Source organism: Stenotrophomonas testudinis (assembly GCF_024499815.1).
Lineage (GTDB): Bacteria > Pseudomonadota > Gammaproteobacteria > Xanthomonadales > Xanthomonadaceae > Stenotrophomonas.
Window position 1 is genome coordinate 1 of the sequence record NZ_JAMOKY010000033.1, and the last position, 45,140, is coordinate 45,140.

General features: G+C 67.0%; 36 protein-coding genes, 3 tRNA genes and 1 pseudogene. 36 read left to right on the forward strand and 4 right to left on the reverse strand.

Going from position 1 to position 45,140, the window contains the following annotated elements:
- Window positions 1-130 precede the first annotated feature (130 nt).
- The 11 genes and pseudogenes from NQ204_RS15300 to NQ204_RS15350 form a co-directional block, all read left to right on the forward strand.
- Window positions 131-1,279, forward strand: a pseudogene (locus NQ204_RS15300) (FimV/HubP family polar landmark protein); the annotation flags it as partial.
- A 23-nt stretch (window positions 1,280-1,302) separates the two neighbouring features.
- Entirely contained in the window at window positions 1,303-1,662 is a 360-nt protein-coding gene (locus tag NQ204_RS15305) for a VOC family protein (protein ID WP_256644327.1), read from the forward strand.
- Window positions 1,663-1,697: 35 nt separating this feature from the next.
- Entirely contained in the window at window positions 1,698-2,468 is a 771-nt protein-coding gene (gene truA / locus NQ204_RS15310; protein ID WP_256644328.1) for a tRNA pseudouridine(38-40) synthase TruA, read from the forward strand.
- Window positions 2,465-3,121: a phosphoribosylanthranilate isomerase gene (locus NQ204_RS15315; RefSeq protein ID WP_116865117.1), complete on the forward strand. Its 657-nt coding sequence runs from the start codon at window positions 2,465-2,467 to the stop codon at window positions 3,119-3,121. The genes truA and NQ204_RS15315 overlap by 4 nt, the downstream gene beginning before the upstream one ends.
- 187 nt (window positions 3,122-3,308) lie before the next feature.
- Window positions 3,309-3,980: an OB-fold-containig protein gene (locus NQ204_RS15320; RefSeq protein ID WP_116865116.1), complete on the forward strand. Its 672-nt coding sequence runs from the start codon at window positions 3,309-3,311 to the stop codon at window positions 3,978-3,980.
- Complete coding sequence (locus tag NQ204_RS15325; RefSeq protein WP_256644329.1) at window positions 3,980-5,998, forward strand: flotillin family protein; 2,019 nt, start codon at window positions 3,980-3,982, stop codon at window positions 5,996-5,998. Before NQ204_RS15320 ends, NQ204_RS15325 begins: the two co-directional genes overlap by 1 nt.
- A gap of 85 nt (window positions 5,999-6,083) precedes the next feature.
- Window positions 6,084-11,474, forward strand: a complete 5,391-nt coding sequence (locus NQ204_RS15330) for a DNA repair ATPase (protein ID WP_256644330.1) — start codon at window positions 6,084-6,086, stop codon at window positions 11,472-11,474.
- Window positions 11,471-12,178, forward strand: coding sequence for a hypothetical protein (locus NQ204_RS15335; RefSeq protein WP_256644331.1), 708 nt, complete (start codon window positions 11,471-11,473; stop codon window positions 12,176-12,178). The genes NQ204_RS15330 and NQ204_RS15335 overlap by 4 nt, the downstream gene beginning before the upstream one ends.
- 44 nt (window positions 12,179-12,222) lie before the next feature.
- A complete protein-coding gene (locus NQ204_RS15340) occupies window positions 12,223-13,332 on the forward strand; it encodes a toxic anion resistance protein (protein WP_116864864.1) in 1,110 nt (369 codons plus the stop codon).
- Window positions 13,333-13,591: 259 nt separating this feature from the next.
- Window positions 13,592-14,236: a hypothetical protein gene (locus tag NQ204_RS15345; protein WP_116864876.1), complete on the forward strand. Its 645-nt coding sequence runs from the start codon at window positions 13,592-13,594 to the stop codon at window positions 14,234-14,236.
- 48 nt (window positions 14,237-14,284) lie between these two features.
- Window positions 14,285-16,138, forward strand: coding sequence for a C40 family peptidase (locus NQ204_RS15350; RefSeq protein ID WP_116864865.1), 1,854 nt, complete (start codon window positions 14,285-14,287; stop codon window positions 16,136-16,138).
- 77 nt (window positions 16,139-16,215) lie between these two features.
- On the opposite strand, the gene NQ204_RS15355 is transcribed toward NQ204_RS15350, so the two are convergent.
- A complete protein-coding gene (locus NQ204_RS15355) occupies window positions 16,216-17,100 on the reverse strand; it encodes a LysR family transcriptional regulator (RefSeq protein WP_256644332.1) in 885 nt (294 codons plus the stop codon).
- Between the two features lie 97 nt (window positions 17,101-17,197).
- Between NQ204_RS15355 and trpB the strand changes: the two genes are divergently transcribed.
- The 5 genes from trpB to glmM all read left to right on the forward strand — a co-directional run bounded on the left by trpB (window position 17,198) and on the right by glmM (window position 22,378).
- Window positions 17,198-18,415 (forward strand): tryptophan synthase subunit beta, encoded by a 1,218-nt coding sequence (gene trpB / locus NQ204_RS15360; RefSeq protein ID WP_116864867.1) that lies wholly within the window; start codon window positions 17,198-17,200, stop codon window positions 18,413-18,415.
- Complete coding sequence (locus tag NQ204_RS15365; protein WP_256644333.1) at window positions 18,412-19,101, forward strand: hypothetical protein; 690 nt, start codon at window positions 18,412-18,414, stop codon at window positions 19,099-19,101. Before trpB ends, NQ204_RS15365 begins: the two co-directional genes overlap by 4 nt.
- Before the next feature lies 1 nt (window position 19,102).
- Complete coding sequence (trpA, locus tag NQ204_RS15370; protein WP_116864869.1) at window positions 19,103-19,912, forward strand: tryptophan synthase subunit alpha; 810 nt, start codon at window positions 19,103-19,105, stop codon at window positions 19,910-19,912.
- A gap of 226 nt (window positions 19,913-20,138) precedes the next feature.
- Window positions 20,139-21,014 carry an acetyl-CoA carboxylase, carboxyltransferase subunit beta gene (gene accD / locus NQ204_RS15375; RefSeq protein WP_116864870.1) on the forward strand — a complete coding sequence of 292 codons (876 nt, stop codon included), beginning with the start codon at window positions 20,139-20,141 and terminating at the stop codon, window positions 21,012-21,014.
- Window positions 21,014-22,378 (forward strand): phosphoglucosamine mutase, encoded by a 1,365-nt coding sequence (gene glmM / locus NQ204_RS15380; RefSeq protein WP_116864871.1) that lies wholly within the window; start codon window positions 21,014-21,016, stop codon window positions 22,376-22,378. Before accD ends, glmM begins: the two co-directional genes overlap by 1 nt.
- 87 nt (window positions 22,379-22,465) lie before the next feature.
- Here glmM and NQ204_RS15385 read toward each other — a convergent pair whose 3' ends face one another.
- The 3 genes from NQ204_RS15385 to NQ204_RS15395 are packed head-to-tail and all read right to left on the reverse strand — an operon-like array spanning window position 22,466 to window position 26,364.
- On the reverse strand, window positions 22,466-23,323 hold the full coding sequence (locus tag NQ204_RS15385; protein WP_116864872.1) for a polysaccharide deacetylase family protein: 858 nt from the start codon (window positions 23,321-23,323) through the stop codon (window positions 22,466-22,468).
- Window positions 23,316-24,461, reverse strand: coding sequence for a glycosyltransferase family 4 protein (locus NQ204_RS15390; protein WP_116864873.1), 1,146 nt, complete (start codon window positions 24,459-24,461; stop codon window positions 23,316-23,318). The genes NQ204_RS15385 and NQ204_RS15390 overlap by 8 nt, the downstream gene beginning before the upstream one ends.
- Before the next feature lie 19 nt (window positions 24,462-24,480).
- Window positions 24,481-26,364, reverse strand: a complete 1,884-nt coding sequence (locus NQ204_RS15395; protein ID WP_116864874.1) for a DUF3413 domain-containing protein — start codon at window positions 26,362-26,364, stop codon at window positions 24,481-24,483.
- 208 nt (window positions 26,365-26,572) lie between these two features.
- Here NQ204_RS15395 and NQ204_RS15400 point away from each other — a divergent pair, with 208 nt between their 5' ends.
- The 20 genes from NQ204_RS15400 (at window position 26,573) to NQ204_RS15495 (ending at window position 45,140) form a co-directional block, all read left to right on the forward strand.
- The gene (locus NQ204_RS15400; protein WP_116864875.1) at window positions 26,573-27,508 is read left to right on the forward strand and encodes an isopenicillin N synthase family dioxygenase; all 936 of its coding nucleotides are present in this window, start codon (window positions 26,573-26,575) and stop codon (window positions 27,506-27,508) included.
- 865 nt (window positions 27,509-28,373) lie between these two features.
- Window positions 28,374-29,129: a triose-phosphate isomerase gene (tpiA, locus tag NQ204_RS15405; protein WP_116863231.1), complete on the forward strand. Its 756-nt coding sequence runs from the start codon at window positions 28,374-28,376 to the stop codon at window positions 29,127-29,129.
- A 33-nt stretch (window positions 29,130-29,162) separates the two neighbouring features.
- On the forward strand, window positions 29,163-29,600 hold the full coding sequence (secG, locus tag NQ204_RS15410) for a preprotein translocase subunit SecG (RefSeq protein WP_108769459.1): 438 nt from the start codon (window positions 29,163-29,165) through the stop codon (window positions 29,598-29,600).
- Between the two features lie 51 nt (window positions 29,601-29,651).
- Window positions 29,652-29,736: transfer RNA gene (locus NQ204_RS15415), tRNA-Leu, on the forward strand.
- A 110-nt stretch (window positions 29,737-29,846) separates the two neighbouring features.
- Complete coding sequence (locus NQ204_RS15420) at window positions 29,847-30,203, forward strand: NADH-quinone oxidoreductase subunit A (RefSeq protein ID WP_079222613.1); 357 nt, start codon at window positions 29,847-29,849, stop codon at window positions 30,201-30,203.
- Complete coding sequence (locus NQ204_RS15425) at window positions 30,194-30,748, forward strand: NuoB/complex I 20 kDa subunit family protein (protein WP_079222612.1); 555 nt, start codon at window positions 30,194-30,196, stop codon at window positions 30,746-30,748. The genes NQ204_RS15420 and NQ204_RS15425 overlap by 10 nt, the downstream gene beginning before the upstream one ends.
- A gap of 33 nt (window positions 30,749-30,781) precedes the next feature.
- On the forward strand, window positions 30,782-31,531 hold the full coding sequence (locus NQ204_RS15430; protein WP_256644334.1) for an NADH-quinone oxidoreductase subunit C: 750 nt from the start codon (window positions 30,782-30,784) through the stop codon (window positions 31,529-31,531).
- Entirely contained in the window at window positions 31,528-32,835 is a 1,308-nt protein-coding gene (locus tag NQ204_RS15435; protein ID WP_116863229.1) for an NADH-quinone oxidoreductase subunit D, read from the forward strand. Before NQ204_RS15430 ends, NQ204_RS15435 begins: the two co-directional genes overlap by 4 nt.
- Before the next feature lie 97 nt (window positions 32,836-32,932).
- Window positions 32,933-33,460: an NADH-quinone oxidoreductase subunit NuoE gene (gene nuoE, locus NQ204_RS15440; protein WP_108769456.1), complete on the forward strand. Its 528-nt coding sequence runs from the start codon at window positions 32,933-32,935 to the stop codon at window positions 33,458-33,460.
- 4 nt (window positions 33,461-33,464) lie between these two features.
- Window positions 33,465-34,805 carry an NADH-quinone oxidoreductase subunit NuoF gene (nuoF, locus tag NQ204_RS15445; RefSeq protein WP_108750220.1) on the forward strand — a complete coding sequence of 447 codons (1,341 nt, stop codon included), beginning with the start codon at window positions 33,465-33,467 and terminating at the stop codon, window positions 34,803-34,805.
- The gene (nuoG, locus tag NQ204_RS15450) at window positions 34,802-37,036 is read left to right on the forward strand and encodes an NADH-quinone oxidoreductase subunit NuoG (RefSeq protein ID WP_116863228.1); all 2,235 of its coding nucleotides are present in this window, start codon (window positions 34,802-34,804) and stop codon (window positions 37,034-37,036) included. Before nuoF ends, nuoG begins: the two co-directional genes overlap by 4 nt.
- Window positions 37,033-38,127: an NADH-quinone oxidoreductase subunit NuoH gene (gene nuoH, locus NQ204_RS15455; protein WP_116863227.1), complete on the forward strand. Its 1,095-nt coding sequence runs from the start codon at window positions 37,033-37,035 to the stop codon at window positions 38,125-38,127. The genes nuoG and nuoH overlap by 4 nt, the downstream gene beginning before the upstream one ends.
- 3 nt (window positions 38,128-38,130) lie before the next feature.
- Window positions 38,131-38,619, forward strand: a complete 489-nt coding sequence (gene nuoI, locus NQ204_RS15460) for an NADH-quinone oxidoreductase subunit NuoI (protein WP_005410456.1) — start codon at window positions 38,131-38,133, stop codon at window positions 38,617-38,619.
- A 9-nt stretch (window positions 38,620-38,628) separates the two neighbouring features.
- Window positions 38,629-39,288 carry an NADH-quinone oxidoreductase subunit J gene (locus tag NQ204_RS15465; RefSeq protein ID WP_116863226.1) on the forward strand — a complete coding sequence of 220 codons (660 nt, stop codon included), beginning with the start codon at window positions 38,629-38,631 and terminating at the stop codon, window positions 39,286-39,288.
- Window positions 39,285-39,590 (forward strand): NADH-quinone oxidoreductase subunit NuoK, encoded by a 306-nt coding sequence (gene nuoK, locus NQ204_RS15470; protein WP_053519917.1) that lies wholly within the window; start codon window positions 39,285-39,287, stop codon window positions 39,588-39,590. Before NQ204_RS15465 ends, nuoK begins: the two co-directional genes overlap by 4 nt.
- 7 nt (window positions 39,591-39,597) lie before the next feature.
- Window positions 39,598-41,769, forward strand: coding sequence for an NADH-quinone oxidoreductase subunit L (nuoL, locus tag NQ204_RS15475; protein WP_116863225.1), 2,172 nt, complete (start codon window positions 39,598-39,600; stop codon window positions 41,767-41,769).
- Between the two features lie 23 nt (window positions 41,770-41,792).
- On the forward strand, window positions 41,793-43,301 hold the full coding sequence (locus NQ204_RS15480) for an NADH-quinone oxidoreductase subunit M (protein ID WP_108769450.1): 1,509 nt from the start codon (window positions 41,793-41,795) through the stop codon (window positions 43,299-43,301).
- A gap of 15 nt (window positions 43,302-43,316) precedes the next feature.
- Entirely contained in the window at window positions 43,317-44,777 is a 1,461-nt protein-coding gene (gene nuoN, locus NQ204_RS15485) for an NADH-quinone oxidoreductase subunit NuoN (protein WP_079222602.1), read from the forward strand.
- Between the two features lie 127 nt (window positions 44,778-44,904).
- Window positions 44,905-44,981, forward strand: a tRNA-Met gene (locus NQ204_RS15490).
- Between the two features lie 82 nt (window positions 44,982-45,063).
- Window positions 45,064-45,140 (forward strand) — tRNA-Met (locus tag NQ204_RS15495).

Sequence of the window (45,140 nt, forward strand, 5' to 3'; positions counted from 1 at the left end):
CCCCCCCCCCCCCCCCCCCCCGTTTTTTTAAATAAATAAAACAAAAAAAATATTTTTTTTTTTTTTTTTTTTGTTTTTTTTTTTTTTTTTTTGGGGGGGGGGGCCCGGGGGCGCGGGGGGGGGGGCCCCCCCGACGCCGGCCGCCCCCGTGGCTGCCGCAGCCACCGCCGCTGCCGCCACGGCCGGGGCACGTCTTGAGATCGCTCCGGCGCTGGCGTCCGATGCCACGCACGCGGGCACAACCACCGGCACCGGTGCCGGCAGCGAGGGTGACATGCTGGGCAATGAACAACTGCGGCAGGCCAGGGAAGACGTTGCCACCCGCGATGCCGAGATCGGTGAGCTGAAGCAGCGTGTGGCCGAGCTGGAAAAGCTGAAGGAGCAGCAGCAGTCGTTGATCGCGATGAAGGACAACGACCTGGCTGCCGCCCAGCAGCGCCTGGCGTCGCCGCCCGGAGCACCCGCCGGCGGCACGCCGTGGTACTGGCTGGGCCTGCCGCTGCTGTTGCTGGTGGCCGGCGCCGCCTGGCTGCTGCGCCGGCGCAAGCCGTCGCCGCTGCCGCCGCTGCGTGAGGAGGGCGATGCCGTGGCGCTGGCCGCTGCGGTGCCTGCCGGTGCTGCGCTGGATTCGCTGGCCGAACAATCGTCCTGGGTCACCGGCCACGAAGACGACGGCCGCCAGGAACCGTCGATGCCGGCCTGGGCCATCGAAGAGGATCATGTCGTCCACGCGCATGACAAGCACGCGCATGACGAGCAGGCCGAGGAGGCGCCGTCTGCACTGGTCGAGCCGGAGGACGAACCGGTGGCGCAGCCCGCTGCCGATGTCGAGGCCTCCTGGCAGGTCGGGGCGCTGGTCACCGACGAGGGCGACGCACTGCCGCCGGCGGTGAGCGACGCGCCGCGCTGGGACGAACCCGAGGCCGTGGCGCCGGAACCGGCCGACGCGGCCCCCGTGCCCGCCGATGGGATCAGCGTGCCCGACTATGCCCTGCACGCCGAGCAGCAGCCGGAATTCCGTGGCGTGTTTGATCTGCCGGCCGAGCCGGCCGAGCAGGCGCAGCCCGGGGAGGCAGCCAGCGAAGACCTGGACCCGGCCGCAGGCTCCAGCAGCAACGACTGGGCTCCGCGCGCGGGCCAGGAGCGCCTGGAACTGGCCATCGCCTACCTGGACCTCGGCGATGCGCAGACCGCGCGGACTCTGCTGGAAGAAGTCGCCACCGACGGCGACGTGCACTGCCAGGTCCAGGCGCGCGAACTGCTCGCCCGCCTGGACTGACCACTGGACCACAGGGGCCACCCATGAGCCGCGAAAACCGCATCGACTACGTTGAGTTCGCCTCGGCCGACCCGGCCGCCAGCCGTACCTTCTTCGAGACCGTGTTCGGCTGGTCGTTCGTCGACTACGGCGAGGACTACACCGCCTTCGACGATGGCCGCCTGCAGGGCGGCTTCTTCCGCGGCCAGCCGCAGCGCGCCGAGTCCGGCGCACCGCTGCTGGTGCTGTATGCCGACCTGCTGGCACCGGTCGAAGCCGCGGTGCGCGCGGCCGGCGGGCAGGTCGTCCGGCCCGTTTTCTCTTTCCCCGGTGGCAGCCGCTTCCAGTTCGTCGAGCCCGGTGGCAACGAACTGGCGGTCTGGTCCGAACGCGACCCGGCCTGAGCGCCTCTCCACCCGCAACATCGAGGTAGCAGCACATGCGTTACGCGCTCGGCGTCGAGTACGACGGCAGCGATTTCAGGGGCTGGCAGAACCTGGGCGAGGGCGGACCCAGCGTCCAGGCCAGCCTGGAGAAGGCCTTGTCCTCGGTTGCCGACGCGCCGCTGCAGGTGGTCTGTGCCGGCCGCACCGATGCGGGCGTGCACGGCCAGTGCCAGGTAGTGCATTTCGATACCGACGTGGTGCGCGACCCGCGCGCCTGGATGCTGGGCACCACCACCCGCCTGCCGCGTTCGATCGCGGTGCGCTGGTGCGTGCCGGTGGCCGATGATTTCCACGCCCGCTTCTCGGCGCGCGCGCGCCGTTACCGCTACCGCCTGCTCAACCGCGAGGTGCGCCCGGCGCTGGACCGGCAGACCCTGAGCTGGGAACGGCGGGCGCTGGACGAGACCCTCATGCATGCCGCCGGCCAGGCCCTGCTCGGTGAGAACGACTTCAGTGCGTTCCGCTCGGTGCAGTGCCAGGCCCTGCATGCGCGGCGTGAACTGCAGTCCCTGCAGGTCAGCCGCCAGGGCGAGGTGATCGAGGTGGCAGTGCGTGGCAATGCATTCCTTCATCACATGGTCCGCAATATCGTCGGTTCGCTGATAATGGTCGGCAGCGGCGAGAAACCGGTGGAGTGGATCGCCGAGCTGCTGGCCGGCCGTGATCGCACCGTTGCCGGCCCTACCGCACCTCCGCAGGGGCTGGTGTTCCTGGGGCCGCTGTACCCCGACAACTGGCAACTGCCTGCCGAGGTCACCTTATGAGCCGCTCCTACTACCGTACCCGCATCAAGTTCTGTGGCATGACCCGCGCCGGCGATGTGCGCCTGGCCGGCGAACTGGGCGTGGACGCGGTGGGTTTCATCTTTGCCCGTGAAAGCAGCCGCCGGGTGGCCCCGGCCGAAGCCCGGGCGATGCGCCAGGCGATCGCACCGATGGTCGACGTGGTGGCGCTGTTCCGCAACAACAGCAAGGAAGAGGTGCGTGAAGTGCTGCGCACCGTGCGTCCGACCCTGCTGCAGTTCCATGGCGAGGAAGACGAGAGCTTCTGCCGCAGCTTCAACATGCCCTACCTGAAAGCCATCGCCATGGGCGGTCGCGAGGACGTCAACGCACGCACGCTGCAGCTGCGCTACCCGAGCGCGGCCGGCTTCCTGTTCGACAGCCACGCTCCGGGCGGTGGTGGCGGCACCGGCGTGGCCTTCGACTGGGCGCGCATTCCCACCGGCCTGCACCGCCCGTTCCTGCTGGCCGGCGGGCTGAACCCGGAAAACGTGAAGGAGGCCATCCTCGCTACCCTGCCGTGGGGCGTGGATGTGTCCAGCGGCATCGAGGTCGAGCCGGGCATCAAGGACGGCTACAAGATGCGCACCTTCGTCGAGGAAGTGCGCAGCGCCGACTGCACCGTGCTGGAGTAGTCCCAGCGCGAGCCCCGCGCGTGACCGCCTGCGGGCGGCACGCGCCTTCACATTTGTCCCTGCACACCCTCTTCACATAGGATGAGGGGGAAACCATGGCCATGAAGGCCGTGGTGGGATCGACGGAACCGCCCCCGGCGGATTCCGAACGGGGCGTCACGCGCCCCCAGCCCGGGAAGGCAAAGCGATGCAGGAATTCCTCACCGTCGTGTTCGGTTACCCGACCCTGCCGTACAGCGTCCTGCTGGCGGTATCGCTGGTCTATTGGGGGCTCGCGGCGTTTGGTCTGGTCGATGATGGCTTCGGCGACCTCGGCGCCGATGGTGCGCTGGACGGCGGCACCGACCTCAGTGGCCTGTCGGCCCTGCTGCAGCGCTTCGGGCTGGGCGGCGTGCCGGTCATGGTCGTGGTCACCCTGCTCGGGTTCTTCGGCTGGGCGCTGACCTATTTCATCCATCTTTTCATCCTGATGCCGCTGCCGGACGTGCTGCGCTGGGGCTTCGGCACGCTGGTGGCCGTGCTCGCGCCGCTGCCGGCCGTGCCGATCACCGCACTGCTGCTGCGGCCCATCCGCAGCTTCCTGCAGCGCCTGCAGCCGGTTGCGCAGGCCTCCCTGCTGGGCCGGGTGGGCGTGGTCGCCTCGCCGCGGGTGGACGCCCGCAGCGGCCATGCCAATGTCGATGATGGCGGCGCCGGGCTGATCCTGCAGGTGCGCAGCGACATCGAACTGCAGCGCGGCGAGCGCATCGTGCTGGTCGAGCACGTGGCCGAACAGCACTTTTACCGGGTGGTCCGCGCCGACGCGGTCGCCCTCGATTTCCAGGACAACCTGCTTCCGGGCAACAAGGAGAATCACTGATGAGTTTCGCTGGCGCGGCCCCCTTCCTGATCGGGATCATCGTCGTCGTAGGCCTGCTGCTGGGCCTGGCAGGACTGTTCAAGGCGTTCTACCGCAAGGTCGACCAGGGCGTGGCCCTGATCGTCAACGACATGAGTGCCACGCCCAAGGTGCACTTCACCGGTGCGCTGATCATCCCGGTGCTGTACCGCGCCGAGCTGATGCGCATCAGCCTGATCACCCTGCAGATCGACCGCCGCGGCAAGGAAGGCCTGATCTGCCGCGACAACATGCGCGCCGATATCGCCGTGGCCTTCTACCTGCGGGTGAACGAGACCCAGGCCGACGTGCTGCGCGTGGCCAAGGCCATCGGTGCCGACCGTGCGTCGGACAAGCACGCGGTGGATGAGCTGTTCAACGCCAAGTTCTCCGAGGCGCTGAAGACGGTCGGCAAGAAGTTCGACTTCACCGAGCTGTTCGAGAAGCGCCAGGAATTCCGCGACGAGATCATTGCGGTCATCGGCAACGATCTCAACGGCTACGTGCTCGAAGACGTGGCCATCGACTACCTGGAACAGACCCCGAAGTCGCTGCTGGATCAGTTCAACATCCTCGACGCGCAGGGCATCCGCAAGATCACCGAGCTGACCGCCGCGCAGAACGTGGTGACCAACGAGCTGGAGCAGAACGAGAAGCTCGCCATCACCAAGAAGAACGTGGAAGCGCGCGAAGCGCTGCTGGCCCTGGAACGCCAGCAGGCCGAGGCCGAGGCGCGGCAGAAGCGCGAGATCGAGACCATCCGCGCACGCGAGGAGGCCGAGACCGCCAAGGTGCAGGAAGAGCAGCGCCAGCTGTCCGAGAACGCACGCATCGAAGCGCAGCAGCTGATCGAGATCCGCGACCAGAACCGCCTGCGCGAAGTGGAAGTGGCCGAACAGAACCGCCAGCGTGCGGTGGCCATCGAAGCCGAGCGCGTGGAGCGTGCGCGCCAGCTGGAGCAGGTCACCACCGACCGCGAAGTGCAGCTGCAGGGCGTGGAGCGTGACAAGGTGGTCGAGCAGGGCAAGATGGACGTGGCCAACATCACCCGCGAACGCATCTCCATCGACAAGACCGTGGCCCAGGAAGAAGAGCGCATCAAGGAAGTGCGCGAGGTCTCCGAGGCCGACCGCCAGAAGCAGGTGCTGATCCTGGAAGCCGAAGCCAAGGCGCAGGAATCGCTGGTGCGCGAAGTGAAGGAAGCGCAGGCACGCGAGACCGCCTCCAAGCACCGTGCCGTGGAGCTGACCACCCTGGCCCAGGCCGAGCACGAAGCGGCCGGCAAGCAGGCCGAGGCCAAGCGCCTGCTGGCCGACGCGTTCCGTGCCGAACAGGCCGCGCCGGGCCTGGCCGAAGCGCAGGTGCGTGAAGCCTCCGCGCTGGCCATCGAGAAGGTCGGCATCGCCGAAGCCCGCGTGATCGAAGCCAAGGCCGAAGCCAACCTGAAGCAGGGCAGCAACGAGGCCCGCGTGCTGGCCGAGACCCTGCAGGCCCACGCCCAGGGTGAGGAGAAGATGGGCCTGGCCCGTGCCACCGCCACCGAATCGCTGGGCAACGCCGAAGCCGGCGTGGTGCAGAAGAAGCTGCTGGCCGAAGCCGAGGGCCTGGTGCGCAAGTTCGAGGCGATCGCTTCGCTGAGCGACCAGGCGCGTGGCCACGAAGAGTTCCGCATGATGCTGGACAACAGCCTGAAGCAGGCGCTGGCCTCCATCGAAGCGGGCAAGGAAGTCTCGCGCGAAAACGCCAACGTCATCGCCAGCGCGCTGCGCAACGCCGACATCGATCTGGTCGGTGGCGACGGCGGCATGTTCGAAAACCTGGTCAAGGCGGTGTCGCTGGGCAAGTCGATCGAAGGCTTCGCCGGCAAGAGCCCTATCGTGCAGGAGCTGATGCAGCGCTACCTGGGCGTGGCCGTGGCCGAGCCGGCACCGCGGCAGATCGCCGGGGACGCCGAGGTGGCGCCGACCGTGTCGGCCGCCGTGGTCGACAGCGCCCGTTGATGCACCGGGCGGTGGCCGCTGCGGCCATCGCCCGCCCGCGCCGGCCGCGACCACGGCCGGCCGTCCGTGAGCCGGAACCCTGCTGATGTCTGAAACCCATCCGTCCGCCGAAATCACCGCGCCGGAGGCCGGCGGCAACACCGTCGACCAGGCCGTCGCCCAGGGCGGTGCCTACGAAGTCCTGCGCCGCCGCCTCAGCGAGCAGGGCCAGCGCCTGCAGGCCCTTGCCGAGACCCTCAACCGCCAGCGCCTGGCCGAATTCGGTGACAGCCGGCTGGAAGTGATCGGCCGGTTCCGCATCCGCAGCGAGAACAACTGCGTTGGCCGGGACATCGTCCAGGTCGGCCCCGACCGCCTGCTGTTCGGCTACAACGTCTACATCGGGCTGAAGACCCACACCCGCATCGAGGATGTGTTCGGCCTGTACCGGCTGGTACAGGGCACGGACGGCTACGACGTCGCGTCGCTGGAGCTGAAGGGCAGCTTCCTCGACCAGCCCGGCTTCGTGCACGACTTCAACGAGCTGTATTCCTACTACAAGCATGCGCGCCTGCTGCAGCTGATCGTGGTCGGCGACAAGCTGCTGGCCTCGTTCCAGATCGGCGAGCGCAGCAGCGACGTGCGCGTGTTCCGCTGGGCGCTGTCGCGCGAAGGCGAGCTGACCTATCTCGATGCGCGCGGCGAACGCGATATCGCGCTGCCGCCGCCGTTCGACTTCGAATGGACCAAAGCCACCCGCGACCTCGCGGTCAACGGCCGGCATTCGCACCTGAACATCCTCGACACCCTGTTCGTGGAGACCACCGGTGGCGACCTGACCATCAAGGTCGAGAACAACACCGAGACCGGGCAGGGCATCTACAGCGAGCCGGTGGAGGACAGCACGCAGTCGCTGGACGACGCCCAGTTCGAGTTCGCCCGTGTCGGTTCGCTGCTGCTGCTGAAGGTGCTGCCGTACCGCGAAACCGTCTGGCGCGGGCTGATCTACAACACGCTCACCGGCGACATCGTGCGCAACGACGCCATCGTCCAGGCCTGCGTGCAGCTGCCCGAAGACCATGGCGTCATCTTCCCCGGTGGCTATTACCTGCAGGGCGGCGAGCACAAGGCCTTCGATGCCTCGATGGCCGGCATGCAGTTCAAGCGCAGCATCCGTTCGCCCAATGGCGAGGACGTGCTGTACATCTTCTATGAGCGCGAAGGCGGGCGCTCGGCGCTGTTCGTCTACAACACCATCCAGCGCGTGCTGCAGAACCCCGTGTTCGGCCACGGCTATGCGTTCATGCAGGATGGGCGCATGGTGCTGTTCCATGCCGAGGGCACCGAGCCCACGCGCATCCACCCGATGCAGGTCTGGCAGACGCCGTTCAGCAGCGACGAGTTCGCCGCCAGCTGTCCGCCCGGCAACACCTTCATGGGCCGCATCGGCAATGCCGAGCTGGTGCGCGGCATCTCCAACCTGTTCAACCTGGCCCGCGAGATCGACGGCCAGGATGTCTCGGTGCAGCGTTACCAGCGCCTGGTGGCCGACACCCGCCGCCTGTTCGACGCCCACCACTGGCTAGGCGACGAGGCCTGCGACGGCGCCGAGGCGCTGCTGCGGCAGATCAGCGCCACCGGCGAATCGGTGCTGGACGAATACGAGAAGGTCCAGTCCATCCGCGAGCAGTCGGCGCAGGCGATGGTCGAGGCGGAGGCCAGCTTCAAGGGTCTGCTGGGCCGGCTGCAGCCGCAGAACTGGAACGAGGTACAGGCCTTTGTCGAGGCACTGAACGAGATCACCGCGCTGCGCGGGCGCCTGCTGACCATCCGCGAGCTGCGTTACATCGACACCGCGCGCATCGAAGCGATGGCCGCCGAACTGGTACAGGCGCAGGACCGGGTCGGCGCCGCCACCGGCGAATTCCTTGCCGGCGATGCCGCGCTGGCGCCGCTGGGCAGCCGCCTGCAGGTGCTGGACGAAGCCGCCCAGCAGGCAGCCAGTGCGCGCCAGCTGGACGAGCAGCTGGACGGCATGCGCGGCATGGCCAGCGATCTGGACATGCTGTCCGAACTGATGGCCGGGCTGAAGGTGGACGATGCTACCGCGCGTACCCGCGTGGTCGAATCGATTTCCGCGCTGTACGGGCGCCTGAACCAGGCGCGCACGCGCGCCGAGCAGCGACGCCGCACCCTCGGTTCGGCCGAGGCCGTGGCCCAGTTCGCCGCGCAGTTCGCCCTGTTCTCGCAGTCCATCACCAGTGCGCTGGCGATGGCCGGTGACCCGGAAAAGGCCGACGAGCAGCTGTCGCGCCTGCTGGTGCAGCTGGAAGAACTGGAAAGCCAGTTCGGCGAGCACGAGCAGTTCCTCGGCGACATCCTCAGCAAGCGCGAGGAACTGGTCGAGGCCTTCGAGACGCACAAGCAGGCGCTGCTGGATGACCGCCAGCGCAAGGCGCGTTCGGTGCTTGATGCGGCCAACCGCATCCTCGATGGGCTGGCCAAGCGCACCGAGCGCTTCGCCACGGCCGATGAACTCAATGCGTTCTTCGCCGGTGATCCGCTGATCCTCAAGCTGCGCGAACTGGCCGAGCGCCTGCGTGCGCTGCGCGACAACGTCAAGGCCGATGACATCGAGGCGCGCCTGAAGGGCGTGCGCGACCAGGCGGTGCGCCAGCTGCGCGACCGCAGTGACCTGTACGAGGCCGGTGGCAACGTGGTCCGGCTCGGTCCGCGGCATCGTTTCAGCGTCAACACGCAGGCGCTGGACCTGACCCTGCTGCCGCGTGGCGACACGCTGGCCATCCACCTCACCGGCACCGATTTCCTGGAAACCCTGCACGATCCGCAACTGGATGCGCTGAAGCCGTTCTGGCCGGTGACCCTGGATTCGGAATCCGATGCGATCTACCGCGGCGAGTACCTGGCCGGCAGCCTGCTGCTGGCCGCGCAGGCCGGCCGCGACGGCCTGGACCTGGCCCAGCTGCAGCACGACGTCGCCAGCCCCGAGGCGCTGGACCAGCGCGTGCGCACGTTCGCCGCACCGCGTTACCGCGAAGGCTACGAACGTGGCATCCACGACCATGACGCCGCGCTGATCCTGCGCGCGCTGCTGCCGTTGCAGCAGTCGGCAGGCGCGCTGCGGCATGCACCGCGCGTGCGTGCACTGGCCCTGCTGTTCTGGGCGGCGCAGCAGCGCGAGGACGCGGTGAAGCAGTGGCCCAGCCGACAGGCCGGTGCGGAGACCATCGCCCGTCTGTTCGGCTCCGATGAAGGACGCAGCGCCCTGCGCACGGAAATGGCGGCAGCCATCGCCGCGTTCGTGCAGGCCGAAGCGTTGCCGTTCGACGATGAAGCCGCCGAGGCGGCGGCCGCCTACCTGGGCGAAGAACTGATCAACGGCGAGCCGGTGTTCAGCACCAGCAAGCATGCACAGGCGCTGCTGGATGCGCTGGCCCAGCAACTGGAACAGGCCGGACAGCGCGAGGCGCTGGAGCGTGCGCTGCACCGTGCACAGGAGCCGCTGGCCGCGCGCTGGGCGCTGGCTGGGCAATGGCTGCGCGCGCTGGCCGGTCTGCCCGCCCAGGCCGCACACGCCGGCTATGCCGACGAGGCCGCGGCGCTGCTGCTGGTGCAGCGCCAGCTGCGCACGCGCGGCAGCGACGCACCGCTGCGGGTCGAAGTGGCGGGCCTGCTGGGCGAACACCCGCGCATCCACGACGGCACGCTGTCGCTGTCACTGGATGATTTCCTGGCACGCCTGCAGCATCACCTGAAGCGCTTCGTGCCCGATTTCCATGCATACCAGGCGGTACGCCAGGGCATCATCAACCGCGAACGGCAAACTCTTCGCCTTTCCGAATTCAGGGCGCGGCCGCTGTCCTCGTTCGTGCGCAACAAGCTCATCAACGATGTCTACCTGGGCGTGATCGGCGACAACCTGGCCAAGCAGATGGGCACGGTGGGCGAGAACAAGCGCAGCGACCTGATGGGCCTGCTGATGATGATCTCGCCGCCGGGCTACGGTAAGACCACGCTGATGGAATACGTGGCGCACCGGCTCGGCCTGGTTTTCATGAAGATCAACGGCCCGGCGCTGGGCCACGAGGTGCGCTCGCTGGACCCGGAACAGGCACCCGACGCGACCTCGCGGCAGGAGCTAGAGAAGCTCAACCTGGCCCTGGAGATGGGCAACAACACCATGCTGTATGTCGACGACATCCAGCACACCCATCCCGAGTTCCTGCAGAAGTTCATCTCGCTGTGCGATGGCACCCGCCGCATCGAAGGCGTGTGGCGCGGCCGCACCCGCACCTACGACATGCGCGGCAAGAAGTTCTGCGTGGTCATGGCCGGCAACCCGTATACCGAGTCGGGCGAGGTGTTCAAGATTCCGGACATGCTGGCCAACCGTGCCGACATCTACAACCTCGGCGACGTGCTGGGCGGCATGGAGGCGGCGTTCACCCTCAGCTACATCGAGAACAGCCTGACCTCCAACCCGGTGCTGGCACCGCTGGCCACCCGTGACATGGCCGACCTGTACCTGCTGGTCGACCGCGCGATGGGCAAGGACGTGTCGACCAACGGACTCAGTCATGCCTACAGCGGCGCGGAGGTCAACGAGATCACCGCCACCCTGCAGCGCATGCTGCGCGTGCGCGACGTGGTCTACCGGGTCAACCAGCAGTACATCGCCAGCGCCGCGCAGGATGATCGCTACCGCACCGAGCCGCCGTTCCGCCTGCAGGGCAGCTACCGCAACATGAACAAGCTGGCCGAGAAGATCTCGCCGGTGATGAACGAGGAGGAGCTGCAGCAGCTGATCTCCGACCACTACATGGGCGAGGCGCAGCTGCTGACCACCGGTGCCGAGGAGAACCTGCTGAAGCTGGGCGAGCTGCGTGGCGTGCTGGATGAGGCGCAGGCGCAGCGCTGGGCACAGATCAAGCGTGACTTCCTGCGCAACAAGGCCATGGGCGCCGACGACAGTGATGTGGGCGGACGCGTGGTCGCGCAGCTGGCCGACATCGCCAGTGCCCTGCAGCTGCCGCCGGCCGCGCCGGTGCTGGCCACAGAGCCGGCGCCGTGGCCGGCTCTGCTGGAGGCGCTGCAGCGCCTGGCCGACGTGCGCCCGGCAGAGCCTGCACCCGCGGCGCCAACCGAGCCGGTGCAGATCGTTGCGCCCAGCGCACCGGCCACGCCGTTGGCGGACGACCTGCAGGCCGGGCTGGCGCCGCTGGTGCAGCTCCTGGTCGCTTCGCAGGCACGGCAGGAACAGGTGTCGCAGACCCTGGCCGCATTCGCCGGGTGGGCCCGGCAGCAGGTCGAGGGCACGGCCGGCAGCAACGCCGCGGCGGTGCGCCGTCCGCGCGTGCGCCGCGCCACCACGCCGGAGGAACGCGCACTGGATGAGGCGCTGATGCGCCACTTCTATGGCGAGTCGCTGCCCGCCGATGCCGCTGACGGCACACCGATGCCGCCGCCGCTGCCGTGACCGACGCCGCGCCCCTGCCAACGCCGCAGCGGCCGGACACGGCCGATGTCGCGCGCGTGGGCGACTACGGCGCGCCCTTGCTGCAGGCGCTGGCCGCACGCGAAGCCGCGTTGCCGGCGACGGCCGGCGATGGCCTGGTGGCGGCGCTGGCACGCATCGCGCTGGCCCTGCAGTCGGCCGACCCGGCGCGCCTGCGCCGGCAGGAAAGTTGGTGGGGCCGCCTGCTCGGCCGCGATGTCGAACGCGAAGCCGAGGGCCGCAGGCTGCAGTCGCAGCTCGGCGTCCTTGCCCTGCAGGCACGCGAACAGGCCCAGCAGCTGCAGCAGCACATGGACCTGCGGGCCACGGCGATCAGCGCCGCAGGCCAGGCCGCCGAAGCACTGGAGGCCTGGGCGGATGCCGGCGCCGCGTGGCGACCGACGCTGGACGCCTCCGGCCGCGCCGCGCTGGCGCCGCGCATCGACCACCTGCAGCGGCTGGCGGCACTGCGCCGCATCGAAGCGGGCCAATGGCAGCTGCTGCAGGAACAGGACGCGGTGCTGCTGCAGCGGTTCGCCCGCATCCATGATGTCCTGCTGCCGGCCTGGCGGCAGGCCGCACTGGCCGCGCAGGCCGCCACCGGCGCGGTCCGCGCCGGGCAGGCGGCCGCGCTGCACGCACAGATCGATGACGAGGTCGCGGCGGCTCAGGCTAGACTGCGCTGAGTCGCCCACCGCTGCCGCTAACCCACCTGCAAGGAGACTGCCCGATGACCCAGGACAGCCAGCAACCCGGCACCCTCGTGCCGACCCCGGCCACCCCTTCCGCACTGGACGAGGGCGCGCTGCAGGCCCTGGGCCTGGTCCGCGAGGATCTTCCCCGCATCGCCGAGATCCGCCAGGAACTGGACGACCTGCGGCCGGGCAACCTGCAGGTGTTCGGCCGCGAAGCCGCGTCGCGCACCGCCGCGTTTTCCAGCCAGCTGCTGGACCAGGTGCGCAACCGTGACCTCGATGCCAGCGGCGACAAGCTCGGCGAAGTAGTGCGCATCGCGCGCAGCCTGAAACTGGATGGCTTCGCCCAGCGTTCCAAGGTGCCGGTCATCGGCAGCCTGATCGACCGCCTGCGCGTGTCCAAGGGCGAGCTGGTGCAGAAATTCAGTGATACCAATGCGCAGATCGAGCAGCTGCTGGGCGACGTCGGCGTGCAGCAGGCGCTGATGGGCAAGCGCGTGGGCGAGTTCGACCGCATGCACGAGATCGTGCGCGAGGAGCGCCACGCGCTGGGCCTGCATGCCGCCGCCGGCAAGCAGCGCCTGGCCGAACTGCAGGCCGAGCAGCTGGCGGGGCAGGGCAGTGACGACCCGCAGCAGCGCATCCGCCAGAGCGAGGTCGACAATGCGATCCGTCTGATCGAGAAGCGCGTGTCCGACCTGCAGTTGATGCAGCATGCCGCCGACCAGTCGCTGCCGATGATCCGCCTGATCCAGGCCAATGCGCTGCAGCTGATCGAGAAATTCAACACGGTGCGCGAGATCACCATCCCGTCGTGGAAGCGCCAGTTCGCCATCCAGCTGTCGCTGGGTGAGCAGAAGGCGGCGGTCGAACTGTCCACCGCCATCGACGATGCCACCAACGAGATGATGCGCCGCAATGCCGATCTGCTGCGCCAGGCCTCGGTGGATACCGCGCGCAGCAACCAGCGCGGCGTGGTCGACGTCGCCACGCTGCGCCACGTGCACGACCAGCTGATCGCCACGGTCGAGGAAGTGCGCAGCATCCATCGCGAGGGCATGCAGCAGCGGCAGCAGGCCGAAGTTGAACTGTCGCGCCTGCGCGAGGACCTGCAGCAACGGCTGGCCGCCCCCACCGCGCCCTGATCGACACGGCGACGTCTTACCCCGAGTGAAGGCGAGGTGATTGCTGAATGTGACGGATGTCTTGGTTTGGCGCGCTTCTGAATCCGTCAGCGCCGAGTCGACATAGGCACAACATCTGATCAACCACAATGCGCCCAGCCGGACCATGGCTGGGCGCTTTGCTGTGCGCGCCCGCCGTCGATGGAATCCTGCTGGTACGTTCAATCTTTTCAACGAGGACGCAACGGATATGCCCCATTTCTCTTCCCGCCGCATGCGCATGACGGGTCTCGCGATCCTTCCGGGCCTGCTGCTTGCCCTGGGCGCCTGTGCGGCAGGTGATTCATCGAGCCCGGCCGCTGCACCGGCTGCCAGCGCACCGGCTGCCACGGCCGGTCCCGCCCCGGCGGCGGCGCCGACCGCTGCGGCCGGTGACGGTCTGGCAGCACTGATCCAATCCAGCGGCGTGACGTGCACCGACGCCAGCGCGGGCCGTGGCTGCACGGCCGGCGATGTCGACAGCGGTGATTTCTACGATGTGGAACTGTCGCCGGGCTGTGGCGACCATGGCTTCTTCGCCGGCGTCGCTGATGCCAAGGGCGCCGAAACCCTGGATACCGTGCCGACTACGGGCAGCAAGGCCAAGGCTACCGCGCGCCTGTCGAAGGGGCAGCTGGTGTGCGTGCAGGGCATCGGCCGCGCGGGGCAGAACCCGATGTTCTATTACGTCGTGGCCGTTCCCGCGGCGACGGTCGACAAGTGCAAGGGCAACGCCTTGTGTGACACCTACGGCGACCGTCCGATCAGTGGCCTGGCCAGCAGTGGCGAAGCCTGCCACGCGGCAGCGCCGGGGCAGTATGCCGGCAACTGCGCACGCGGCTGGGTCAGCGCCGACGTGCTCGACGTGTTTTCCAACGGAATGTAAGCACCGCCAACGCAGCGGCCCAATCAACCATTGGCAAAGGAACAGCTCATGTCGGACCCCAAGGTCACCCGCCTGGTCAGCAGCGTCGGCACGACGCGTACGCTGGAAATGGATGATGGCAGCATCATCGAACGCTCCGGCGGCAGCGTCTCATGGCGCAACAACAATCCAGGCAATCTCAAGTTCGAGTTCGCGGGCAGCGCGGACAAGACCGTCACCAATACCCGTACCCGCGAACAGGCGCTGGAATCCGCGCAGGGGCGCTATGCCGGCGTCGTCGGCCTGGACCAGTGGGGCAATGCGGTATTCGAAAGCTATGAAGCAGGACGGGTAGCGAAGATCCAGCTGCTCGAACGCCGGTTTGGCGACAAGACCGTCGAGGAAATGCTGCCCAGCTATTCCAAGGCCGATTACAGCGGCGGCACCCATCACAGGGAACAGGCCGCCGCCATCTATGCCGAGGGTGATCGCAACGGTGTCGATCTGCGCTCAAAGAAGGTCGGCGAGATGAGCGTGCGCGAGCGTGAAGTCCTGGCCGATGGAATCCGCCGTTTCGAAGGCTGGAACCCCGGCGAGGTCACGACGCAGCAGGCGCCGACGCGCACCCAGGCGGCGGCACCCGTGCAGACCCAGGCGGCGTCACAGGCTCCGGCCGCCACTGCGACGGCACCTGCCGCGGCCGCAACTGCTACCGGCAGTGCCGCCGTCTACAACGAGGCCTACCAGCACTTCATGGCGTCGGGCCGGCAGTACGAGTACGGCCGGCCGGATCACCCGCGCCCGGGTCGCGACAGCAGCCGGCTGGAGCGCGACCTCGATGGTGACGGGCGCCTTGGCGTGGATTGTTCCGCCTTCGTCTGGCGCGGCCTGAAAAACGCCGGCTATGACGTGCGCGGCGAGAACGCTGCGGCCTTCACCACGTCCATGCTGTTCAACGGCGCCAACACCACGGCGTACGCACGCGAGCACTTCGACGTGACGTCGGCGGCCGAGGCGCGCAAGCCGAACGGCTCGTTGAAGCAGGGCGACATCCTGATGTTCTCTTCGTCGCAGGGCCAGCACGTCGGCATCTTCAAGGGCTACGACGCGCAGGGTAACATCCAGTTCATCGGTTCACAGGGCAGCACAGGTCCGGCCGAAGTGACCATCCGCCCGGGCGGCTACTGGGATGGCGGCAGCACGCGGATCGTCGGCGCACTGACACCGAAGCCCGAATTCCAGGTGCGCGCGCCGTTGCATGGCGGTGCCGAGCCTGCACCCGCGCGCACGGCCGCACAGCCGGCACCCGCGGCGGCAGCACCGGCGGCATCGGCCGATCTGCTCAAGCACGGCCAGCGCGGCACCGATGTGCAGGCGCTGCAGCACAGCCTCAACCAGCTGGGTGTGCGCGATGGCAACGGCAATCGCCTGGCCGAGGACGGCCGCTTCGGCGATCACACCCGCGAAGCGGTGATCGCCTTCCAGAAGCAGCAAGGCCTCGCCGCCGACGGCATCGTCGGACGCCATACGCGCACCGCGCTGGCGGCCGAACAGACCCCGCGCCATGAGGCACCGGCCGTGGCAGCGAAGGAGCCATCGCTCAACGATGCCTCGCACCCGGACAACCCGCTGCACAATGCGGTCCGCGGCAAGCTGCCCAGCATGATCTCCGAGGACGCCGCGGCCCACATCACCCAGCAGGCCAAGCAGAACGGCATCGACTCGCCGGAAAAACTGCAGAGCATCACCCTGCAGGACGGAAAGGCCTTCGTGATGGGGACGACGCCGGGCTTCCGCGCGGCGGTGGACCTGAATCAGCCGCCGCCGTCGCTGGAACAGACCAGTGCGAAGCTGTTGGACGACCAGCCGCGTCAGCAGCAGGTGCAGGACGAGCAGCAGAAGATCGCGGTCGGCGCACGCTGAGCAAACGCCATCCTTGGTCCCGCCCCGTAGAGTCGAGCTTGCTCGACTGGAACAAAGGCAGTCGAGCAAACTCGACTCTACAGTTGCGCCATCGCCCAGTCGGCCAGCGCATTTACGCGCGGGTCGGCCGGGCCATCCGGCCGCGCCAGCACCCAGAAACCGCCGGTCGCAGCGAAGCCCCACGGCGCGATCAGCCGCCCGGCGGCGAGGTCCTCGGCCACCAGCGGCTCCGGCGCGATGGCCGGCCCCAGTCCGGCAACGGCCGCTTCCAGCAGGTAGTACAGGTGTTCGAAGCCGGTGCCCATCTGCAACCGCGCCGGGTCCAGCCCGTGCGCCTGCGCCCATGCCGGCCACGCCTGCGGGCGCGAGCTGGTGTGCAGCAGCGTCTCCTGCAGCAGCGCGTCGGGCGGTACATGGCGCAGGCGCTGCGCGGCAGGATGCGAGGGCGCCACCACCACGCCCACCCGTTCCGGTGCCAGTTCGCGCACCTGCCAGCCCCGCGGCCACGGCCCCTGCGCCAGCAGCAGCACCGCATCCAGCGCCGCCTGCGCCTCGGTGAAGGCGCCATCCAGCGCCGACCATTGCAGGTTCACCCCCGGCAGGGCCGCCTGCAATGCGGGCAGCCGGGGAATCATCCAGCGCGCCAGCACGCTGCCGCTGCAGCCCAGCACTAGCGCCGGAGAACGGGCCGGCTGGCCCAGTTCGCGCACGCAGGCCTCGATGCCGGCGAAGGCCTCGCCGCAGGCCGCGTGCAGGCGCTGCCCGGCCACGGTCAGGCGCAGCCCGCGGCCTGCACGCTGGAACAGCGGCAGTCCCAGATGGTCCTCCAGCAGCTTCAGCTGCCGGCTCACCGCACCGTGGGTCACGTGCAGGGCCTGCGCGGCGCGGCCCACGCCCCCCAGGCGGGCGGTGGCCTCGAAGGCGCGCAGGGCGTTGAGCGGTGGCAGCAGGGAAGTGCTCATGTGAGATTTCCTGACGATATTCGCCAGATAATATCGATATTCCGGTCAGGATCCGTGCGCTAGAGTATCCACCTGTCTCGAACCAGCGGTCGCTTCCATGTCTGCCTCCCCCATTGCCGACTACCATGCCTTCCCGGACGCCCAGGGCCACTTCGGCCGTTACGGCGGCAGTTTCGTCGCCGAAACCCTGGTCGGCCCGCTGCAGGAACTGGCCGAGGCCTACGACCAGGCCCGCCAGGACCCGGCGTTCCAGCTGGCCTACGACAAGGACCTGGCCCATTACGTTGGCCGGCCGAGCCCGATCTATCACGCCCAGCGCCTCAGCGATCACGTCGGCGGTGCGCAGATCCTGCTCAAGCGCGAGGACCTGAACCACACCGGCGCGCACAAGATCAACAACACCATCGGCCAGGCCCTGCTGGCCGCGCGGATGGGCAAGAAGCGCATCATCGCCGAGACCGGCGCCGGCCAGCACGGCGTGGCCAGTGCCACCGTCGCCGCGCGCCTGGGCCTGGAATGCGTGGTCTACATGGGCGCCACCGACATCGAGCGGCAGAAGATCAACGTCTACCGCATGAAGCTGCTGGGCGCGACGGTGGTGCCGGTCACCTCCGGCTCGGCCACCCTGAAGGACGCGCTCAACGAAGCGATGCGCGACTGGGTGACCAACGTGCAGGACACCTTCTACATCATCGGCACCGTGGCGGGCCCGGACCCGTACCCGCGCATGGTGCGTGACTTCAACGCCATCGTCGGCCGCGAAGCGCGCGAGCAGATGCTGGCCGAGTACGGCCGCCTGCCCGATGCGATCACCGCCTGCGTCGGCGGTGGCAGCAACGCCATCGGCCTGTTCCATGCCTTCCTCAACGATCGCGAGGTCGAGATCTTCGGCGCCGAAGCGGCCGGCGACGGCATCCACACCGGTCGCCACGCCGCCTCGATTGCCGCTGGCCGGCCCGGCGTGCTGCACGGCAACCGCACCTACGTGCTGTGCGATGACGATGGCCAGATCATCGAGACCCACTCGGTGTCGGCCGGCCTGGACTACCCCGGCGTCGGCCCGGAACACGCCTTCCTGTCCGACAGCGGCCGTGCCACCTACCTCGGCATCACCGATGAGGAGGCGCTGCAGGCCTTCCACCTGCTGGCGCATGTCGAGGGCATCCTGCCGGCGCTGGAATCCAGCCACGCGCTGGCCCAGGCCATCAAGCTGGCCCGTGAGCGCCCGCGCGACCAGATCGTGCTGTGCAACCTGTCCGGCCGTGGCGACAAGGACGTGCACACCATCGCCGCGCGCGAAGGCCTGGTGCTGTGAACTACGTGCTGCGCCACGGTGGCGCGCTGGTACTGGCGGTCGGTCTGGGCGGCTGCACGCCACCCGATCCGCCGGTGCTGGCACCTGCGCCGGCGTCGCCCGCAGCGATCGCTCCGGCACGCCAGCTGGCCAGCAATGATGATGACGCCGCGCATCGCCCGATCGAGGATGCGCCGGTGGCCACCCGCGCCGACAGCGCCGAGGACGAAACCGCCCCGGCAGTCGTGTCGGTGGCGCTGGACCATGCCGGCGACGTGTTGATCGGCCAGCCCTTCAGCGAGCTGGAGGGGGAGGCGCAGTGGCACTCGGCCGGGCTGGGCGAGGCCACGGCCGGGCGTTGTGAGTATTACGAGCGCGGCACGCTGCCCGAAGGCGTGGCGATGATGGTGCAGGACGGCGACGTGGTGCGCTTCGACCTGGCCCCCATCGACGATTCGGGCCAGGTGGTGGTGCAGCCCGGGCCGTTCGGCCTGCGCCTTGACATGCCGCATGCGCAGGCCCTGCAGCTGCTGCCACGAGGCGCCCTCGCGCATCCTTATGGCGAAGATGCCGAGGCTGGCGAGACCCTGCTCTGGCAGGATCCCGGTTCCGACCTGGCGATCCGCGTGGAGATCGTCGACGGCATCGTTTCCCGAATGTACTGGGGCGCCAGCGGCGCCGTTGACCTGATCGAAGGATGTACCTGACATGTCCGTATCCCGACTCGATGCCTGTTTCCAGCGCCTGCGCGAGCAGCAGCGCAAGGCGCTGATCCCCTTCATCACCGCTGGCGACCCGTCGCTGGAGGCCACCGTGCCGGTCATGCATGCGCTGGTCGAGGCCGGTGCCGATGTGATCGAACTGGGCGTGCCGTTCTCCGATCCAATGGCCGATGGCCCGACCATCCAGCGCAGTTCCGAGCGCGCGCTGGGCCGCGGTGCCGGCAGCCGCTACGTGCTGCAGGCGGTGGCGGAGTTCCGGCAGCGTGATGCGCAGACTCCGGTGGTGCTGATGGGCTACCTCAACCCGGTGGAGATCCACGGCTACGCGGCCTTCGCCGAGGCTGCGGTGGGCGCCGGCGTGGACGGCGTGCTGCTGGTGGACCTGCCGCCGGAAGAAGCCGGTGAAGCCCAGCAGGCCTTCGATGCGGCTGGCCTGGCGCTGGTCCTGCTGGCCTCGCCGACCACCAGCGAAGCACGCGCCGGCAAGCTGCTCGCGCTGGCCCGCGGTTACCTCTACTACGTCAGCTTCGCCGGCGTCACCGGTGCCTCCGAGCGCCTGGACAGCGATGCCGCCAGCGCACGGCTGCAGGCCCTGCGTGCACGCGCCAGCGTGCCGGTGGTGGCCGGCTTCGGCATCAAGGATGCGGCCAGTGCCGCGGCCATGGCCCGCCAGGCCGATGGCGTGGTGGTCGGCAGCGCCCTGGTGGCGGCGCTGGCCGATGCCGGTTCGGCCGAGGAGGCTGCCCAGCGTGCCGGTTCCTTCCTGGCCCCGCTGCGGCAGGCGCTGGACGCCTGACCCACGCGTGCGCCAAGGGTTGCCGGCCAGCGGCCAGTACTACCTCCGACGCGTTGGACGCCTTGAAGGTAGCGCCGGGCCATGCCCGGCGACGCTAAACGTACGTCCCAGCATGGTTTTTTCCTGCCGGCCCGTTCCCCGCAAGGGGTGCACGGGCGGGCGCAGCAGAGCTAGACTGTCCGCCTTTGCGGCCCTCGGGCCGCCCTGAACGGAAGTGTCCTCCCGCATGAGTTGGCTCAGCAAGTTGATGCCGTCTGGCATCCGCACCGACAACACCCCCAGCAAGAAGCGCAGCGTCCCCGAGGGCCTGTGGGAAAAGTGCAGCAGCTGCGGCAGCGCGCTGTACCGCCCCGAGCTGGAAGAGAACCTGGAGGTCTGCCCGAAGTGCGGTCACCACATGGCGATCCGCGCCCGCGCGCGCCTGGCGGCCCTCTTCGACGCCGACAGCACCACCGAGATCGGTGCCCGCCTGGGCCCGACCGACCTGCTGAAGTTCAAGGACCAGAAGAAGTACAGCGAGCGCATCAAGATCGCGCAGAAGAACACCGGTGAGTACGACGCGCTGATCGCGATGCGTGGTCTGCTCAAGGGTCGTCCGCTGGTCGCCTCGTCCTTCGATTTCGCCTTCATGGGCGGCTCGATGGGTTCGGTGGTCGGTGAGCGCTTCGCGCTGGCCGCTGAAACCGCCGTCGAGATCGGTGCACCCTACGTGTGCTTCTCCGCCAGTGGCGGCGCGCGCATGCAGGAAGGCCTGTTCTCGCTGATGCAGATGGCCAAGACCTCGGCCGCGCTGGGCAAGCTGCGCGAAGCCGGCCTGCCGTACATCTCGGTGCTGACCCATCCGACCACCGGTGGCGTGTCGGCCTCGTTCGCCATGCTGGGTGACATCAACATCGCCGAGCCGCAGGCGCTGATCGGCTTCGCCGGCCCGCGCGTGATCGAGCAGACCGTGCGCGAGAAGCTGCCTGAAGGCTTCCAGCGCTCCGAGTTCCTGCTGGAACACGGTGCCATCGACCAGATCTGTGACCGCCGTGAAATGCGTAACCGCCTGTCCGACCTGCTGGCCATGCTCGGCCGCCAGCCGGCGCCGGAGGTGGCGTGATGTCGGGCCGCAGGTACTTCGGTACTGACGGCATCCGCGGCCGCGTCGGGCAGAGCCCGATCTCGGCCGACTTCGTGCTGCGCCTGGGCAATGCGCTGGGCCGCGTGCTGGTCGAACAGCGCGGCCCCGGTGGCCGCCGCCCGATCGTGGTGATCGGCAAGGACACGCGTATTTCCGGCTACATGTTCGAAGCCGCACTGGAAGCCGGCCTGGTGGCCGCCGGTGCCGACGTGCAGCTGCTGGGGCCGATGCCGACCCCGGCGGTGGCCTTCCTCACCCGCACCCTGGGCGTGGATGCCGGCGTCGTCATCAGTGCCTCGCACAACCCGCACTACGACAACGGCATCAAGTTCTTCTCCGCCCAGGGCGAGAAGCTCGACGATGCCACCGAACTGGCGCTGGAAGCCGCGCTGGACTTGCCGTTCGTGACGGCCGAATCGGAAAAGCTGGGCAAGGCCGCGCGTGCGCGCGAAGCGGTCGGCCGCTACATCGAATTCTGCAAGGCCAGCGTGCCGCGCACTTTCGACCTGCGTGGCGTGCGCCTGGTGCTCGACTGCGCCCACGGTGCCACCTACCAGATCGCACCGCTGCTGTTCCGTGAGCTGGGTGCCGAAGTGATCGGCATCGGTGCCGAGCCCAACGGCGTCAACATCAATGATGGCGTGGGCTCGACCCACATCGACAACCTGGCCGCCAAGGTGCGCGAGACCGGTGCCGACCTCGGCATCGCCTTCGACGGCGACGGCGACCGCGTGCTGATGGCCGACGACCAGGGCAACCCGGTCGACGGCGACGACCTGCTCTACATCCTGGCCCGTGCGTGGCAGGCCGACGGCCGCCTGCGCGGCCCGGTGGTCGGCACGCTGATGAGCAACTACGGCCTGGAAAAGGCCCTGGGCGAACTGCAGATCCCGTTCGTGCGCAGCAACGTGGGCGATCGCTATGTCCACCAAGCGCTGATCGAAGGCGGCGGCGTGCTCGGTGGCGAAGCCTCCGGCCACCTGCTGTGCCTGGACCGGGCAACCACCGGCGATGGCATCGTCAGCGCCCTGCAGGTGCTGGTGGCACTGCGCCGCACGGGCCAGAGCCTGCGGCAGGCGCTGCAGCCGCTGGCCAAGGTGCCGCAGAAGACCGTCAATGTGCGCCTGGGCGATGTCTCGGCCAAGGCCACGGTGCAGGCCGACAGCGTGCAGTCGGCGCTGGCTGACGCACAGCAGGCCGTGGCCGGCCGCGGCCGCGCGTTCCTGCGTCCGTCCGGCACCGAGCCGGTGGTGCGCGTCACTGTCGAGGCCGACGAAGCCACGCTGATGCAGGACACGCTGGATCGCCTGTCCGCTGCAGTGAAGTCGGCAGCCTCTGCCTGAGCCACCTGCCGCAGGTCCAGACTGAAAACGCCCCGGGAGACCGGGGCGTTTTTTGTTCCGCAGCGATGGGGTGACGGCCTGGGCCGCTCAGGGCCCCGGCACCATCTTCTTCTGGCGCGCCTTGAAGCCGTTGAAGAACGGCGCGATCAGCGGGTTGTAGCTCTGCGCGATGCGCTTGCGCAGCCAGTTGGCCGGACGGTTGCGGATCGCAAAGCGGTAGATGCGTTCCGGATCGCCACCGACCACGTTGCGGCCGAACGGGTGGGTGGTGTGCAGGTAACGGAAGCCGTGCTCACGCGCGACCTCGACGTGGTCCTGGTCGAAATCGCCGTAGGGCCAGCACAGCGTGTCGGACACTTCGCCCAGCTTCTCCTGCAGCACCTCCCTCGAGATCGCCAGGTCCTGGCTGATGCCGGCCCGGCGCTGTGCGCGGTCCAGGTCGTCGCGGCGCAGCCAGCGGGTGTGCGTGTGGGTGTGGCAGTGCACTTCGAACGTGCCCGCCTCGATCGCCGCGCGTGCTTCGCTCCAGCGCATCATCACGTCGTCGCTGCGGTCGTTCTCGAAGATCGCCGCTTCGCAGCCACGGTGGTCCGGCGTCGCAGGCAGCGTCGCACCGGCGACACCCGCATGCGGGCGCACCTCGCCTTCGCCCATCCAGCCGGTCACCACGAACACCACCGCGTGCATGCCGTACTTCTGCAGGATCGGGTGCGCGTACACCCAGTTGTCGAGGTAGCCATCATCGAAGGTGATGACGATGGACCGGCGCGGCACCGGCTTGCCGGCCAGGAAGCCGGCGTACTGGTCCAGGGTCAGCGAGGTCCAGCCGTTGTTGGCCAGCCACGCGATCTGGCTTTCGAAATTTTCCGGCGAGACGGTGATCATCCCCGGCGAGGGGCTGACGTGATGGTGCATCAGCACCGGAACGGTTCGCGCATCAGCCATGTCCCAGCTCCTTCAGCCACTGGTGGTAGTAGTGTTCGGTGGTTTCGCCATGCCCGGCGGGGCTGAAATCGTGCGCAGTGCGCATCCAGTCCCAGCCGGCGCGGCCCATCATCTGCCGGCGCTGCGGATCATCCACCAGCAGGCGCAGGGCGGCGGTCAACGCGCCATTGTCGCCCAATCGGGTGAGGATGGCATTGCTGCCTTCGGCCACCATTTCCGGCACGCCGCCGACCCGCGTGGCGACGATCGGCACCGCCACGTAGGCGGCCTCGAGGAAGACCGTGCCGGCCGCCTCCTTGTGCGAGGCGAGGGCGAAGATGTCGAAGCCGGTCATCAGCCGGCAGGCGTTGTCGCGGTAGCCGAGCAGGTGCACCTGCTGCTGCAGGCCATGTTCCTCGCGCATCTCCAGCAGGCGCTGCATGACGGCCTCGCCGTTGCCGACCACCACCAGGTGCAGGCGAGGGTTGGCCTTGCACAGCGGCGCGATCGCACGCAGCAGGTCGGCATGGCCCTTCGGTTCGCGCAGCACCGCCACGCAGCCGACCACGATGTCCTCGTCGCTGAAGCCGAGCTCGGCGCGGACCTCGGCGCGGACGTCCTGCAGGCATTGCCACGGGTCTTCCTTGCTGATGTCGGTCCAGCGCGGCGGTACCGCGATGGGCGGCACGATGCCGATGGTGTCGCTGGCGATGCCACGCTCGGCCAACAGCTGTTTCACGAAGCGGCTCACGGTGATCACCCGGTGCGGCAACCCGGTATAGGTCAGCAGCGAGTTGACCGGACTCATCAGGTGGCGTGAGCGCACCACCAGCGGCGTTCGGCCCAGGCGTGCACCGGCGGCGGCAATCAGCGTGTCGCGGCGGCTGGTGGTGTTGACCACGTCGTAGCGCTCGCGGCGCACCAGCCGCGACACCGACCAGATGCCGCGCATCAGCCGCGCCATGCCGCCCATGCGCAGGGTGTGCACGGTGAAGCCATCATCACGGGCCAGCGTGGCCAGCCGCGCGTCGGGCTGGCACAGCAGCGCGACCTCGTGGCCGCGCGCACGCATCACCTGCATGTGGCGAAGGATGTAGATCTCCTGGCCCCCCATTCCTTTGGCGGCTTCGGTGTGGAGAATGCGCAGCGGGCGGTTCATCGCGAATCAGTCCTGTAATTCAACGGTTGCGGAAGCGGGTAAGGGCATCCCACGCGGTACGCAGGCTGGCCGGGTCGGGCGCCTGCTGCGGAAGAGGCAGGTAGTCCTGGTCCAGTGCGGTCGCGTTGCCGAACTTGTCGAACACGTAGATCGCGTCGCCGTGGCGGACCGCGCGCTGCGACCAGCTCTCCACCACCAGCGAGCGCGGGCCCTGCGGCACGGCCAGAAGGTCCTGGCCGGTGCTGAAATCGCCCAGCGCGTTCTCGCAGCCCAGGGCATGCCGCATCAGCGTCGGCACCCAGTCCTCGTGGGAACTGGTGCGCGCGTCGTGGCCGCTGCCTTCGCCCGGCCAGTGCAGCACGAACGGCACCTGCAGCTGGTGGTTGGAGAAGTTGCCGTTGTGGCCCCAGTAGTTGAGCTTGAGGTCGTTGAATTCCTCGGCGTGGTCACCGGTGACCAGCACGATGGTGTCCTGCTCCAGGCCCTGCGCACGCAGCTGGTCGAGCAGCTCGCCAACCAGGCTGTCGGCGTAGTGCACGGCGGTGTGGTAGCGGTTGAGCTCCGGCGTCGGGTCATGGTCCGGGCCGAGTTTGAGGAAGTCGATGTCAGCCGCCATCGGCGTGGCTACCGGCGGGTAGCCGGCCGGCACGTGGTACGGCGCGTGTGTGGAATCGAGGAACACGAAGCCGAACCACGGGCGCTGCCCGGCCTGGCTCTGTTCGATGTCCTTCTGCAGCGATGCGACGATGGCGCGGTCGCGCCCGGCCGAATCCAGTTCCGGCGGGCCCTGGTGCAGCAGCCCGCGCACCGCGGCGAAAGCAGTGCGGTCGAATTCCGGGCTGTACAGTGGTGCGCTGCCATAGAGGTGCAGGTCGTAGCCCTGCTGCTGCAGCACCTTGAACAGCTGCGAGCCGCGCTGCTCATCCAGCATGCTCGGCCAGTAGCCACCGGGCAGCCCGTAGAGCAGGCCGAACAGGCCGTAACGCGTCGCGTTGCCGGTGCTGAAATGGTGGTCGTACACGCGCGCCGAGTCCGCCAGCGCCGCGGTGTGTGGCATGTACTGCGGGGTCAGTGCGTCGTGCCGCAGCGATTCCAGCACCACCATCAGCACGTTGGGCCGGCGATGGCTCTGGCAGCGCAGCGGCTGCAGCGGGTACTGCAGCTGGGCGTGGCGCGGGTCGGGCAGGCCGGCCTGCTGCTGGCTGTGCACGCCGAGCCGGCGCATGAAGCTTTTGGCGGTGATCGGCTGCGCCCAGGGCAGGTAGTTCCACTGGCCGATCACGGCGCGCTCGCCGAGCGCATCGTAGTAGGCGGTGGCGACCTGGCCGCCGCCCATCAGCAGGGCGATGGCGGTCCAGGCCTGCAGCACGCGGCGGCGGTGCGGTGCGGGCGACAGCAGCTTCCAGCAGGCCCAGGCCAGCAGCGCCTGCGCGGCGAAGATGGCCGCCACCAGGCCGCCCGCCTGCAGCCAGGTCTTCCACGACAGGCTGACCTGGTCGTGCAGCGCGCCGCCAAACACCATGTTGGCGACCATCGCATTGAGGTGGAACCGGTACAGGGCGAACACCTTGGCGTCGACCAGCAGCAGGCACAGCCACAGGCCCTGCACCGTAATGGCTGAAAGCGTCAATGTGCGCGCGCTGCGCGGCCACAGGCCGATCGCCAGCGGCAGCGCGCCGGCCAGCGCGCCCAGGGCAAGCAGGTGGCCGGGCAGGGCGACCGCCAGGTAGGCCAGGCCGAGGCCGCCGCCGGGGTTGTCGCCCAGCGGCACGTTGCCCAGCGTGATCAGCAGGGCCAGCGCTGCGTTGGCAGCGACGAACAACGACCACCACGCCAGCCGGCGCCAGCGGCGGTCAGGTGCGGAAAGCGAGGCAGGGGCGGAATCAGGCGAGGCGGCGGACATGGTGCAGGAGCGGGCGGGCAGGGGGCGGGCAGGGGGCAGGGGACGTGCTGCATGGGCGCCCCAAGGGGCCGCCTGCTCGCGCGGGTGGCGCATTGTATCGGTTTGTTTCATTGTATCGATGGCGTACTTCGGCCGATCTGTCACAATGTTCATGCTGGCCGGCAGACAGCTGCCGGCCCTTTGACCCAACGACAAGCCAGGAACCGCTGTGAGCCAGATCCCGACCCTCGACATCACCCGTTTTGACAGCGACCGCGACGCCTTCGTGGCCGAGCTGGGCGCGGCCTACCGCCAATGGGGATTCGCGGGCATCCGCAACCACGGCATCCCGCAGGCCGACATCGACGCGGCCTACGACGTGTTCAAGGCCTTCTTCGCCCTGCCGGACGAGGTCAAGCGCCAGTACCACGTGGCCGGCAGCGGCGGCGCCCGCGGCTACACCCCGTTCGGCGTGGAAACCGCCAAGGGCTCCAAGCACTTCGACCTGAAGGAGTTCTGGCACATCGGCCGCGAGATCGCCGACGACTCCAGGTATCGTGACGTGATGGCGCCGAACCTGTGGCCGAGCGAAGTCGAGGGCTTCCGTGAGCGCGGCTACGGCCTGTACCAGGCGCTGGACAATCTGGGCTCGCGCGTCCTGTCGGCGCTGGCCCTGCACATCGGCCTGCCGGAAGACTTCTTCGCCGACAAGACCAACTTCGGCAACTCGATCCTGCGTCCGATCCACTACCCGCCGATCACGACCGACGACATCCCGAACGTGCGTGCCGGTGCGCATGGAGACATCAACTTCATCACCCTGCTGGTCGGCGCCAGCGCCGCGGGCTTGGAAGTGCAGTCTCATGATGGCAAGTGGGTGCCGTTCACCTCTGATGCCGACACCATCGTTGTCAACATCGGCGACATGCTGCAGCGCCTGACCAACCACGTGTACCCGTCGACCATCCACCGCGTGGTCAATCCCCCGGGTGAGCTGGCCCGCCAGCCGCGCTACTCGGTGCCGTTCTTCCTGCACCCGAACCCGGATTTCCTGATCGACGTGCTGCCCTCGTGCATCACCCCGGAAAACCCGAGCCGGTACCCGGAGCCGATCACCGCCCACGGGTTCCTCGAGGAACGCCTGCGCGAGATCAAGCTGAAGTAATGAGAAGGCCGCCGAAAGGCGGCTTTTTCATTACGGGTAGCGCCGGGCCGTGCCCGGCGAGCCCAGCGGAGGGTGTTCGGTGGTGTCTGGCAGGGCTGCCGCCCTGCACCTGCAGAGGCCAAAGCCAAAGCCAAAGCGGCTCTGGGTTACTGCTGGTTGGGCGGGGCGGTGTGGGTCGGCAGGACGCGCCGTAACCCCCCCTCCGGGGTCCGGCCCAGCCGCTGGCGGCTGAGCGTTCGGGCGCTTGCGAAGCAGTGCTTCGCAAGCAAAGCGCCCTCACCCATGGGGCTCGATGGCGCCATCCATGGCGTCAACGGTCCTGCCAACCCACGCCGCCCCACCCCCCGACAGTTTCCCGGTGACGGTGGGTACGGGCGGCTCCTGGTAGGTGTCGACCTTGGTCGACACCTCTGTCAGATCGACGTGGCGTAGGGGGCGATCCCTTTTCCTGCGGAAAAGGGATCTGACCCCGGAACAGCCCGGAATGCTGCTCCTGCTTTTGCTCCTGCTTTTGCCCTTGCCCTTGCTCTTGCTCTTGCTCTTCTTTTTCTTTCCGTGGCGGCCGGAGCCGCCAGGATGTGTCGGAGGCCGGGCGGGTGGGGTGCGCAGGGGCGTGAGCCGCATGGAAGCGGCGACCGAGCTTACAGGGACGTACTTGCAGCGTCCCCTGCGCAGCCCACCCGCCCGGCCAAGCCAACGAATCCAGCCGGGCCGTTCGCGACCAACCCAACCCCACCCAACCCAACCGACCCGCCACGAGGGGCCGCGCCGTTCGCTGAAAATCCATGTAACCGCTTACAAGCAAACGGGTTTTTGCCGTAACGGGTATCATGGGCGGCTGACTTCATACAGGAGCCACCCGCTCATGCGCCGCAAGATCGTCGCCGGAAACTGGAAGCTGCACGGCAGCCGTCAATTCGCCACTGACCTGCTGGGCCAGGTGGCTGCGGGGCTGCCCAAGGCCGGGGTCGAGGTGGTGATCCTGCCGCCGCTGCCCTACCTGGGGGAGCTGGTCGAGGACTTCGGCGAGACCGGCCTGATGTTCGGTGCCCAGGACGTCAGCAGCAACGAGAAGGGCGCCTACACCGGTGAGGTCTGCGCCGCCATGCTGCATGAGGTCGGTGCCCGCTACGGCCTGGTCGGTCACTCCGAGCGCCGCCAGTACCACAATGAAAGCAGCGAGCTGGTCGCGCGCAAGTTCGCCGCCGCCCTGCATGCCGGCCTGGTGCCGGTGCTTTGCGTCGGCGAGACCCTGGAACAACGCGAGGCCGGGCGGACCGAGGCCGTCATCGCCGGACAGCTGGCCCCGGTGCTGGCCCTGGTCGGGGGCGAGGGCTTCGCCACTGCCGTGGTCGCCTACGAGCCGGTCTGGGCCATCGGTACCGGCAAGACCGCCAGCAAGGAACAGGCGCAGCAGGTCCACGCGTTCATCCGTGGCGAAGTGGCGCGCATCGATGCTAGAATCGCTGATTCACTGCCCATTCTTTACGGCGGCAGCGTGAAGCCCGACAATGCCGGGGAACTGTTCGCGCAGCCGGATGTCGATGGTGGGCTGGTCGGCGGTGCCTCCCTGGTGGCCGCGGACTTCCTGGCCATCGCGGAGGCGGCGGTCGCGAACTAATCCTAGTAAGTATTGTCCGAGGGCGGATTCCCAATGCTGATGTTGATCCTCAATGTCGTCTACGTGCTCGTGGCCGTGGCCATGATCGCGCTCATCCTGATGCAGCGTGGTTCGGGTGCGGCGGCTGGTTCGGGCTTCGGCGCAGGCGCCTCGGGCACCGTGTTCGGCGCGCGTGGCGCGTCCAACTTCCTGTCCAAGTCGACCAAGTGGCTGGCCGTCGTGTTCTTCGGCATCAGCCTCTTCATGGCCTGGTATGCCGGCCACGGCAGCCGTCCGGCGGCCGACCAGGATCTGGGCCTGATGTCCGCTCCGGCGGCCAGCGCTCCGGCCGCTCCGGCAGGTGAACTCCCGGCCGTTCCGAAGGCCGATGCGGTCCCGGTCGCCCCGGTTCCGGCTGCGAATGTGCCGGCTCAGGCGGAATCTTCGGTTTCTGGTGAAGAAAAGCCTTCGGAAGGCTCCCAGAAAGACTGAAGACGGTTACAATATGCGGCGCATCGGGTTATCTGACTGATGTGATCGTTTGCCCAGGTGGCGGAATTGGTAGACGCACTACCTTGAGGTGGTAGCGACTTAGGTCGTAGGGGTTCGAGTCCCCTCTTGGGCACCATTTGTAAGTAAAGCGGGTTCTCCTGGCGCGCAATGCGCCAGCCGTTTCCCGTCCACTCCCCCATGCCAAAGCGCCTGCAGGCGCGGCGGCAGAGGCAAGAGAGAATCGCTGTGCTGGCCGAATATTTGCCGTCTCTGCTGTTTCTGATCGTCGCGACCGGTATCGGCATCACGCTGATGCTGATCGGTCGATTCCTCGGTCCCCGCCGCCCCGATCTGGAAAAGCTCTCGCCGTACGAGTGCGGCTTCGAGGCCTTCGAAGACGCGCGCATGAAGTTCGACGTGCGCTACTACCTGATCGCGATCCAGTTCATCGTCTTCGACCTGGAAATCATCTTCATCGTGCCGTGGACCCAGGTCTTCATGGAGCTGGGCGCCCGTTCGCTCGTCACCATGGGCCTGTTCGTCGGCATGCTGTTCCTCGGTTTCATTTACGTCTGGAAGAAGGGAGCGCTGGAATGGGAGTGATTCAGACTCTCGATGGCCTCATGAACAATCCGGTCCCGGAAGGGCGGGTTGATGACATCCTGCGGCCGGAGGGCGACAACCCGCTGCTGGAAAAGGGCTTCGTCACCACCAGCGTCGACGCACTGCTGAACTGGGCGCGCACCGGCTCGATGTGGCCGATGACCTTCGGTCTGGCCTGCTGCGCGGTCGAGATGATGCACGCCGGCGCCGCGCGCCTGGACCTTGACCGCTACGGCGTGGTGTTCCGCCCGTCGCCGCGTCAGTCCGACGTGATGATCGTGGCCGGTACCCTAGTCAACAAGATGGCCCCGGCACTGCGCAAGGTCTACGACCAGATGCCGGACCCGAAGTGGGTCATCTCGATGGGCAGCTGCGCCAACGGCGGCGGCTACTACCATTACTCCTATTCTGTCGTGCGCGGCTGTGATCGCGTGGTGCCGGTGGACGTCTACGTCCCGGGCTGCCCGCCGACCGCCGAGGCGCTGGTGTACGGGATCCTGCAGCTGCAGAAGAAGATCTGGCGTACACAGACCATCGCCCGCTGACCCTTCCACACTACAAGAGCGCGCCAAGCCCCCATGGCAGAGCAAGCATCCTTCATCGACCGACTCTCCGCACGTTTCGCTGGTGCGAAGGTCATCGTGGTCGAACCCCGCGGCGAAGTGACGCTGGAGGTGCCTGCCGCCGAGTGGCATGCCACCGCGCTGGCGCTGCGTGACGAGTTTGGTTTCGAGCAGGCCGTGGATCTCTGCGGCGTCGATTACCTCGGTTATGGCTCCGACGAATGGGACACCGTTGACGTGTCCTCGCAGGGCTTCAGCCGTGGCGTCGAAGGCAAGGCCCAGGGCCGTTTCGCGTGGGGCGAGTTCCCCACCGAGGAAAACGGTGCCGACGGCGCGAGCCCGCAGCACATGCCGACCCAGCGTTTCGCCGTAGTCGCCCAGCTGCGCTCCTACCAGCACAACCTGATGCTGCACCTGCGCTGCTTCGCCCCTGACGAAGCACTGCCGGTGGTGTCCTCGCTGACCGGCATCTGGCCGGGCCTGAACTGGTTCGAGCGCGAAGCGTTCGACCTGTACGGCGTGATCTTCGAAGGTCACCCGGACCTGCGCCGGATCCTGACCGACTACGGTTTCGTCGGCCATCCGTTCCGCAAGGACTTCCCGCTGATCGGCAACGTCGAAGTCCGCTACGACGAAGAAAAGAAGCGCGTGATCTACGAACCGGTCACCTCGGTGGAGCCGCGCGTCGGCGTGCCGCGCGTGATCCGCGACGACGCCCGTCTGCAGACCGCAGAAGGTGAGCGCGCGCAGGAGGCAGTGAAGTGAGCCACGTACACCAGGCCGGCGAAGCCTTCGCCAGCAACGCCGCCGAAAGCCGGCAGGAAATCCGCAACTACACCATGAACTTCGGCCCGCAGCATCCGGCCGCTCACGGTGTACTGCGCCTGATCCTGGAAATGGACGGCGAAACCATCATGCGCGCCGACCCGCACGTCGGCCTGCTGCACCGTGGTACCGAAAAGCTGGCCGAGTCCAAGCCTTTCAACCAGTCGATCGGCTACATGGATCGCCTGGACTACGTGTCGATGATGTGCAACGAGCACGCCTACGTGCGCTCGATCGAAACCCTGATGGGCATCGAGGCGCCGGAACGCGCGCAGTACATCCGCACGATGTACGACGAAATCACCCGCATCCTGAACCACCTGATGTGGCTGGGTTCCAACGCGCTCGATCTGGGTGCGATGGCGGTCATGCTGTATGCCTTCCGTGAGCGCGAAGAGCTGATGGACTGCTACGAAGCAGTCTCCGGCGCGCGCATGCACGCGGCCTACTACCGTCCGGGCGGCGTCTACCGCGACCTGCCGGACCACATGCCGAAGTACAAGGAATCGCGCTGGCACAAGGGCAAGGCGCTGAAGCAGCTCAATGCTTCGCGTGAAGGCTCGCTGCTGGACTTCCTGGAGAACTTCACCAACGAGTTCCCGGGTCGCGTCGACGAATACGAAACCCTGCTGACCGACAACCGTATCTGGAAGCAGCGTACGGTCGGCATCGGCGTGGTCAGCCCGGAACTGGCCCACCAGTGGGGCATGACCGGCGTGATGCTGCGCGGCTCGGGCGTTGCCTGGGACCTGCGCAAGAAGCGTCCGTACGCCAAGTACGATGCCGTCGATTTCGACATCCCGCTGGGCAAGGAAGGCGACTGCTACGATCGCTACCTGTGCCGCGTGGCGGAAATGCGTGAGTCCAACCGCATCATCAAGCAGTGCGTGGCGTGGCTGAAGGCCAACCCGGGCCCGGTGATGGTGAAGAACTTCAAGGTCGCGCCGCCCAGCCGCGAGGACATGAAGGACGACATGGAAGCGCTGATCCATCACTTCAAGCTGTTCAGCGAAGGCTACTGCGTGCCGGCCGGCGAAACCTATTCGGCGGTGGAAGCCCCGAAGGGTGAGTTCGGCTGCTACCTGGTCTCCGATGGCGCCAACAAGCCTTTCCGCGTGCACCTGCGCGCGCCGGGCTTCGCCCACCTGTCCTCGATCGATTCGATCGTGCGCGGCCACATGCTGGCCGACGTGGTGGCGATGATCGGCACCTACGATCTGGTGTTCGGCGAGGTTGACCGGTAATGACGTCTGCCAAGCCAACGCCTGCTGCAGGCAGCCGGCGCAAGCCGGCGCCGCAGTTTCTGCAATTTCACGTTATGCATTTCGCTGAGGTCGGCCGATGAAGGCGACAGGTAATTTCGAGACGGCGCGCGACGTCGACCCGATGGTGGTGTTGAGCGACAAGACGCGCGCTCACATCGATCACTGGCTGTCCAAGTTCCCGCCGGACCGCAAGCGCTCTGCCGTGCTGCAGGGCCTGCATGCGGCCCAGGAGCAGAACCAGGGCTGGCTGACCGACGAGCTGATCGCCGGCGTGGCCAAGTACCTGGATCTGCCGCCGGTGTGGGCCTATGAGGTCGCCAGCTTCTACTCGATGTTCGAGACCGAGAAGGTGGGCCGCAACAACGTGGCCATCTGCACCAACATCAGCTGCTGGCTCAATGGCGCCGAGGACATCGTGCGCCATTGCGAGAAGAAGCTGGGCATCAAGCACGGCCAGTCCACCCCGGACGGCCGCGTCTACCTCAAGCGCGAGGAGGAGTGCCTGGCAGGCTGCGGTGGTGCACCGATGATGGTCATCAACGGTCATTACCATGAGCGTCTGACCCTTGAAAAGGTCGACGAGCTGCTGGATGGGCTGGAGTAAGGGCATGGCACATCACCACGAATCCAAGGGTCCGGTCGGCCCCGCGCCGCTGCCGCACCAGGTGGTCTATACCACCCTGCATTACGACACCCCGTGGTCGTACGAAAGCTACCTGAAGACCGGTGGCTACGCCGCCCTGCGCAAGATCCTCGAAGAGAAGATCCCGCCGGAGCAGGTCATCGAGATGGTCAAGGCCTCGGGCCTGCGCGGCCGCGGTGGCGCTGGCTTCCCGACCGGCCTGAAGTGGTCCTTCATGCCCAAGGGCAACATGCAGAAGTACATCCTCTGCAACTCGGATGAATCCGAGCCGGGCACCTGCAAGGACCGCGACATCCTGCGCTACAACCCGCATTCGGTCGTGGAAGGCATGGCAATTGCCTGCTACGCCACCGGCTCGACCGTGGGCTACAACTACCTGCGCGGTGAGTTCCACCACGAGCCGTTCGAGCACTTCGAACAGGCCCTGGCCGATGCCTATGCAAATGGCTGGCTGGGCAAGAACGTGATGGGCTCGGGCGTGGACATCGACATCTACGGTGCCCTGGGCGCCGGCGCCTACATCTGCGGCGAAGAAACCGCGCTGATGGAATCGCTGGAAGGCAAGAAGGGCCAGCCGCGCTACAAGCCGCCGTTCCCGGCGAACTTCGGCCTGTACGGCAAGCCGTCGACGATCAACAACACCGAAACCTACGGTTCGGTGCCGGCGATCATCCGCAACGGTCCGGAGTGGTTCAAGGGCCTGAGCCTGACCGGCAACGGTGGCCCGAAGTGCTTCTCGGTCTCCGGCTGCGTGCAGAACGGCGGCAACTTCGAAGTGCCGCTGGGCACCACCTTCGACGACCTGCTGGAAATGGCCGGTGGCCTGCGTCCGGGCCGCACCCTGAAGGGCGCGATCCCGGGCGGCGTGTCGATGCCGGTGCTGACCGCGGCCGAGCTGAAGGGCCTGCCGATGGACTACGACACCATCCGTGCGCTGGGCTCCGGCCTGGGTTCGGGCGCCGTCGTGGTGCTGGATGACAGCGTCTGCTGCGTCAAGTTCGCCTGCCGCATCAGTCAGTTCTTCCACAAGGAATCCTGCGGTCAGTGCACCCCGTGCCGTGAAGGCACCGGCTGGATGCACCGCGTGCTGGAGCGCATCGTCGCCGGCAAGGCCACGATGGAAGACCTGCACCAGCTGAAGGCGGTGGCCGGCCAGATCGAAGGCCACACCATCTGTGCGTTCGGCGAAGCGGCTGCATGGCCCATCCAGGGCTTCCTGCGCCAGTTCTGGGACGAGTTCGAGTACTACATCGTCAACGGTCATTCGATGGTTGACGGCAAGAAGGTGGAGGCAGCCGCTGCATGAGCGCGCAACCCGTAAATCCGAGTGTCCCACCCGATCACGTCACCATCGAGATCGATGGCAAGTCGCTGGTCGTGCCCAAGGGCTCGATGATCATCCAGGCCGCCGACAAGGCCGGCATCTCCATTCCGCGCTTCTGCTACCACGAGAAGCTGCCGATCGCCGCCAACTGCCGCATGTGCCTGGTGGACGTGGAGAAGTCGCCGAAGCCGGCGCCGGCCTGCGCCACCCCGGTGATGGACGGCATGAAGGTCGCCACCCGCAGTGAGAAGGCGCTCAAGTTCCAGCGTTCGGTGATGGAGTTCCTGCTCATCAACCACCCGCTGGATTGCCCGATCTGCGACCAGGGCGGTGAGTGCGAGCTGCAGGACGTCTCGCTGGGCTATGGCCGTTCGGTCAGCCGCTTCAACGAGCGCAAGCGCGTGGTGCCGGACGAGGACATGGGTCCGCTGGTCGCCACCGAGATGACCCGCTGCATCCAGTGCACCCGCTGTGTGCGCTTCACCGCCGACGTGGCAGGCACCTATGAACTGGGTGGCATGTACCGCGGCGAGAACCTGCAGATCGGTACCTACGACGGCAAGCCGCTGACCACCGAGCTGTCCGGCAACGTCGTCGACGTCTGCCCGGTCGGCGCGCTGACCAACAAGGTGTTCCAGTTCCGCGCCCGTCCGTGGGAACTGACCGCGCGCGAATCGCTGGGCTACCACGACGCCATGGGTTCGAACCTGTTCCTGCACGTGCGTCGCGGCGAAGTGCTGCGTACCGTGCCGCGCGACAACGAAGCCGTGAACGAGTGCTGGCTGTCCGACCGTGACCGCTACTCGCACCAGGGCCTGTACAGCGAAGACCGTGCGGTCAAGCCGCTGCGCAAGGTCAACGGCGAGTGGCAGGAAGTGAGCTGGGCCGAAGGCCTGGCCGCGGCTGCCGAGATCCTGAAGGCCCACCAGGGTGACCACCTGGGCGTGCTGGTGCACCCCTCGACCTCCAACGAGGAAGGCGCGCTGCTGGCCCGCCTGGCCAAGGGCCTGGGCTCGAACAACATCGACCACCGCATCAACAACCGCGACTTCTCCGACGCTGCAACCGCCGAAGTGTTCGGCCTGCCGCTGGCCGAGATCGAAGGCGCCGACCGCATCGTGGTTCTGGGCAGCAACATCCGCCACGAACTGCCGCTGCTGCACGCCCGCCTGCGCAAGGCGCAGACCACCAAGGGCGCGAAGATCCACGTCGTCAACCCGGTGGACTTCGACTTCGCCTTCAGCATCGCCGGCAAGCAGATCGTCGCCCCGTCGAAGTTCGTCGACGCGCTGGCCAGCGAAGAGCTGCGTTCGGCAGTGCAGGGCGGTACCAACACCGTGCTGATCGTCGGTGGCATCGCCGAGAACCACCCGCAGGCCGCCGCGATCCGCGCCGCTGCGCGTGACTTCGCTGCCGCCACCGGCGCCAAGCTGTGCCGCATCCCGCAGGGCGCCAATGCCGTGGGCCTGACCCGCGCCGGCGTGCTGCCGGCCGGCAAGGACGTGGCCACCATGCTGGCGCAGCCGCGCCAGGCCTACGTGGTGTACGGCCTCGAGCCGGGCCTGGACTTCGCCGATGCCCCGGCCGCGCGCAAGGCGCTGGTCGGTGCCAAGGTGGTGGCCTTCAGCCAGTTCGCCTGCGTCTCCACCCGCGACGTTGCCGACGTCATCCTGCCGATCGGCGCGCTGCCGGAAATCGACGCCACCCTGACCAACCTCGATGGTCGCGAGCAGTCGGCCCGTGCCGGCGGCAAGCTGCCGGGCGAGGCCCGCGAGGGCTGGCGCGTGCTGCGCGCACTGGGCGGCGAGATGGCGCTGGCCGGTTTCGACTTCACCGACCTGGCCGGCCTGCGTGCCAGCCTGGCGCCGGTGTCGGTTCCCGTGGCGGCCTCGGCCCAGCCGGCCGTTGAAGGCGAAGGCCTGGAAGTGGCTTCGACCGCTGCGATCTACCGCACCGATGCGGTGGTCCGTCGCGCGCCGGCGCTGCAGTCGCATCCGCTCAACAACGCCCCGCGCATCGTGCTGAACGCTGACGATGCCGCGCGCCTGCAGCTGCAGGAAGGGCAGATGGCCAAGGTCGGCACCGATGCCGGCAAGGCCACCCTGCCGGTGGTGGTCGACGCCCGCGTCGCTGCGGGTTCGGTCTGGATTGAATCGGGCCACGGCGCGACCGCGCCGCTGGGTGCCGCTCGCGTATCGGTGGTGGCTGCATGAACGAATTGCTGTTGAACGCGGTCGACCCGCTGCACCAGTGGCTGCTTGCCCTCGGTGATATCGGCGCGCTGATCTGGATCATCCTGAAGATCCTGGTGATCACCGTGCCGGTGATCGTCTCGGTGGCCTTCTACGTGGTCTGGGAACGCAAGCTGATCGGCTGGATGCACGTCCGCCACGGCCCGATGTACGTGGGCATGGGCGTCTTCCAGGCCTTCGCCGACGTCTTCAAGCTGCTGTTCAAGGAAGTGGTCCAGCCCAGCAGCGCCAACAAGGCGATCTACCTGCTGGCCCCGCTGATCACCCTGGCCCCGGCGTTTGCCGCCTGGTCGGTGGTGCCCTTCGACTCGCAGATCGTGCTGTCCAACGCCAACGCTGGCCTGCTGTACCTGCTGGCGATGACCTCGCTGGGCATCTACGGCATCATCCTGGCCGGTTGGGCATCCAACTCGAAGTACGCATTCCTGGGCGCCATGCGCGCCTCGGCGCAGATGATCAGCTACGAAATCGCGATGGGCTTCGCCCTCGTCGGCGTGATGATCGCTTCGGGCAGCCTGAACCTGAGCAGCATCGTCATGGCACAGGCCGGCAGCTCCGGTTTCTTCGACTGGTTCCTGCTGCCGCTGTTCCCGCTGTTTGTCATCTACTGGGTGTCGGGCGTGGCTGAAACCAACCGCGCCCCGTTCGACGTGGTGGAAGGCGAATCGGAAATCGTCGCCGGCCACATGGTCGAATACTCCGGCGGTGCCTTCGCCCTGTTCTTCCTGGCCGAGTACGCGAACATGATCCTGATCAGCTTCCTGATCTCGATCTTCTTCCTCGGTGGCTGGCTGAGCCCGATCCAGGGCTGGGTGAACTTCGGCGATGTCTCGCCGTTGGTCGACTGGATCTGGAAGGGCGGTGCACCGTGGCTGTTCGTCAAGGTGTTCTTCTTCGCCAGTGCCTACATCTGGTTCCGTGCCAGCTTCCCGCGCTTCCGCTATGACCAGATCATGCGCCTGGGCTGGAAGGTCTTCATCCCGCTGGCCATTCTGTGGATCGCGGTTACCGCCGTCATGGTGTTCTTCGGCGTGATTCAAAAGGGCGTCTAAGTGATGAACAGGATTACCCATTACTTCAAGAGCCTGCTGCTGCTCGAACTGCTGGCCGGTCTCTGGCTGACGCTGAAGTACAGCTTCAAGCCGAAGTACACGATGATGTACCCGATGGAGAAGTTCCCGCAGTCGCCGCGCTTCCGTGGCCTGCACGCCCTGCGCCGTTACCCCAACGGTGAAGAGCGCTGCATCGCCTGCAAGCTGTGCGAAGCGGTGTGCCCGGCACTGGCCATCACCATCGACTCGGCCAAGCGCGAGGACGGCACCCGCCGTACCACCCGCTACGACATCGATCTGTTCAAGTGCATCTTCTGCGGCTTCTGCGAAGAAAGCTGCCCGGTGGACTCGATCGTCGAAACCCACATCCTCGAGTACCACTTCGAGAACCGTGGCGAAAACATCGTTACCAAGCCGCAGCTGCTGGCCCTTGGCGATCGTCTCGAAAACGAGATCGCCGAGCGTCGTGCCGCCGATGCCGCTTACCGCTGAGGTCGAGAGATGGATTGGGTAAATTTCGCTTTCTGGGTGTTCGCCATCGCGGCAACGGTTTCGGCCGGTGCGGTGATCAGCGTGCGCAACCCGGTTCACGCCGTGCTCTGCCTGGTGCTGACCTTCTTCTCCATCGCCTGCGTGTGGCTGCTGGTCGGTGCCGAGTTCCTCGGTGTCGCCCTGGTGCTGGTCTACGTCGGCGCGGTGATGGTGCTGTTCCTGTTCGTGGTGATGATGCTCGACATCGATCCCACGAACCTGCGTGAGGGCTGGGTGCGCTACCTTCCGGTCGGCCTGATCGTGGCCGTGGCGATGCTGGTGCAGATGCTGATCCTGATCGGGGTGAAGGGCAGGGCGGTCAACGCCTTCCCGGCGGACAACGCTGCGGCCCTGGCCGCGGACACGTCCAACATCACCTGGCTGGCACGCAGCCTGTTCACCGAGTTCCTGCTGCCGTTCGAGTTCGCCGCCGTGATCCTGACCGTGGCCGTGGTTGCCGCCGTCATGCTGACCCTGCGTCGCCGTACCGGCGTGAAGAGCCAGAACCCGGGTGACCAGACCATGGTCAAGGCCTCGCAGCGTCTGCGCGTGGTCAAGATGGACGCCGAACAGCCGCTGGTCCACACCAACACCAAGCCGGTCGCGGGCGACGAGGAGACCCAGGCATGATCACTCTCGGCCACATCCTGGCGCTGGGCGCGGTGCTGTTCTGCATCAGCCTTGCCGGCATCTTCCTCAACCGCAAGAACATCATCGTCCTGCTGATGTCCATCGAGTTGATGCTGCTGTCGGTGAACATCAACTTTGTCGGGTTCTCGCGCCAGCTCGGCGATCCGTCCGGCCAGCTGTTCGTGTTCTTCATCCTGACCGTCGCCGCAGCCGAGGCCGCCATCGGCCTGGCGATCCTGGTGACCCTGTTCCGTACACGCCGCACAATCAATGTCGGCGAAGTCGATTCGCTGAAGGGCTGATCCACAGATGGAAATCACTCTCTCCAAGAGTCTGTTGATCGCAGTGGTGCTTGCACCGCTGTTCGGCAGCATCATCGCCGGCCTGTTCGGTCGCCAGGTCAAGCGCTTCGGCGCCCAGACCGTCACCATCCTCGGCGTGGCCATCAGCTGCGCCCTGTCGATGTACACGCTGTACCAGCTGGTCTGGGGCGGTGCACAGCCGTTCAACCAGAACCTGTACACCTTCTTCGAAGTCGGCCAGTACTCGGCCCATGTCGGCTTCATGGTCGACAAGCTGACCGCGATGATGATGGTGGTGGTGACCTTCGTGTCGCTGCTGGTCCACATCTACACCATCGGCTACATGGAAGAAGACCCGGGCTACCAGCGCTTCTTCAGCTACATCTCGCTGTTCACCTTCTCGATGCTCACCCTGGTGATGAGCAACAACTTCCTGCAGCTGTTCTTCGGCTGGGAAGCGGTGGGCCTGGTGTCGTACCTGCTGATCGGCTTCTGGTTCAAGCGCCCGACCGCGATCTTCGCCAACATGAAGGCGTTCCTGGTCAACCGCGTCGGTGACTTCGGCTTCCTGCTGGGCATCGCCGGCGTGCTGTGGGTGTTCGGCACCCTGGACTACTCGCAGGTCTTCTCGCAGGCAGGCGCCCTGGCCAGCCCCGAAGCCAAGATGCAGATCTGGGACGGCACCGTGTTCGGCATGCAGCTGCTGAGCGACCCGGTGGTCTGGTCGATCGCGACCGTCATCTGCATCTGCCTGTTCATCGGCGCCATGGGCAAGTCGGCCCAGGTCCCGCTGCACGTGTGGCTGCCGGATTCGATGGAAGGCCCGACCCCGATCTCGGCACTGATCCACGCCGCGACGATGGTGACCGCAGGCATCTTCATGGTCACCCGCATGTCGCCGCTGTTCGAGCTGTCGCAGACCGCGCTGAACTTCATCCTCTTCATCGGTGCCACCACCGCGTTCTTCACCGGCCTGATCGGCATCGTGCAGAACGACATCAAGCGCGTGGTTGCGTACTCGACGCTGTCCCAGCTCGGCTACATGACCGTGGCGCTGGGCGTCTCGGCCTACTCGGCCGCCGTGTTCCACCTGATGACCCACGCCTTCTTCAAGGCGCTGCTGTTCCTGGGTGCCGGCTCGGTCATCATCGCGATGCACCACGAGCAGGACATGCGCAAGATGGGCGGCCTGCGCAAGTACATGCCGATCACCTTCATCACCATGTGGATCGGTACCCTGGCCCTGGTCGGTACGCCGTTCTTCTCCGGCTTCTATTCCAAGGACACCATCATCGAGGCGGCCGAGATCCACGCCCACATGCAGAACACCTGGGTGGCCACCTACGGCTACTGGGCAGTGCTGGGTGGCGTGCTGGTGACCAGCTTCTACAGCTTCCGCCTGCTGTTCCTGACCTTCCATGGTCCGGAGCGCTTCCGTGACGCGCACCACGATGACCACGGCCATGACGACCATCATGCCGCCGATGCCCATCACGCCGATGCGCACCACGGCGATGCACATGACGACCACGGCCATGGCCATGGTCCGCATGAGCCGCACGAAACCCCGTGGGTGGTGACCCTGCCGCTGATCCTGCTGGCCATCCCCTCGATCGCCATCGGTTTCTTCAGCATCGGTCCGATGCTGCACGGCACCGACTGGGCCGGCCACCACGCCCACGAGGCGATCAAGGGCCAGGCGACCACGTTCTTCACCGGCATCGTCGATTTCTACGATCCGGCCAAGAACACCGTGGCCTTCCTCGGCGAGGAGTTCCATGGCCCGGTGGCGTTCGCGCTGCACGGCATGATGCTGCCGCCGTTCTTCCTGACCGTCGCAGGCTTCCTGCTGGCCGCGCTGTTCTACCTGTGGAAGCCGGACCTGTCGGGCAAGGCCCGCAGGACCTTTGCTCCGCTGGTCTCGGTGCTGGAAAACAAGTACGGCTTCGACAAGCTGTGGATCGACGGTTTTGCCGGTGGCAGCGTCAAGCTCGGCAAGGTCGCTCGCTGGATCGACAGCAACATCGTCGACGGCGTGGTCAATCTCTCGGCACGTGTTGTGGACGTCGCAGCCGGCGTGCTGCGTCGTACCCAATCCGGTTTCCTCTATCACTACGCCTTCGCGATGATCATCGGCCTGATTGCCCTCCTGGGCGTGCTGATGCATTACCTGCGTTGATGACCTGTACGGAATAAGAAGACGTGTCGAACTGGCCCCTACTCAGTGTCCTCATCTGGCTGCCGATCCTCGGCGGTGCCCTGATCCTTGCGATCCGTGATGCGCAGACCGCCCGCTGGGCGTCGATCGGCGTGGCGCTGCTGACCTTCGTTGCGAGTCTCTCGCTGCTCGGCGGCTACAACCCGGCTGCCGATGGCATGCAGTTCGTCGAGACCCATGCGTGGATCCCGGCGTACAAGATCGGCTACAACCTGGGCGTGGATGGCATCGCCATCGCGCTGATCCTGCTGACCACCCTGGTCGGCGTGCTGGCCCTGCTGGGTGCCTGGAGCGCGATCGACAAGCGCGTGAACCAGTACGTGGCGGCCTTCCTGATCCTGGAAGGCGTCACCGTCGGCATCTTCTCGGCCACGGACGCGATGCTGTTCTACGTGTTCTTCGAGGCGATGCTGATCCCGATGTTCCTCATCATCGGTGTCTGGGGCGGCCCGCGCCGCATCTACGCCGCGATGAAGTTCTTCCTGTACACCTTCCTCGGCTCGGTGCTGATGCTGGTGGCGCTGATCTACCTGTACATGAAGGGTGGCAGCTTCCAGCTGGCCGACCTGTACGCGCTGCCGCTGAGCGCCAAGGAACAGACCTGGATCTTCTTCGCCTTCCTGATCGCCTTCGCGGTCAAGGTGCCGATGTTCCCGGTGCACACCTGGCTGCCGGACGCCCACGTGGAAGCGCCGACCGCCGGTTCGGTGATCCTGGCCGCCATCGCCCTGAAGATCGGTGGCTACGGCTTCCTGCGCTTCAACCTGCCGATCGTTCCGGATGCGTCCAACGAGTGGGCCTGGCTGGTGATCGCGCTGTCGCTGATCGCGGTGATCTACGTCGGTCTGGTCGCCCTGGTGCAGGACGACATGAAGAAGCTGATCGCCTATTCGTCGATCGCGCACATGGGCTTCGTCACCCTGGGCACCTTCATCGCCCTGTGGCTGGTGCGTGAAGCCGGCAACGCCGATGCCGCCCGCCTGGGCCTGCAGGGCGCCATGGTGCAGATGATCTCGCACGGCTTCGTGTCCGGTGCGATGTTCTCCTGCGTCGGCGTGCTGTACGACCGCATGCACAGCCGCCGCATCGCCGATTACGGCGGCGTGGTCAACGTGATGCCGTGGTTCGCCACCTTCGCCATGCTGTTCTTCATGGCCAATGCCGGCCTGCCGGGCACCAGTGGTTTTGCCGGTGAGTTCATGGTCATCCTGGCTGCGTTCCAGCGCAATCCGTGGATCGCCCTGGGCGCCGCCACCACCCTGATCATCGGTGCGGCCTACACCCTGTGGCTGTACAAGCGCATCTTCTTCGGCGAAGTGGCCAACAGCCACGTAGCCGAACTGAAGGACATCAACGGCCGCGAATGGGCGCTGCTGAGCGTGTTCGCCATCGGCGTGCTGGCGCTGGGCATCTACCCCAAGCCGCTGACCGACCTGATGGAGCCCTCGATCGCGAAGCTGGCGATGCAGATCGCATCCAGCAAGCTGCTGTAATTCCAGGATTTGATGATGACCACCTCGCCGCTGCTGCCATTGACCGCCGCTGACCTGCCACCGCTCGCTCCCGAGCTGGTGCTGATCGGCAGCGCCTTCGCCCTGATGATCCTCGATCTGTTCGTCAGCAACCGGAACAAGATCGTCACCCACCTGTTCTCGGTCGCTGCACTGGCCGTGGTGCTGTTCATGCTCGCCACCGGCGTGGGCGGGCAGGGTGAGGTCTTCCACGGCATGTTCGTGCGCGATACCGCCGCGGACGTGATGAAGACCGGGATCGTGCTGCTCAGCGGCCTGACCCTGGTCTACGGCTGGCGCTACCTGCGCGACCGCAACCTGTTCCAGGGCGAGATCCCGGTGCTGATCCTGTTCGGCACCGCCGGCATGATGATCCTGGTCTCGGCCGGCAGCCTGCTGATGGTCTACCTGGGCCTGGAACTGCTGGCCCTGTGCTCCTACGCACTGGTCGCCAGCAACCGCGACAGCGGCCTGGCCTCGGAAGCGGCGATGAAGTACATCGTGCTCGGTTCGCTGGCGTCGGGCCTGCTGCTGTACGGCATGTCGCTGATCTACGGCGCCACCGGCAGCCTGCACCTGGATGCCATCCAGGCCGCCATCCCGCATTCGGATGAGCGCGTGCTGCTGATCACCGGTGCGGTCTTCATGATCGCCGGCGTGGCCTTCAAGCTGGGTGCCGCTCCGTTCCACATGTGGCTGCCCGACGTCTACCAGGGTGCCCCGGCGCCGATCGCGCTGTTCATCAGCTCGGCACCGAAGCTGGCCGCCTTCGGCATGGCCTACCGCCTGCTGGAAATGGGCGTGGGCCCGCTGTCGACCGAACTGCAGCTGCTGATCGCCGGCTTGGCCGCCGTGTCGCTGGTCATCGGCAACCTGATGGCGATCGCGCAGAGCAACCTCAAGCGCATGCTGGCGTTCTCCACCGTGTCGCACATCGGCTTCCTGCTGATGGGCATCGCCGGTGGCGGCGCGCAGGGCTATGCCGCCGCGCTGTTCTACGCACTGGCCTACGCCATCATGTCCACCGCCGCCTTCGGTGCGATCATCGCCCTGTCGCGCGCCGGCTTTGAAGCCGAGAACATCGAGGACTTCAAGGGCCTGAACGCCCGCAACCCGTGGATGGCCGGCCTGGTGCTGTGCATCATGGCGTCGCTGGCCGGCATCCCGCCGTTCCTGGGCTTCTGGACCAAGCTGGCCGTGCTCGGCGCTGCCGTCAACGGCGGCCTGCTGTGGCTGGCCATCCTCGGCGTGCTGTGCGCCGTGGTCGGCTGCTTCTACTACCTGCGCGTCATCAAGGTCATGTACTTCGATGAGCCGGTGGGCGAGGCCATGCCGCGCAACAACGACCGCGTGCTGGGCGTGGTGCTGGGCGTGAATGCCCTGGCGCTGCTGGCCCTGGGCCTGGCCTGGAACCCGATCATGGTCTGGTGCCAGCAGGCATTTGCGCATCTTGCATAAAAGTTGACACAAAGCTGCGCGTTTCGTGTAATATGCGCAGCCTGAGTTGTCACTGCAGCGGTTCAGCCAGAACATCGTTGCGGTAGCCCTCCTCGAAAGAGCAGGGCAGCAGTTCAAACACTTCCGGTGCGGGGTGGAGCAGTCTGGCAGCTCGTCGGGCTCATAACCCGAAGGTCGCAGGTTCAAATCCTGCCCCCGCTACCAACTTCAGATCGGCGCCAACCGGTTTGATGAATGAGGAAAAGCTTGCATGTTTTGAAGCCATCCCTCATAATTCCGCTTCTGATGCGGGGTGGAGCAGTCTGGCAGCTCGTCGGGCTCATAACCCGAAGGTCGCAGGTTCAAATCCTGCCCCCGCTACCA

Bases quoted from the DNA above. Each gene is read 5' to 3' on its own strand.
- NQ204_RS15340 (WP_116864864.1), top strand. From the start codon at position 12,223: ATGACCCAGGACAGCCAGCAACCCGGCACCCTCGTGCCGACCCCGGCC.
- trpA (WP_116864869.1), top strand. From the start codon at position 19,103: ATGTCCGTATCCCGACTCGATGCCTGTTTCCAGCGCCTGCGCGAGCAG.
- tpiA (WP_116863231.1), top strand. From the start codon at position 28,374: ATGCGCCGCAAGATCGTCGCCGGAAACTGGAAGCTGCACGGCAGCCGT.
- nuoK (WP_053519917.1), top strand. From the start codon at position 39,285: ATGATCACTCTCGGCCACATCCTGGCGCTGGGCGCGGTGCTGTTCTGC.
- NQ204_RS15315 (WP_116865117.1), top strand. From the start codon at position 2,465: ATGAGCCGCTCCTACTACCGTACCCGCATCAAGTTCTGTGGCATGACC.
- NQ204_RS15320 (WP_116865116.1), top strand. From the start codon at position 3,309: ATGCAGGAATTCCTCACCGTCGTGTTCGGTTACCCGACCCTGCCGTAC.
- NQ204_RS15355 (WP_256644332.1), bottom strand. From the start codon at position 17,100: ATGAGCACTTCCCTGCTGCCACCGCTCAACGCCCTGCGCGCCTTCGAG.
- NQ204_RS15325 (WP_256644329.1), top strand. From the start codon at position 3,980: ATGAGTTTCGCTGGCGCGGCCCCCTTCCTGATCGGGATCATCGTCGTC.
- nuoI (WP_005410456.1), top strand. From the start codon at position 38,131: ATGAACAGGATTACCCATTACTTCAAGAGCCTGCTGCTGCTCGAACTG.
- NQ204_RS15345 (WP_116864876.1), top strand. From the start codon at position 13,592: ATGACGGGTCTCGCGATCCTTCCGGGCCTGCTGCTTGCCCTGGGCGCC.
- nuoF (WP_108750220.1), top strand. From the start codon at position 33,465: ATGGCACATCACCACGAATCCAAGGGTCCGGTCGGCCCCGCGCCGCTG.
- NQ204_RS15350 (WP_116864865.1), top strand. From the start codon at position 14,285: ATGTCGGACCCCAAGGTCACCCGCCTGGTCAGCAGCGTCGGCACGACG.
- NQ204_RS15390 (WP_116864873.1), bottom strand. From the start codon at position 24,461: ATGAACCGCCCGCTGCGCATTCTCCACACCGAAGCCGCCAAAGGAATG.
- nuoL (WP_116863225.1), top strand. From the start codon at position 39,598: ATGGAAATCACTCTCTCCAAGAGTCTGTTGATCGCAGTGGTGCTTGCA.
- secG (WP_108769459.1), top strand. From the start codon at position 29,163: ATGCTGATGTTGATCCTCAATGTCGTCTACGTGCTCGTGGCCGTGGCC.
- trpB (WP_116864867.1), top strand. From the start codon at position 17,198: ATGTCTGCCTCCCCCATTGCCGACTACCATGCCTTCCCGGACGCCCAG.
- NQ204_RS15465 (WP_116863226.1), top strand. From the start codon at position 38,629: ATGGATTGGGTAAATTTCGCTTTCTGGGTGTTCGCCATCGCGGCAACG.
- nuoG (WP_116863228.1), top strand. From the start codon at position 34,802: ATGAGCGCGCAACCCGTAAATCCGAGTGTCCCACCCGATCACGTCACC.
- glmM (WP_116864871.1), top strand. From the start codon at position 21,014: ATGTCGGGCCGCAGGTACTTCGGTACTGACGGCATCCGCGGCCGCGTC.
- NQ204_RS15385 (WP_116864872.1), bottom strand. From the start codon at position 23,323: ATGGCTGATGCGCGAACCGTTCCGGTGCTGATGCACCATCACGTCAGC.
- nuoN (WP_079222602.1), top strand. From the start codon at position 43,317: ATGACCACCTCGCCGCTGCTGCCATTGACCGCCGCTGACCTGCCACCG.
- truA (WP_256644328.1), top strand. From the start codon at position 1,698: ATGCGTTACGCGCTCGGCGTCGAGTACGACGGCAGCGATTTCAGGGGC.
- NQ204_RS15395 (WP_116864874.1), bottom strand. From the start codon at position 26,364: ATGTCCGCCGCCTCGCCTGATTCCGCCCCTGCCTCGCTTTCCGCACCT.
- NQ204_RS15430 (WP_256644334.1), top strand. From the start codon at position 30,782: ATGGCAGAGCAAGCATCCTTCATCGACCGACTCTCCGCACGTTTCGCT.
- NQ204_RS15330 (WP_256644330.1), top strand. From the start codon at position 6,084: ATGTCTGAAACCCATCCGTCCGCCGAAATCACCGCGCCGGAGGCCGGC.
- accD (WP_116864870.1), top strand. From the start codon at position 20,139: ATGAGTTGGCTCAGCAAGTTGATGCCGTCTGGCATCCGCACCGACAAC.
- NQ204_RS15425 (WP_079222612.1), top strand. From the start codon at position 30,194: ATGGGAGTGATTCAGACTCTCGATGGCCTCATGAACAATCCGGTCCCG.
- nuoH (WP_116863227.1), top strand. From the start codon at position 37,033: ATGAACGAATTGCTGTTGAACGCGGTCGACCCGCTGCACCAGTGGCTG.
- nuoE (WP_108769456.1), top strand. From the start codon at position 32,933: ATGAAGGCGACAGGTAATTTCGAGACGGCGCGCGACGTCGACCCGATG.
- NQ204_RS15305 (WP_256644327.1), top strand. From the start codon at position 1,303: ATGAGCCGCGAAAACCGCATCGACTACGTTGAGTTCGCCTCGGCCGAC.